Raw genomic sequence first — 56,383 nt, 5'->3', positions numbered from 1 at the left:
CCGGCGATGTTCAGGCCGAACTGGGCGTCGAGCTCGCGCACGCAGGTCGGGCTGGTGACGTTGACCTCGGTCAGCCAGTCGCCGATCACGTCCAGGCCGACGAAGAGCATGCCCCGGCGCTTGAGCTCGGGGCCGACCTGGGCGGCGATCCAGCGGTCGCGGTCCGACAGGGGCCGGCCCTCGCCGCGGCCGCCCGCGGCCAGGTTGCCGCGGAACTCGTCGCCCTGCGGGATGCGCGCCAGGCAGTACGGCACAGGCTCACCGTCCACCAGCAGGATGCGCTTGTCGCCGTCGGTGATTTCCGGCAGGTAGCGCTGGGCCAGGGCCAGGTGGCGGCCGCTTTCGGTCAGGGTTTCCAGGATCACGTTCAGGTTCGGGTCGCCGGCCCGGACCCGGAAGATCGAGCGGCCGCCCATGCCGTCCAGGGGTTTGAGTACCGCGTCCCCGTGTTCGGCCACGAAGGCCTTGAGTTCGGCCGCGTCCCGGGACACCCGGGTCGGCGGGCAGCACTGGGGGAAGAGCAGGGCGCCGAGCTTCTCGTTCAGGTCGCGAAGGCCGCGGGGGTCGTTGACCACCAGCACGCCCGCGTCCTGGGCCAGGGAAAGGATGTGGCTGTCGTGCAGGTAGTCCGCGTCCACCGGCGGGTCGGTGCGCATCAGCACCACGTCCATCTCGGCCAGCGGCCGCGTGGACACCGCGCCCAGGCAGTACCAGTCGGCCGGATCGTCCCGGACCTGGGCCGGGGCGAGGCGGGCCATCGGCCTCGCGCCATCGAGCGACAGGCCGCCTGGGACCACGTAGTGCAGGCGGTGCCCGCGACGCTGGGCCTCAAGCATCATCGCGAAGCTTGTATCCTTGCCGATCTTGATCTTGCCGATCGGGTCCATCACCACGGCCACGTCCAGTGCCATCGGCGCCTGCATCTCCGTCATCCCGGGCGCCTAGCCTAGCAGGGCCTCCGGTGGACCGTGCAGGCGGTCACGTTCGAACCGGGACGCGCTTGACACATTTGGGCGCGGCTGGGATATAAGCTAGGAATCTGCGGGCTGCCGGACGGCGCCCGCGCAGCCAGGGACTGCATTGTTATGGGGAGTGAGATGGACGAAAACCACCTGGCCGGCTTGCGGGTCATGGTCATTGACGACTCGAAGACGATCCGCCGGACCGCCGAGACCCTGCTCAAGAAGGAGGGTTGCGATGTGGTGACGGCGACCGACGGCTTCGAGGCGCTCGCCAAGATCGCCGACCACCAGCCGCAGATCGTCTTCGTCGACATCATGATGCCGCGGCTCGATGGTTATCAGACCTGTGCGTTGATCAAGAACAACCAGATGTTCAAGGGCACGCCCGTGATCATGCTGTCGTCCAAGGACGGCCTGTTCGACAAGGCGCGCGGCCGCATCGTCGGCTCGGAGCAGTACCTGACCAAGCCCTTCACCCGCGATGAGCTGCTTTCGGCCATCCGCAAGTACGTTCCGGCCGGCTGATTCCGCCATGGCCAAGACCTCGCCCTCGCAGAACAAGCGCTCCGGCCCCTTCGAGACCCTGCTCGACTACGAGGAGCGTTCCCTCGCCCACGTCGCGGGCCGGCCGGAAATGGTCGAGGCGCCGGGCCACTGGCGCGGCGTCGGTTTCCGCCTGGGCCAGCGCCGCCTGGTGTCGTCCTTCGACGAAGTGGTCGAGATCCTGCCGCTTCCGCCCGTGACACCGGTCCCGGGCTCGCATACCTGGATGCTCGGCGTCGCCAACGTGCGCGGCAGCCTGCTGCCCGTGGTCGACCTCAAGCAGTTCCTGGAAGGCGAGCGCACGGTCGTGCACGAAGGCCAGCGCTGCCTGGTGGTGCGCCAGGCCGGCGGCAACGTCGCGGTGATCATCGACGAGCTGTTCGGCCAGCGTACCTTCAACGATTCGCACCGGGCCGAGCTGTCCGGCGAGAACGATGGCCGTTACGGTCATTTCGTCGGCCAGGCCTACCGGCTGGCCGAACAGACCTGGGGCGTGTTCAACATGTCCCTGCTCACGCGTACTCCCGAATTCCGCCAGGCCACCGCCTAAGTGGCCACTCAAGTACTTCAAATGTTGGTCTTTAAACAGGGGTTGAGGTCCAGTCATGAGCACTAATGCGCGCTCGTTCACCGACAAGCTAACTAATTTCGGCCTGGGCTTCTGGGCGTTCATCCTGATCATCTCGCTGCTGGTGTTCGGCGCCAACTTCCTCTACGCGGCTTTCCTCAACAACAAGGAAAACAACGCGCGAGGCCTGACGGCGGACCTGCAGGTGCTCTCGCAGCAGCTCGCGAAGTACACCCAGGAGGCGGTCGACGGCAACGCCGACGCCTTCACCGAGTTCAAGGCGACCAAGTCGCGCATCGACTCGATCGTCGGCGCGCTGCGTACCGGCAGCGACACCGAGGGCGTCGACGGCTACGAAGGCGACAACAACGCCATCGGCGTCAGCAGCGCCCTGGCCAAGGTGACCGACACCTGGACCCCGATGGCCGCCGCCGCCGAGCGAATCACCCAGTCCGAGGAAGACGTGCTCAACCTCTCCGACACCGCGGCGCAGTTCACCGCCCGCGTGCCGCGACTGGCCTTCCAGCTCGACGAAGTGGTGCGCTCGCTCTCCGACGCCAACGCCCCGGCCTCGCAGATCTCCATCGCCAACCGCCAGATCGTGCTGGCCGACCGCATGTCCCGCCGCGTGACGGAAATCGTCGCCGGCGGCGAGAACACCGTCTCGGCGGCCGACGCGCTCTCGCGCGACGCCACCGTGTTCGCGCAGGTGCTGCAGGGCTTCAAGGAAGGCAACGCCGAACTGGGCGTGAACCGCATCACCAGCCCGGCCGGCCTGGCCGCGCTGGCCGCGGTGGAAACCCTCTACACCGAGGCCCAGGGCGACCTGGACACCGTGCTCGGCGCCTCCGCCGACCTGGCCGAAGTGCAGGGCGCGGCGACCCAGATCTCGGAAGAGTCCAACGTGCTGCTCGAGAACAGCCAGGCGCTGTTCGCCAGCTTCGACTCCATCAATCTCCAGCGCGTCTTCCCCAATAACTACTGGGCGGTCGCCGGCGGCGCCGGCGCGGTCATCGGCCTGCTGGGACTGCTGTTCACCATCTTCCGCGACCAGCGTCGCCGCCTCGGCACCACCCAGGAGCTGAACCAGCGTAACCAGGAGGCGATTCTGCGCCTGCTGGACGAAATGGGTTCGCTCGCCGAAGGCGACCTGACCGTAAAGGCCACCGTCACCGAGGACATCACCGGCGCGATCGCCGACTCCATCAACTTCGCGGTCGAAGCGCTGCGATCCCTGGTGTCGACGATTAACGAAACCGCGGTGCAGGTCGCCGCGGCGGCCCAGGAAACCCAGGCCACCGCGATGCACCTGGCGGAAGCGGCGGAACACCAGGCGCAGCAGATCACCAGCGCCTCGGCCCAGATCAACGAGATCGCGAGCTCCATCGACGAGGTGTCGAAGAACTCCGCCGAATCGGCCGACGTGGCGCAGCGCTCCGTGCAGATCGCCGCCAAGGGCGCCGAAGTGGTGCGCCAGACGATCCAGGGCATGGACAACATCCGTGACCAGATCCAGGAAACCTCGAAGCGAATCAAGCGACTGGGCGAAAGCTCCCAGGAAATCGGCTCGATCGTGGAACTGATCAACGACATCTCGGAGCAGACCAACATCCTCGCGCTGAACGCCGCGATCCAGGCGGCCTCCGCCGGTGAAGCGGGCCGAGGCTTCGCGGTCGTGGCCGACGAAGTGCAGCGACTCGCGGAGCGCGCCTCGAACGCGACCAAGCGAATCGAGGCCCTGGTGCAGACCATTCAGTCCGACACCAACGAAGCCGTGAGCTCGATGGAACAGACCACCGCGGAAGTGGTGGCCGGTGCCCGACTCGCCGAGGACGCGGGCCTGGCCCTGGGCGAGATTGAAAAGGTGTCCAACGACCTCGCCGACCTCATCCAGAACATCTCCCAGGCGGCCCGCCAGCAGTCCACCGCGGCGACCAACATCACGGCCACCATGAGCGTGATTCAGGAGATCACCACCCAGACGTCGCAAGGCGCGAACCAGACGGCGGAGTCGATCGGAAACCTCGCCCAGCTGGCCGCCGACCTGCGCCGTTCGGTCGCGGACTTCAAGCTGCCGGGTTGACCCACCCCGGCTTGCCCCTGGCATCACTCCGGTGCGGACGTTCCTCCCGGCGTCCACACCCTGACAGGACCTCGGCATGAGGCTGCACGAAAACATCGATTTCACCACGCTCACCTGGGTCAAGCCCGAGCTCGACGAGACCTTGCGCCAGGCGCGCCAGGCGCTCGAAGCCTACGTCGAGGACGGCGAGGACCCGGGGCAGCTCAAGGCCTGCGCCAACTACCTGCACCAGGTGCAGGGCACGCTGCGCATGGTCGAGCTGTACGGCGCGGCCATGGTCGCCGAGGAGATGGAGCAGCTTGCGAAGGCGCTGGTCGAAGGCCGCGTCGCCGAGCGGGAAACCGGCTACGCCGCGCTGATGCGCGGCATTGTGCAGCTGCCCGACTACCTCGAGCGGCTGCAGAGCGGCCACCGCGACATCCCCATCGTCCTGCTGCCCCTGCTCAACGAGCTGCGCGAACCGCGCGGCGAGAAGGGTCTGTCGGAATCGGTGCTGTTCTCTCCCGACCTGTCGCGCCCCCTGCCGGCCTCCGCTGGCGGGCCCGCCGAGCCGCTGCCGCCCGAGCAGCTCAAGCGCCGCGCCGACACCCTGCGCAACCTGTTCCAGACGGCGCTGCTGCGCTGGCTCAAGGACGACAACAGCCCGGCCACGATCCGCGACCTGACCGACGTCTGCGAACAGCTGGTGCCGATCACCGACGCCGAGCATGCGCGCCGGCTGTTCTGGGTCGCCGCCGGCACGCTTGACGCGCTGGCCAAGAACGCCTTCGAAGCCAGCAAGCCGCTCAAGCAGGCGCTGGCCAAGGTCGAGCGCGAGATCAAGCGCCTGGCCGAGGGCGGCGACGCCGCCTTCCGCAGCGATCCGCCGCTGGAGCTGACGCGGCAGCTTCTGTATTTCGTCGCGCACGCGCCGACCGACCACGGCCGCATCGGCGAGATCCGCCAGGTGTTCGGCCTGGGCGAATACCTGCCCAGCGAATCCGAGCTGGCGCATGCCCGCGGCAGCCTCAGCGGCCGCAACCGCGCCCTGCTGTCCACCGTCGCCGGTGCGATCAAGGAAGACCTGCTGCGCGTCAAGGACGCGCTCGACCTGCACCTGCGCACGCCCGATGCCCCGGCGGCCGGCCTCAACGACCAGGTCGAGGCACTCGACCGCGTCGCCGACACGCTCGGCATGCTGGGACTCGGCGTGCCGCGCCGGGTCGTCCAGGACCAGCGCACCGCCATCCACGCCATCGTCAGCGGCCAGCGCGCCGCCGATGAGTCCGCACTGCTGGATATCGCCGGCGCCCTGCTTTACGTCGAAGCCTCGCTCGACGACCAGGTGGCGCGCCTCGGCGAAGCCGATGCCGACCCCGAGGGCGCGGCCGCCGCCGAAGAACCGAGCCTGCCCAGCACCGAAGCCCGCAAGGTGCTCGAGGTGCTGGTGAAGGAGGCGATCGCCAACTTCGCCCAGGCCCGCCAGTGTTTCGTCGCCTTCGTCGAAACCCACTGGGACCACGCCCAGCTCGCCGACGTGCCGCGCCTGCTCGAGGAAGTGGCCGGAGCGCTGCGCATCCTCGAAATCGAGGACGCACCCCAGTACCTCGCCGGCGTGCGTCGATTTACCGAAAGCGAACTGCTGCGCCGCCATCGCGTGCCCAACGGCCAGCAGATGGACCGCCTCGCCGATGCCCTGGCCGGCCTGGAGTACTACCTGGAGGCCCTGCGCGATCGGCGCCCGAAGCGCGAGCAGATCCTCGAGATCGCCCGCCAGAACCTGGAAGCGCTGGGCTACTGGCCGCTGCCTGCGGAAGAACTTGCGGCCGCGCCCGCCGCGCGCCCGGCCGCCGCCGCGCCGCCGCCGGCAGCCGCGCCGACGCCCGCTCCGGTGCCTGCCCCGGTGCCCGAAACACCGGCGCCCGCGGTCGAACCGCCGGTGGCCAGCGCCGAGGCCATCGAGCTCACCGACGCCTTCAGCCTGCCCGAGGGTGCGATCGATCCGGCCGTGATCGCGGCGGCCGAGCCCACCGCCGAACCGGTGGCCGACCTCGTGTTCGACCCCTTCTCCGAACCCGCGGTCGAACCGGCCGAAGCCGCGCCGGTTCCGGCCGAAGCGGCCGTTCCGGTCGAAGCCGTCTCCGTTCCCGCCCAGGTCGAAGTGCCGGCCCCGGCGGCCGCCGTGCCTGCACTCCCGCCCATTCCCGGCTTCGACGGCAGCAGCGACGAAATCGACGACGAGATCCGCGAAGTTTTCCTGGAAGAATTCCAGGAAGAGATCGGCAATCTCGAGCAGCTGCTGCCGACCTGGCGCCGGCAGCCCGACAACATGGAGCAGCTGCGGCCGATCCGCCGCGTGTTCCATACGCTCAAGGGCAGCGGCCGCCTGGTCGGCGCCAAGACCCTGGGCGAGTTCAGCTGGAAGGTCGAGAGCATGCTCAACCGCGTGCTCGACGGCACGCGTCCGGCCAGCCCGGCGGTGGTGTCGCTGATCGAGAACGCCTTCAACACCCTGCCGCTGCTGCGCGCCGCGCTGCAGGGCGAGACCGTCCACGCCGACCTCGAAGGCATCCAGCAGCTGGCCGACCGTGTCGCCGCCGGCGAAGAAGCTTTCTACCAGCCGGTGTCGGTGGCGCCTTCCGCTGCCTCGGCCCCGAAGGCCGCGGCGCCTGCCGTCGAGGCGGTCGTGCCTGCCCCGGTCGTCGCGGCGGAGCCGGAACCTGCGCCGGAGCTGGCTGTCGAAGCGGCGGAGGTCGAAGGCGACGAGTTCGCGATCGACCCGGTGCTGTTCGAGATCCTCAAGCCCGAAGTCGCCGGGCACCTGGAAACGGTGGACGCCTGGCTGGCCGCCTGCGCGGCCGCGGGCCCGCAGCCGGTCACCGACCCGCTGCTGCGCGCCGTGCATACGATGAATGGCGCGTTCGCGATGACCGAAGTCACCGCGCTCACCGACGTCACCGCGCCGCTCGAAGGCTTCATGAAGCGCTCGCTCGCCGGCCAGAGACTGCCGGACGCCGAGGGCGTGGCGGTGGTGGCTGCGGCCGCCGCTGCGATCCGCGAGGTGATCACGGCGCTGGAGCGCCCGCGCCCCGTGCTGTCGAGTTATGCCGAGCTTGCGCAGCGCACCGCGCGCCTGCGCGACGTGCTGCCCGAAGCCACCAGCCCGGTCGTGCCGATGCATCCGGAAGAGCCGGTCGGCGTGCTGCCGACCGCCGTTCCGATGGAAGCGCCGGACCTGTCGGGCCTGCCCGAGTTCACCTACGAGGAAGTGCCGGCCTCCCACGCCGATGCAGGCGCTTCCGAACTGGGCGAACGCGAGCTGCTGTCGCTCGACGCCTTCATCGAAGCGCCCGCGGAGGCTGCGGCCGACGTGCCGGCGTTCACGGTGAGCGAGACCGATCTGGATGCGCTGGGCCTGTCCTCGGACGAGCTCGCCGCGGCTGAAGCGGCGCTGCAGCAGCAAGCTGCCGCCGCTGAAGCCGAAGCTGCCGCCGCCGAAGCTGCCGCTGCCGAAGCTGCCGCTGCCGAAGCCGCCGCTGCCGAAGCCGCTGCTGCGGAAGCCGCTGCCGCCGAAGCCGCTGCCGCCGAAGCCGCTGCTGCTGAAGCCGCTGCCGCCGAAGCCGCTGCCGCTGAAGCTGCTGCCGCCGAAGCCGCTGCCGCTGAAGCTGCTGCCGCCGAAGCCGCTGCCGCCGAAGCCGCTGCCGCTGAAGCCGCTGCTGCTGAAGCCGCTGCGGCCGAAGCCGCTGCCGCCGAAGCCGCTGCCGCCGAAGCCGCTGCCGCCGAAGCTGCCGCCGCCGAAGCTGCCGCCGCCGAAGCTGCCGCTGCCGAAGCTGCCGCTGCCGAAGCTGCCGCTGCCGAAGCTGCCGCTGCCGAAGCCGCCGCTGCCGAAGCCGCCGCTGCCGAAGCCGCCGCTGCCGAAGCCGCTGCTGCCGAAGCTGCTGCAGCCGAAGCCGCCGCTGCCGAAGCCGCCGCTGCCGAAGCCGCCGCTGCCGAAGCCGCCGCTGCCGAAGCCGCCGCTGCCGCTGCCGAAGCCGCCGCCGCCATCGCGGCCCCGGCGCCGGCAGACGATTTCTATGGCCTGAGCCTGGACGAACTCGAGGCCCTGACCTCTCCCGATGCGGCGGTCGCCGCTGCGCCGGAGTCTGTCGCCGAGCTCCCGGTCGAAACGATCGAAGTCTCCACCCTCGACGTCCTGGACTTCGAGGTCGTGGAGGTCGTGGAAGCCGTCGAACCCGCCGAGGCGGTCGAAGAGGCCGCGCCTGTCGAAGCCGCCGTCGTGGCCGAAACCGTCGAAGCCGAACTCGACGACGGCCAGGACGAATCCGCCTCCCAGGTCCCGCTGGCCCTGGATCCGGATGATCCGGACGCCGAACTCGACACCAGCGATATCGACGTCGACCTGTTGGACATCTTCCTGGAAGAGTCGGGCGACCTGCTCGACCATTCCGATGGGCTGCTGGCCAGCCTGCGCGACAACACCACCGATCGCGAGCTCGTCATCGGCCTGCAGCGCGACCTGCATACGCTCAAGGGCGGTGCGCGCATGGCCGGCATCTACCCGGTCGGCGAACTCGGCCATGCGATGGAGTCCCTGCTCGAAGTGGTGGCCGAAGGCCGCCGCGAACTCGACCAGACCGGAGTCGTCGTGCTCGAACGCGCCTTCGACCGCCTGCACGGCATGGTCACGCGTGTCGGCGAGCGCAAGGCCATCGTGCTGCCGGCGAACCTGATCGCGCAGATCGACGCCCTGGCCAAGGGCCGTCCGCTCGAGGTCACCGGTACCGCCGCGCCGGCACCGGCCCAGGCGCGCCCCGCGGCGACCGAAACGGCGCTGGACCGCAAGGCTGCCGCCGCCGAGGAAGCCGCCGTCGTCCGTCCGGTGCTGGCACCGCGTACCGGCGCCGCCAACGAGATGGCGCCGCTGTCGGCGCCGATCGAAGGACTGGGCGAAGAAGACGATGGCAGCGGCGTCCGCGCGCCGCAGGAACAGGTCCGCATCCGCGCCGACCTGCTCGACCGCCTGGTCAACTACGCCGGCGAGGTGGCCATCTACCGCGCCCGCCTCGAACAGCAGCTCGGCGCGTTCCGCGCCAACCTCGGCGAACTTGGCCAGACCACCACGCGACTGCGCGAGCAGCTGCGCAAGCTCGACATCGAGACCGAGGCGCAGATCATCGCGCGCTACCAGCGCGAGGGCGACACCGGCGACGAGACCTTCGATCCGCTGGAGCTCGACCGTTTCACCACCCAGCAGCAGCTGTCGCGTTCGCTGTCCGAGTCCGCAGCCGACCTGGTCAGCCTGCAGGGTTCGCTCGACGACCTGACCCGCCAGTACGAAACCCTGCTGCTGCAGCAGTCGCGCGTGAGCTCGGACCTGCAGGAAGGCCTCATGCGCACGCGCATGGTGCCCTTCGACGCGCTGGTTCCGCGCCTGCGCCGCGTGCTGCGCCAGTCGGGCAGCGAGACCGGCAAGCAGGTCAACCTGAAGGTCGACGGCGCCAGCGGCGAAATGGACCGCAACGTGCTCGACCGCATGACCGCGCCGCTCGAACACATGCTGCGCAATGCGATCGCGCACGGCCTGGAAGTGCCGGCCGACCGCCGCAAGCTCAAGAAGCCGGAAGAGGGCACCGTCCGCATCCAGGTGCAGCGCGAAGGTTCCGAAGTCGTGCTCAAGGTCAGCGACGACGGCAAGGGCCTGGACAAGGAAGCGATCCGGAAGAAGGCGATCGAGCGCGGCCTGCTCAAGGCCGACGCCGAAGTCTCCGACCAGACGCTCTACGGCTTCATCCTCGAGACCGGCTTCTCCACCGCCCAGTCGGTCAGCCGCCTGGCCGGCCGCGGCGTCGGCATGGACGTGGTGTACAGCGAAATCCGCCAGCTCGGCGGCTCGCTCAGCATCGAATCCGAAGTCGGCAAGGGCAGTACCTTCACCATCCGCCTGCCGTTCACGCTCGCGGTCACGCAGGCGGTGTTCGTCAAGATCGGCGACACCAGCTTCGCGGTGCCGATCGCGTCGGTGCAGGGCGTGGGCCGCATGAGCCGCGCCGAGCTCGACAAGCAGCTCGCCACCGACACTCCGGCCTTCACCTACGCCGGCGAGTCCTACGCCATCCACGACCTGGGCCGCCTGATCGGCCATGCCCCGGCCAAGGCGCAGGACAGCCTGCAGATGCCGCTGCTGCTGGCCCGCTCCGGCGACCTGCGCGCCGCGATCTGCATCGACCAGGTGCTGGGCAGCAAGGAAATCGTGGTCAAGCCGGTGGGTCCGCAGGTCAACTCGATCCCGGGCATCTTCGGCGCGACCATCATGGGCGACGGCCGCGTCGTCGTGATCCTCGACGTCGCGCCGCTGGTGCGCCGCCAGGCCAGCATCGACCGCAGCGTCGAACTGGCCGCGGCCGCGCCGGCCCCGGTCGCCCGCCGCATCCCGGCGGTGATGGTGGTGGACGACTCGATCACCATGCGCAAGGTCACCGGCCGCGTGCTCGAGCGCCACAACTTCGAGGTGCTCACGGCGAAGGACGGCGTGGACGCCATCGAGAAGATGGCCGAGCGCGTGCCCGACCTGATGCTGCTCGATATCGAGATGCCGCGCATGGACGGCTACGAGCTGGCCCAGAACATGAAGTCGGACCCGCGCCTGAAGGACGTGCCGATCATCATGATCACCTCGCGCACCGGCGAGAAGCACCGCCAGCGCGCCTTCGACATCGGCGTCAACCGCTATCTCGGCAAGCCCTACCAGGAAGTCGAGCTGATGCGGAACGTGTTCGAGATGCTGGGCATGGAGCCGGTCAATGCTTGAGTCGCCGGTTCGTGTTGCGCTGCTGGCCCGCCCGGGCGACGCGCGTGACCAGCTCCGCCGTGCGCTGGCGGAACTGGGCGCGCAGCTGGTCGCCGAAGGCGACCCGGCCGAACTCGATCCCGGCACCGTCGCGGGCGAGAAGCCCTCGGTGGTCCTGGTCAGCCTGGAGCCTGCGGTCGAGGATGCGCTTTCGCGCTTCGACGACCTGTTGGCCGCGCCAGGCGTCGAGGTGATGTACGACGACGCCGAGGTGACCCGCCAGCTCGACGGTTGGGACCTTGCGCGCTGGGCCCGGCACCTGGCCGCCAAGCTGGTGGGCGGCGACCTGCTGCCGCCGGCGCCCGGCGGCGCCGATCACCTGCCCGAATTCGACCTCTCGCCCCAGCCCGGCGCGCCGCCGACGCCGGCGCAGGAAATGGCGCACGAGAAGCTCGAAGACTACGCGGCCGAATCGCTGGACCTGTCCGAATGGGTGCCGAGCACGCCTTCCCTGGCCGACGTGCCGGTCGAAACCGCCGAGGTGGAGCCCGCCGTTGCCGAGCCCGGCCTGGACGATGCCGAGCTGGAGCTGGACCTGGGCGACCTGGAGCAGGCGATGGGCCGTGCCGATGCCCAGGTCGAAACCACGCCGCGCGGCGTGCCCGGCCTGGACGACAGCCTCGACTTTGATCCACAGTCCATGGACATCGACCTTTCCGCCCTGCCTGAAGAGGGCGCGCGCCTGACGGTCGCCGACGACACCGACTCGCTCGACCTGGCCGACGAGCCGCTGCTCGCCGACGTCGAACTGGCCGACGGACCGGTGAGCTTCTCGTCCTTCAGCGAAGACGACGTCGCCCTGGCCGAGGGCATGGACGACGATGTCGCCGCCCTGGCGGCGCAGCTCGATGCCTACGAAGCCAGCGAGCAGCGCCAGGTACCGAAAGAGCCGGATTTTTCGAGTTCCGTCCAGGCGCCGGTGGCCGACTCGCCGGGCAAGCCCGCGCCGACCGCACCGGCGGCACGCAGCTCCGGATTCGGTGCACTCGAGCTGATTCCCATGGATGCCGAGATCGAAGCCGGCGCCGCCGTGGAGGAGGCCGTATCCGCCGGCGGGCAGGCTCCGAAGTCCGGCCGCGGTGCCGGGCTGAGCCTGGCCGACGCCGAAAGCGTGCACGAGTCCGTGATCAACAACGGCGCCCTGCTGGTGTTTGCCGGCCTGGGCGGCCCCGATGCGGTCCGCCAGCTGTTGTCGGCCCTGCCGCCCACCCTGCCGGTGCCTGTGCTGCTTTACCAGCACCTGGATACGGGCAAGCACGATCGCCTCGTCGGCCAGCTGGCCAAGGCCAGCCGCCTTCCGCTCGACCTTGCCCTGGAAGGCAAACTGGCCTTCTCCGGTCGCGTGGCGGTGCTGCCGCCCGGCGTCGGCATCCGTCATGGCGACGGCAACTTCACCTTCACCCAGGGCGGCGATCTTCCCTCGATCGTGTCGGCGCTGCCGGCGGCCGACAGCATGGTGCTGCTGCTCAGCGGTGCGGCGGCGTCGGTGGTTCCGGCCGTGTTGGCGCTCAAGGCATCGGGCGCGCGCGTGCTGGCGCAGACCCCGGCGACCTGCTTCGACGCCAGCGCCGCCGAATCGGTGATCGCCGCCGGCGCCGAAGTGGCCGAGCCGTCCGAACTGGCCCGACTGATCGTCGAGCGCTGGACCTGATCTAGGAGATACCCATGAGTTCCCAGCGCGACATCCGAGGCGTCCTGATCACGGTCACCAATGGCCGGCTGCTGCTGCCGAACGCCAGCGTGGCCGAGGTCATCACGTACTCCGAGCCCGAGGCGGTGGAGAACGCGCCGGACTGGCTGCTCGGCCGCGTGCGCTGGCGCGGCTGGCGCCTGCCGCTGCTGTCGTTCTCGCGCCTGGCCGGCTGGTCGAACGAGGACGGCCATCTCGGCGCCAAGGTCGCCGTGCTCAAGGCCCTGGGCGGCAACAGCAAGCTGCCCTTCTTCGCGGTGCTGTCGCAGGGCTTCCCGCGCCTGGTCACCGTGTCCACCACGGCGCTGGTGGAATCGCACGACATCAAGGAACTGCCGCTGGGCGTGCACTCGCGCGTCACGCTCAACGACGACCCGGCCGCCGTGCCCGACCTGCTGAGCATCGAGCTGCTGATCCAGAAGGCGCTCGGCAACAGCAGTCAGGCGGCGTAGTTTCGGGGCGGGCGCCCCGAAACTCCCAAGATTTGCTTCGCAAATCTCGGGCCCCGACGCCAGGCATCCAATCCCCGGCGCCTTTGGCGCGCCCCCCTTACTAAGGGGGAGTAGTTCCCGGGCATTCGCCCAGGAACTCCCACGATCCGCTGCGCGGATCGCGGGCCCCGACTCATCACTTCCAATCCCCGCGCCTGTCGGCGCGCCCCCTTACCAAGGGGGCTTTCGTTCGGGTGGCGTCCGGAGGTGTTGTCAGCCCAGGTCGCCGTGGAGGGTTTGCAGGGCGGCGATGGCGGTGAGGCCGGCGGTTTCGGTGCGCAGGATGCGGGGGCCGAGCTTCAGGCCCTGGAAGCCGGCGGCGCGCAGGGTGGCGAGGTCGCGTTCGGAGAGGCCGCCTTCCGGGCCGACCACCAGTGCGACCGATTGGCCCGACTGAAGCGGCAGCGCCGACAGCGCGAGGCTGCCCTGCGGGTCGAGCACCAGCTTGAGGTCGGCGGACTCGCCGGCGGCATAGGTGGCCAACGCCACCGGTTCGGACAATGCCGGCAGGCGGGCGCGGCCGCTCTGGCCGCAGGCCGCGGCCAGCACGCCGCGCCAGTGCGCCAGGCGCTTGCCGGCGCGTTCGGCGTCGAGTTTCACTTCAGTGCGCTCGGTGACGATCGGTGCGATCGCGGCCACGCCCAGCTCGGTGGCCTTCTGCAGCACCAGGTCCATCTTCTCGCCGCGGGCGATGCCCTGGGCCAGGGTGATGCGCAGCGGCGACTCGCGGCCGGCATCGTGGCGGGAATGCACCTCGGCCTCGGCGCCGCGCTTGGCGGCCGACAGCAGCCGCGCGCCGTAGTCGGCGCCGTCGCCGTTGAACAGCACGACCTCGTCGCCGGGCGCCAGGCGCAGCACGCGCAACAGATGGGCGCTGGCGTCTTCGGGCAGGGTCAGGACCTGGCCGATCGCGAGCGGCTGGTCGACGAAACAGCGGATCGTCCTCATGGGCGGCAGGCCTCCTCGATGGCGGAGGCTGTGACTGCCGAAAGATGCGCGAGTTCCTCTTCGCCGACGCAGTAGGGCGGCATCCAGTACAGGATGTCGCCGAGCGGGCGCAGCACCACGCCGCGCTCGATCGCGTGGCGGTAGGCCCGCAGGCCGCGCCGGTCTGCGGCGGGATAGGGCCGGCGAGTGCGCCGGTTCGCGACGAGCTCGAAGGCTAGGATCATGCCGGTCTGGCGCACTTCGCCGACCTGCGGATGCTGCGCCAGCGGCGCCGCGAGTTCGGCCATGCGCGCGGCCGTGCCGCGGTTGCGCGCCAGCACGTCGTCGCTGTCGAAGATCGCCAGCGAGGCCAGGGCCGCGGCGCAGCCGAGCGGATTGCCGGTGTAGCTGTGCGAATGCAGGAAGGCGCGCTCGCGCGAGTCGTCGAGGAAGGCGTCGTAGACCGCGGCCGTGGTCAGCACCGCCGACATCGGCAGGAAGCCGCCGGTCAGGCCCTTGGACAGGCACAGGAAATCGGGCGAGATGCCGGCCTGCTCACAGGCGAACAGGGTGCCGGTGCGGCCGAAGCCCACGGCGATCTCGTCGGCGATCAGGTGCGCGCCGTGCGCGTCGCAGATCTCGCGGGCGCGGCGCAGATAGGCCGGGTGGTACATGCGCATGCCACCGGCGCACTGCACCAGCGGCTCGAGGATCAGCGCGCAGACCTGGCCCTCGTTCGCCGCGAAGAGGGCCTCGAGTTCGCCGGCGCGGCGCAGGGCGCAGGCTTCGGCGGACTCGCCGGGTTCGGCCTCCCAGGCATCGGGCGAGGGGGCGAACAGCGGCTCCAGCAGCAGGGGCGCGTAGACGCGGCGGTAGAGAGGGATATCGGCCATCGACAGCGCGCCCAGCGTCTCGCCGTGGTAGCCGTTGCCGATGGCGATGAAGCGGGTGCGGCCGGCATCGCCGCGGTTGGCGTGGCTGTGGAAGCTCATCTTCAGCGCGATCTCGACCGCGGCCGAGCCGTTGTCGCCGTAGAACACGCGCTCCAGCCCGGCCGGCGCCTTCGCCACCAGCGCCTCGGCCAGGGCCAGGCCGGGCGCGTGCGAGAAGCCGGCGTAGATGACGTGTTCGAGTTCGTGCGCCTGGGCCGCGATCGCCGCAGCGATGCGCGGTTCGCCGTGGCCGAACAGGTTGGTCCACCAGCTGCTGACGGCGTCGAGGTAGCGCCGGCCGTCCACGCCTTCGAGCCAGGCGCCGCGGCCGCGCCGGATCGGCACCAGGGGCAGGGTGCCGGGGTGTTCCTTCATCTGGGTGCAGGGGTGCCAGACGACGGCCAGGTCGCGGGCGCGCCAGGCCTCGGCCTCGGCGAGGCGGGCGGGATCTAGGGTGTCCATGCGCGGATGATCCGCGCCGGGGCCGGCCCTGTCCACGGCGGCGCGACGGCGGGCCGGGCAGCCGCTAGAATCCCGGCATGCCCGACCTTCTTTCCTGCCCGCGTCCCGAGGCCCGTCGCTGATGCGCCCGCTGCCGATCATCCACGGTCGCGAGGAGCACGGCAGCGAAGGCCGGCGCGAGGTGATCGACCTGGAATTCAGCAACGGCGAGCGCCGGCGCTACGAGCGTCTCAAGAGCGGCGGCCACGGCTCGGTGATCATCGCCGCCGTGCCCGAACCCGGCACCGTGCTGCTGATCCGCGAGTACGCCGCCGGCATGCACCGCTACGAGTTGGGCCTGCCCAAGGGCCGCATGGATCCGGGCGAGGACGTGCTCGACGCCGCCAACCGCGAGCTGAAGGAAGAAGTCGGCTTCGGCGCCCGCAAGCTCACCCGCCTGCGCTCGATCAGCCTGGCGCCGACCTACATGAATCACGAGATCCACCTCGTGCTCGCCGAAGACCTGTATCCGGAGCGCCTGCCCGGCGACGAACCCGAGGAGCTCGAAGTCGTGCCCTGGCGCCTGGACCGGCTGCATGAGCTGATGCTGCTCGAGGACTGTTCGGAAGGCCGCTCGCTGGCCGCGCTGTTCATCGTGCGCGAAGTGCTGGGGATGCGCCCGTGAGCGAGCTGCGCGAAGCCTGCCTGCGCCTGGCCACGGCCGCCGGCGCCGCCATCCTCGAGGTCTACGCCCAGGACTTCGACGTCGAACACAAGGACGACAACTCGCCGCTGACCCAGGCCGACCTGGCCTCGCACCGGATCATCGTCGAGGGCCTGCGCGCGCTCGCGCCCGACATCCCGGTGCTGAGCGAGGAGGACGCCGACATCCCGTGGTCGGTGCGCCGCACCTGGAACCGGCACTGGCTGGTGGACCCGCTCGACGGCACCCGCGAGTTCGTCAAGAAGAACGGCGAGTTCACCGTCAACATCGCCCTGGTCGAGGACGGCGTGCCGGTGCTCGGCGTGGTCTACGCCCCGGTGTTCGACTACCTGCTGCACGCCGAGCGCGGCGCCGGCGCCTTCCTGCGCGAAGCCGGCGGCGACATCGCCCTGCTCACGCGCCGCCCGGCTACCGCACCGCTGCGCGTCGCCGCCAGCCGTTCGCACCTGGACGAGCGCACCGCCGCGGCCCTGCAGCGCATGGGCGAGACCGAGCGCCACGGCCTGGGTTCGTCGCTGAAGTTCTGCCGCATCGCCGAGGGCCGCATCGACGTCTACCCGCGCTTCGGCCCGACCAGCGAGTGGGATACCGCCGCCGCGCAGTGCGTGCTGGAGGGCGCCGGCGGCGTGGTGCTGCGTCTGGACGGCAGGCCGCTGGACTACAACCGCAAGGAAAACATCCTCAACCCCGACTTCATCGCCCTGGGCGATGCCGGGCTGCCCTGGCGCGAATGGCTGGATCCGCCGCATGGCTGAGATCGACGAACTGATCGCGATCATGGCCCGCCTGCGCGACCCCGAGCGCGGCTGCCCCTGGGACGTGAAGCAGGATTTCTCGACGATCGCGCCGTACACGATCGAAGAGGCCTACGAAGTGGCCGACGCGATCCAGCGCGGCGACATGCACGAGCTGCGCGACGAGCTGGGCGACCTGCTGCTGCAGGTGGTCTTCCATGCCCGCATGGCCGAGGAGGCCGGGCACTTCGCCTTCGCCGACGTCGCCGCGGCGATCAACGACAAGATGGTGCGCCGGCACCCGCATGTGTTCGGCGACGTCGCCGCCCAGGCGGACGCTGAGGCGCAGCTGGCGAACTGGGAAGAACTGAAGCGGCAGGAGCGCGCCGGGCGCGGCGACACCGATACGAGCGTGCTGGCCGGCATCGCCCGCGGCCTGCCGGAATGGCAGCGCGCGGTGAAGCTGCAGAAGCGCGCCGCCACCGTCGGCTTCGACTGGCCCGACCCGACGCCGGTGATCGCCAAGCTGCATGAGGAGATCGAGGAAGTGCGGGCCGAGTTCGCCGCCGTGGCGGCCGGCGACGAGGGCGCGCGCGACCGGCTGGAGGACGAGCTGGGCGACGTGCTGTTCGTGGTCGCCAACCTCACCCGCCATGGCAAGGTGGACTTCGGCACGGCGCTGCGCCGCGCCAACCACAAGTTCGAACGCCGTTTCCGGCGCATGGAGCAGCTGGCGGCCGCGGACGCGGTAGCGCTTTCGGACCTGTCCCTGGAGGCGCAGGACGCCTACTGGAACCGCGCCAAGGCCGAGGAAAAGGCGCGCTGACTTGCCCGCGGGCCGGGCTTGGCGAACAATCGGCCCAGTCGTTCCGGAGTTCCGCCATGAGCCAGGCCTTCGCCACCTTCAGCGACTTCTACCCCTACTACCTGGCCGAACATTCCAACCGCACCTGCCGCCGCCTGCACTTCGTCGGCAGCTGCATGGCCCTGGGTTTTTTCGCGGCCGCGGCGGTGACGCTCAACGCCTGGTGGCTGCTGGCGGCCCTGGTCAGCGGCTACGCCTTCGCCTGGATCGGGCACTTCTTTTTCGAGCACAACAAGCCGGCCACCTTCAAGCACCCGTTCTATTCGTTCGCGGGCGACTGGGTGATGTTCAAGGACATGCTGACCGGCAAGATTCCGTTCTGACCGACAGGAACCGGTTCCGCCGGGTTCACTCAAGGAAGATCAGGAACGCCGCGACGATGATCAGGGCGAAGCCCGCGACATGGTTCCACTTGATCTGCTCGCCCAGGTACCAGATCGAGAACCCCGCGAACACCAGCAGCGTCAGGATCTCCTGGATGCCCTTGAGCTGCGGCGCGCTGTAGACCGCATGGCCCAGGCGGTTGGCCGGCACCTGCAGGCAGTACTCGAAGAAGGCGATGCCCCAGCTGGCGAAGATCACGATCCAGAGCGGGCTGGCCTTGTACTTGAGGTGCCCGTACCAGGCGAAGGTCATGAACACGTTCGAGGCGAGCAGCAGCAGGATCGGCGTGGCGTAGGCGCTGAAGGTGGGCATGGCGGGGGCGGCAGGGAAGGATGGCCATAGCCTAGCCGTGACGCGGCCCTCGCGAGGGCTTCACGGCGGCCTCACCGGCCAGGGCGTGTAATCTTCACAAAGCTGAAGACATGGTCTTCACATCCTGCGAGGAGAGCCCCATGCGACGCGACGACCCCTCCGGCCTGATCCTGGTCGTGGAAGACAACCGCAATCTGTCCGAGATGGTCGGCGAGTACCTGGAGTCCAAGGGCTTCGGGGTCGACTATGCCGGCGACGGCATGGACGGCTACCGGCTTGCGGCCGACAACAGCTACGACGTGATCGTGCTCGACCTGATGCTGCCGCGGCTGGACGGCCTGGAGGTTTGCCGGCGCCTGCGCAACGAGGCCAAGAAGTCCACGCCGGTGCTGATGCTCACCGCCCGCGACACCCTCAACGACAAGGTCAACGGCCTCGAGGCCGGCGCCGACGACTACCTGGTCAAACCTTTCGCCATCCAGGAGCTCGAGGCCCGGGTGCGCGCCCTGATCCGCCGCGACCGCCGCCAGGTCAGCGCCGAGGTGCTGAAGGTGGCCGACCTGGTGCTCGACACCGCCAGCCTGCGCGTCACCCGCGCCGGCCAGGAGATTGCGCTCTCGCCGATCGGCCTGCGCCTTCTCACCATCCTGATGCGCGAATCGCCGCGCGTGGTCACCCGCCGCGACATCGAGCGCGAAATCTGGGGCGACGGCCTGCCCGATTCCGACACCCTGCGCAGCCACCTGTACAACCTGCGCAAGGCCATCGACCGGCCCTTCGACCGCCCGCTGCTGCACACCGTGCAGACCGCCGGCTACCGCATCGCCGACCTCGACGCGCCGCCCGCCTGACATGCCGACCCAGCGCACGGGACTGCGCCGCAAGATCTGGGTCGCCTTCATCCTGCAGGCGGCGGCGATTTCCTTCGCCGCCGTGCTGGGTGTCTACGGCGCCTCGGCGGTGCTCAAGCACGTGCTGATCCAGCGCGCGCTGCAGGAAGAGGCCGGACACTACTGGCAGCGGCTGCAGCGCGACCCCGGTTCGCAGGTGCCCGACACCTACAACATGACCGGCTTCCTGATTCCGGCCGGCGGCAGCAAGGACGTGCTGCCGGCGCCGCTCAAGAACCTGCCGGTCGGCTTCCACGCCCTGCCGCGCTCGCAGGGCGGTTCGCTGGTCCTGGTCGAGAAGGATGGCAACGGCCACCTGCTCTATCTGCTGTTCAAGCAGGAACAGGTGGACAGCCTGGCCTTCTGGTTCGGCATGGCGCCGCTGGCGATCGTGCTGGTGGTGATCTACGTCATCGCCTGGTCAACCTACCGCGCCTCCAAACGCGCGGTCTCGCCGGTGATCTGGCTGGCCGGCCAGGTGCAGCGCTGGGATCCGAAGAACCCCGAGTCCAGCGCCCTGCGCCCGGAGAACCTGCCGGTGGACGTCGAGGGCGAGACCCTGGTGCTGGCCTCGTCGCTGCACGATTTCGCCAGCCGCATCGAGAGCTTCGTCGAGCGCGAGCGCGACTTCACCCGCGACGCCTCGCACGAACTGCGCACGCCGCTGACCGTGATCCGCGTCGCCGGCGACATGATGGCCGGCGACGAGGGCCTGTCGCCGGCGTCGCGCCGCGCGCTCAACCGCATCCAGGGCGCCGGCCGCGACATGGAGGCGCTGATCGAGGCCTTCCTGATCCTGGCCCGCGAAGGCGATACCGGCCTGCCCGACGACGACTTCGCCGTCAGCGAGATCGTCGCCGAGGAAGTGGACAAGGCCAGGCTGCAGCTGACCGGCAAGCCGGTGCAGCTGGAGCTGGTGCTGGAATCCGACTTCGGCCTGCACGCGCCGGCCCGGGTGCTGTCGGTGATGCTCGGCAACCTGCTGCGCAACGCCTGCCACTACACCGACCAGGGCAGCGTCACGGTCACCGTGCGCCGCGGCGCGATCAGCGTCACCGACACCGGCGTGGGCATGAATGCCGAGGAGCTGGCGCGGGTGTTCGAACCCTTCGTCCGGGTCGGCGACCGCAAGAAGGACGGGCAGGGCATCGGCCTGTCGATCGTGCAGCGCCTGTCGCGCCGCTACGGCTGGCCGGTGCGGCTGGAAAGCACGCCCGGCCGCGGCACCACCGCGACCATCCGCTTCCCGCAGGTGACGCCGGCCTGAACCGCGCCGGCATCCGCGGCGCGACGCGTCAACCGTCGCGGGGCCCGGGCGTTATCCTCGATTCGTACGCCTGATTCCCGTGGAGTTCCGATGTCGCCCGTGCAGTCCAAATCCTGGGGATTCCGCGCCCTGACCATCCTCGGCCTGCTGGTGGCCGTCGCCCTGGCCTGGGCCTGGTTCGGCGGCCGCGGGCAGGGCGCGGGCGGCGGCTTCCGCACCGGCGCGGTGGACCGCGGCGAAGTGCGGGTGGTGATCTCGGCCACCGGCACGCTGCGCGCGACCACCACGGTGGACGTCGGTTCCCAGGTCTCGGGCCAGGTGCAGTCGGTGGCGGTGGACTTCAACGACCGGGTCAGCAAAGGGCAGGCGATCGCCATGCTCGACCCGGCGCCGTTCCAGAGCCGGCTCAAGCAGGCGCAGGCCGACCTGGCCAGCGCCCGCGCCTCGGTCAATGAGGCCAATGCCACGCTGAAGAACGCCGAGGCCGATTACGCGCGCAAGCGCGACCTGCTGACGCGCCAGCTGATCGCGCGCAGCGAGGCCGATCTGGCCCTGGCCGCGCGCGACCAGGCTCGCGCCCGCGTCGTCTCGGCCAATGCCGCCGTGCAGCAGCGCCAGGCCGCGGTGGACAACGCCGAGCTCGACGTCGACTACACCACCATCCGCTCGCCGGTGGACGGCGTGATCCTGCTGCGCGCGGTCGAGCCCGGCCAGACCGTGGCGGCCAGCTTCCAGACGCCGGTGCTGTTCCAGATCGCCGAGGACCTGGCCCAGATGCAGATCGACCTGAGCATCGACGAGGCCGATGTCGGCCAGATCAAGGAAGGCCTGCCGGTGTCCTTCACCGTGGACGCCTTCCCGGACCGCCAGTTCCGCGGCGAGGTGAAGCAGGTGCGGCTGTCGGCCACGTCCACCTCCAACGTCATCAGCTACCCAGTGGTCGTGCAGGTCGAGAACGCCGACCTGAGCCTGCTGCCGGGCATGACCGCCAGCGCCGAGATCGTGGTCAGCCGGCGCGACGACGTGCTGCGCGTGCCGAATGCGGCGCTGCGCTTCAATCCGCCTGGCGCGGAGGCCGCGATCCCGGCCGCAGGCAATGGCGGTGGCCGCGGCAGCCTGGTGCAGGAGCTGCCGAAGGTGGCCGATGGCCTGGCCCTTTCCACCGAACAGCGCGCGGCCTTCGATGCGGCGCTGGCCGAAGTGCGCGAACGCGCCGCGGCCCGCCAGGCGGCTCGCCAGTCGGCGCCGGCGACCGGGGGCGGCTTCGGCCGCGGCCCGGGCGGCGGCCCCTCGTCGGGCGCCAGCGCCGGCGCGCCTTCGCCCGAAGCGATGCGCCAGCGCATGGCCGAAGCGATGATGCGCAGCTTCGCCGGCTTCCGCGCCAGCCTGTCGGCGGAACAGCAGTCGGCCTGGGACGCCCAGCTGCGCGCGCTGGCCACCGCGCGCCGCGGCACGGTCTGGAAGCTGGTGGACGGCCAGCCGCAGCCGGTCACCGTGCGGGTCGGCGCCTCCGACGGCACGGTCACCGAAGTCTCGGGCGAACTCGCCGAGGGCGACGCGGTGATCGTCGGCCAGGAGCGCCCGGCGGCATGAGCGGCGAGGTTCCGGTGATCGAGCTGCGTGGCCTGGGCAAGGTCTACTCGCCCGGCACCGCCGCCGAAGTGGTGGCGCTGCGCGGCGTCGACCTGCGGGTCGCGCGCGGCGAATTCCTGGCGATCATGGGTCCCTCGGGCTCGGGCAAGTCCACGCTGATGAACCTGATCGGCTGCCTGGATTCGCCGAGCGCGGGTACCTATCTGTGCGACGGCGTCGACGTGGCGACACTGGACGCGGCCGGCCGCGCGCGCCTGCGGCTGGAGAAGATCGGCTTCGTGTTCCAGGGCTTCAACCTGCTCTCGCGCCAGACCGCGCTGGAGAACGTGATGATGCCGCTGGCCTACAGCGGCCTGCCGGTGGCCGAACGCGCGCCGCGCGCCCTGGCCGCGCTGGCCGAGGTCGGCCTGGCCGAACGCGCCGGGCACCGCCCCAGCGAACTGTCCGGCGGCCAGCAGCAGCGCGTGGCGATCGCCCGCGCACTGATCAACCAGCCGCCACTGCTGCTCGCCGACGAACCGACCGGCGCGCTCGACTCGCGCACCGGCGAAGAGATCCTGGCGCTGTTCAAGCGCCTCAAGGCCGGCGGCCGCACCGTCGTGCTGATCACCCACGACCGCCACGTCGCCGACCATGCCGACCGCGTGGTGGTCATGCACGACGGCGAAATGCATCCCGACGGCTGGTCGCCCGAGGAGATCGCCGCATGACCTTTTCCGACGTGCTGCGTTCCGCGGTTTTTTCCCTGCGCGGCAACTGGCTGCGAAGCATCCTCACGGCGCTGGGCGTGATCATCGGCATCGCCGCGGTGATCGTGATGGTGTCGGTCGGCCGCGGCACGCAGTCCGAGCTCGACACCATGATCTCACGCCTGGGCTCGAACCGGCTCGAGGTGTTCTCCGCTTCGTCGCGGCAGGGGCCGGTGCGCGGCGGCGCCGGCAGTGCCGCCAGCCTGACCGACGACGACGCCGAGGCGATCCGCGGCGAGATACCGGAAGTGCAATACGTCTCCGCGACCATCCGCGGCGGCGGCCAGGTCGTTTACGCCGAGAACAACTGGTCCACCAGCTGGCAGGGCGTCACCGCGGACTATTTCCCGGTCAACGACTGGTCGCTGGCCTTGGGCGAGGGCTTCGCGCCGCGCGACTACAGCTCGGCGGCCAAGGTCGTGGTGCTGGGCGAGACCGTGCGCCGCGAACTGTTCGGCGACGCCGACCCGATCGGCGCCACCGTGCGCCTGGGCCGCGTGCCGCTGCGCGTGGTCGGCGTGCTGGCGGTGAAAGGGCAGGGCAATTGGGGCAATGACGCCGACGACGTGATCCTGGTGCCGATCGAAACGGGACGCCGGCGCCTGGCCAGCGCCGCGGCGGGCAGCGCCTCCGCGACGGCCTCCACGACGGCCGCCGCCACCTCGGCGACCGCGACGCTGGCGCCGCGCCAGGCCGACACGGTGCAGCAGATCTCGGTGTCAGTGGGTCGCGCCGAGGACCTGGCCTTCGTCGAGGAAGAGATCAATGCCCTGCTGCGCCAGCGCCACCGCATCGCGCCGGGCGGCGAGGACGATTTCGCGGTGCGCAACATCGCCGAGATCGTCAGCACGCGCACCCAGACCACCCGGCTGATGTCGCTGCTGCTCGGTGCCGTGGCCAGCATCTCGCTGGTCGTCGGCGGCATCGGCATCATGAACATCATGCTGGTGTCGGTGACCGAGCGCATCCGCGAGATCGGCCTGCGCATGGCGGTGGGCGCCGGGCCGCGCGAGATCCAGGCGCAGTTCCTGGCCGAGGCGATGCTGATCTCATTGGGCGGCGGCTTCATCGGCATCGCCATGGGCGTGGGCGGCGCGCTGCTGGCCGAGAAGTTCGGAGCGCTGCCGGTGCAGCTGGACCTGCCTGTGGTGGCGCTGGCCACCGGGTTCTCGGTGGCCACCGGCCTGTTCTTCGGCTATTACCCGGCGCGCAAGGCCGCGCGCCTGGACCCCATCGAAGCGCTGCGGCATCAGGGGTAAGCTGCACCGGTCCACGAACCGCCGGAGCCCCGCATGATCCGCCTCGTCCTCGCTTCGATCCTGGGATTGACCGCCATGAACGCCCGTGCCGATGAACCCCGCACCGCCCTGGTCATCCACGCGGGCGCCGGCGTGATCGAGCGCAGCGCGCTGAGCCGCGACGACGAGCGCGAGGTGCGCAAGGCGCTGGACGCGGCGCTGGATGCGGGGAACGAGGTGCTCAAGAACGGGGGCAGCGCGGTGGATGCGGTGTCGGCGGCAGTGATCAGCCTCGAGGAGTCTCATTGGTTCAACGCCGGCAAGGGCGCCGTGTTCAACGCCGAGGGCGGGCACGAGCTCGACGCCGCGATCATGGAAGGGCACACGCGCCGCGCCGGCGCGGTGGCGGGCGTCACCACGGTGCGCAATCCGATCCGGCTGGCGCGGGCGGTGATGGAGCATTCGCCGCATGTGATGCTGGCCGGGGTGGGGGCCGAGGCGTTCGCCGACTCCCGGCCGGAGATCGCGCGCGTCGCCAACCGATGGTTCGACACCGACCGCCGCCGCGAGCAGCTCGAACAGGCGCGCAAGCGCGAGCGCGCCGGTCAGGCGCAGGCCCCCGGCACCTATTTCGGCACGGTCGGCGCGGTGGCGCTGGATGCTCAGGGCCACATCGCCACCGCGACCTCCACCGGAGGCATGACCAACAAGCGCTGGAGCCGCATCGGCGATGCGCCGATCATCGGCGCCGGCACCTGGGCGGACGATCGCTGCGGCGTGTCGGGCACCGGCTGGGGCGAGTTCTACATCCGCACCGCGGCGGCGTCCTCGATCTGCGCGCGCGTCGCATTGCGCGGCGATGCGCTGACGGCCGCGGCCGAAGAAGTCATCAACGGCGAGATCCCGCGACTGGGCGGCGACGGCGGAGCGATCGCGCTCGACCGGGAGGGCAACATCGCCATGCCCTTCAATACCAGCGGCATGTACCGCGGCTGGATCAAGACCGACGGCAGCCGCGGCACCGCGATCTTCCGCGAGGAGTGAGTCCGCGCGCGGCGGCGTCCCCGTTCCGTCGCGGCGCATCGAGCAGGATCGGCCCATGGACCTCGACGCTTACCGCACGCTCCTTGCATGCGCCCGCCGACTCTCGCGCCGCGCGGACGAGGCCGAGGACCTGGTGCAGGACACGCTGCTGGCGGCGCTGGAGGCCGGCCGCGACGATGGGGCGTGGCTGGAGGGCGTGATGCGCCAGCAGGCGGCGATGGCGGCCCGCGGCGCGGTGCGGCGCCGGCGCCGCGAGGCCGCGATGGACGAACCCGCCGCCGCGGCGGTTCCCGATGGCGGGACGGCCCCGGCGGCGAATCCGCTGTTGTGCCAGCTGCCGCCCTCCGCGCGCCGGGTCGCGGTGCTGGCCCTGCACGGCCTGGATGCCGGCGAGATCCGCTGGATCCTGGGCATCGCCGACACCGCCTTCCGCCAGCGCCTGAGCCGCATCCGTCGGGCCCTGGGCGAGCTGCCGCCGGCGCAGCGGGCCGAGGCGCAGGCCCTGGCCTATGTGCGCGATCCGGCGCGCACCGTCGAACTGCAGTTCGGCCTGGTGCGGCGCGCCCTCAAGGCGGCGCTGGCCGGCCGCGCCGGCCTGGGCACCCACGATGCCGACGGCCACCTGATCGTGATCCGCGGCGCTCACACACCGGCTCCCGGCGGCAACGGATAGACGGGAACCACAAAGGAGACTCCCATGCTCAAGGACTGCAAGGTCGGCGCCATCGTCTTTTTCGTCAGCGTGCTGGACCGGGCGCTGGGTTTTTACCGCGACACCCTCGGCCTGCCGGTCGAGGCGATCGAGGGCCATGATGGAACGTTCGGACTGGGCCAGGTCGGCGACCTGAGCCTGGTCTTCATCGCCCGCCCGGCGAACGCCGGCGACAGCCCAGTGGTGGTGTTCAACCTCGACGGCGGCATCGACGACTACGCCGAGGCGCTGGCGGCGAAAGGGGTGGAGATCGTGGTGCCGGTGAGCGAAGCGCCGGACGGCGGGCTGACGCTGGACTTTCTCGACCCGGACCGCAACACCCTAAGCCTCTACCAGCCGGCGGGGGCTCCGCGCCGCCGCTGAGCCGCCGCCACGCGGCGGCGCGCCCGCCGCGTGATCCGGGTCACAGAATCGAACATCCGCCGCGGTGCCGTGGCGGGTGGGCGCCCGCGCCCGGGTAGGCCCCGGATGGGAGGCCGAGGGCCTCCTGGCCGCATCGAACGCGGCGGGGAAAACATCCGGTGGACCGCATGAACACATGGACGGCAGGCGTGGGGACGCTGCTGCTCGCCACATTGGCGACAGCGCAGGCGATGGCGCAATCGGCTCCGGCAATTCCCACTGGCCATCCGCGCCTGTGGCTGTCGTCGCCCGACCAGCGGCAACGGGCAGAGGAGTGGCTCGCGGCCCAAGGCCAGATGCCGGCCGCCGACGACCACGCGGGCAACGCCTTCGTGGCGCTGCTGTCGGACGATCCGGCGCGCTGCACCGCGGCCGTGGACTGGCTGGTGGGCTTCACCCTGCCGGACGTCGGCAACGTGTCCAGCGACAACGCGCGCTGGTACGGCGAAACCGCCGCGCTGGTGTTCGACTGGTGCCATGCCAGCATGAGCGCGTCGCAGCGTGCGACGGTCATCACCCGCTGGAACGGCTATCTCGACGTACTCAACGCCAAGGACTGGGGCGGGCAGGGCTACGAGGCCAACAACTATTTCTGGGGCTACCTGCGCAACGACCTCAACTGGGCGATCGCGACCTGGCATGAGAACCCGCGCGCGCCGGACTTCCTCGCGCACGGGCTGGACACCCGGTACCGGGACTGGTTCATCGACGGCTTCGTGCCCGCGTTCGGCGTCGGCGGCGTGGCCGGCGAAGGCACGCAGTACGGGCGCTACATGCTGTCGTATCCGGTGGTGCCTTTCCTGAGCCTGCGCGACTACGGCATCGATCCGTATCCGGAGACCGGCTTCCACGCCGAAGCCCTGTACCAGCTCGCCTACAGCCTGACGGGCGCCACCCCCGGACCGCCGTCCGAACCGGGCTGCCCCGGCGACTACCGCTACTTCATGCCATTCAACGACGACGAGGCGTTTTTCCTCTGCTTCCCGGAAGTCGCGCGCTCCACCGACTACGGCATGTTCCTGCTGGCCATGGCGGAAGCCGGGTCCGCCCGGCAGTCCGCGCATGCGCGCCGCCTGTTCTCCGAGCTGCAGCCGAGGCTGCCGTACTGGGCGCGCTACCGCGCGCCGACCGGCGCGGGCGAGGGCTTCGGCGCCTTGCCCGCCGACTACCATGCCGCCGGCGCCGGCTACGTCTGGGCGCGCGCCGGCTGGGCCGCGGACGATGCGGTGGTGATGCTGCAGCTGGCGTCGCCCGGTGCGGTGGGCCACCGCCATCTCGATACCGGCAGCTTCCAGTTCTGGCGCGCCGGCGCCTGGGTGAGCCGCGAAACCACGGCCTACACCGACCTGATCGCCGGGCCGGGCGGCGAAGGCCTGGTCGACGGCGGCACCGCGGTCGGACACAACACCTTCCTGTTCGAAGGGCGCGCCGAACGCGGCTGGGAAAGCGGCGGACCGCGCACCATCCCGGAGGGGCAGCGCCGGCGCAGCAATCCCGACGGACTGGCGCAGGTGACGCGGCTGCACCGCGAGTCCCGTTTCCTGTACGCGGCCACTGACCTGAGCCTGCCCTATCGCGCCCAGCGCAGCGAAGATCCCTGCCGCTACGACTGGCCGTTCGCCGAGCGCATCGAGCGCGAGTTCCTGTTCCTGCGCGAGCTCGACGCCCTCGTGGTCTTCGACCGGGCGCGTTCCGGCGACGATTCCCTGGCCTACGTGCCTTCGCACTGCCGGCAGATCGGCTACAGCGACTACGCGGGCCCGCGGCTGGCGGCGGACGAGGTCCGCAAGACCTTCCTGATGCATTTCCTGACGGCGCCGACCCTTGCCGGCAACGTCAGCACGGCCATGGTCGACGGCCAGGCCGTGCGCCTGCACAACCTGCTGCCGCTGGGCGCGACGCGCCGGGTGGTCGACGAGCAGGCCGGCGACGACGGTTCCGTCGGCCAGTACCGCCTGGAAATCGAAAGCTCGGGCCAGGCGCAGAGTTACTTCCTCAACGTGCTCGAGGCGGGCGGCGCCGGCGTGCCCGCGCTCAGCGCCAGCGTCGACACCTCGGCCGTGCCCTGGCGCCTGAGCCTGTCGCGCCCAGGCAGCACGCCGGTCGTAATGGAGATCGAACCCGGCGAACGCTCGACCGGTGGCGCCGTGAATTTCGGCGGCGAGCGCGTGGTCCTGCTCGACCGCGTCCAGCACAACTGGGTGGACGCCGACGGCCCGCACTGGGAGGAGGTTTCCGCGACGCCGGTCGACCCGCTGGATCCACCGGCCGACGCGATCCGCACGGTGAGCCGGGAACGCGACCATTTCGACCTGGCGCTGGAAGGCCTGCCGGCCCTTTCCGCTGCCCGGTTCGCGGCGACGCCGCTGGTTGCGCCGCAGCGCACGGTGCAGGACATCCCGGCGGATCCGACGCCCGCCGATCCCTACGACGCACCGGCCGCCAACCTCGTGCGCTGGCTGTCGGTTCCGGCCGCGCAGGCCGGCGGTCTGCCCCGCACGTTTCGCCTGCGCGCCGTCGTGCGCTCAACCGGCGGCATGGCCCTCATGCTGGGCCGCGACCTCAACGGCAACGGCCGGCCCGACGCGGGCGAGGAGCGCTGCCGAAGCGACGCCGGGCCGGCGTTGGTGGCCTGCGAGATCGCCGTGCTCGAGGAGGCGACCGTCGGCAGCTACTGGCTGATGGCGCAGGCCGTCGCGGGACCGGGCGTCGCGGTGCAGGTGGATGCGTACGCGATCGCGCTGGCGGCGTCCGAAACGCCGGATGCCCTGGTCGCCACCGGTCCGGGGCAGGTCGAGGCCGGCGAAGGGTTCCGGCTGCGCGTGGGCTACGACGATGCATCTCTGCTGGAAGGCGAGGACCGCGTCGGCTATGTGCTGGTGCATGCCGACGCCGGTGCGCCGGTGGGCGTGGTGCCGGTGCGCCTGTCCCGCACGGGCAGCAGCGTCGAGCCTTTCGTGCTGGCCAACGGCGCCGTGCGCGCGGTCATGCTGCGGCCCGGGCAGTCGCATGACCGCCTGTTTTTCGACGTGCCGCCGCACGCCACCGCCGTGCAGTTCGCGCTGCGCGACAGCACCGGCAACCTGGACCTGCATGTGTCGCGAGAGGCCTCGCCGGTGGCGCCGGCGATCGCTGCGGCGCCGCCGTGGAACAGCCAGCCGGCATTCCGCGCCGCGACCGCCGGTGGCGACGAGACGCTGGTGTTGTCCGGCGCGAACCTGCAGCCCGGCCGGCACTACGTCGTGCCCAGCAATCCGACCTCGGGCACCGTTTCCGGGACGGTGGTCGCGACGGTCATGACGCAGGGCACGCGGCCGGCGTTCCGCGCCGGCCATTACGCCAACCCGGCCCGCAGCGGCCAGGGCCTGTTCGTCGATTTCGCCGGCCCGCAGGGGGCGCCGGACCAATGGGTCGCCGTCTGGTACGCCTATCTCGAGGACGGTACGCCGACCTGGTATTACGCCCAGGGCGGCACGCCCGGTGCCGACGGCACGTGGCGCGCCGATCTGCTGCGGGTGACATGGAACGGCGCGCTGACGCACGCGGTGGACGTCGGCGAGCTCGTGCTGACGCCCGCCGCGGCGGAGGCGATGACCCTGAGCTACAACCTCGACGGACGCAGCGGCTCCGAGCCGATGCAGCGGATCGGCGGCGGCACCTGCCCGATGCCGGGCGGGCAGCCGCTCGACCTCACCGGGCACTGGTACTCGCCGACGCTGCCGGGATTCGGCTACAGCTACCAGGCCACCGGCGGCGCTGACCCGCAGGAGGTGTTCATTCCCTATCTGTACGACGGGCAGGGCTACCCGCGCTGGCTGTACGGCCAGAAGGGCTTCGCCCCGGGCAGCGAGACCTTCGCCCTGCAGTGGTTCTCGGGCTTCTCGCCACTGGCCGCGGCGGTGCCGCTGACGGGCACGCCGGCGGGCACCGGCCGCCGGACAATCGCCGGCAGCGGCATCGCGCGCATGACTGTGGACGCCACCTTGACCGGCGCGCTGAGCGGCCGCTGGGTCCAGGACCGGCCGGTGGCGCTGCTGTCCCAGCCCAAGCTCTGCCAATGACCGCCGCGGCGCCGGGCAGGAGGCCCGGCGCCGCGGGCCAGGTCAGAAGCCGCGGTCGCCCGACAGGATGCCGCCCAGGCCGCCCAGCACCGAACCTTCGTCGCGGCTGCCGCCCTTCTGGTAGGCCGCGGCCATCATGCGGCCGGCCATGCGCGAGAACGGCAGCGACTGGATCCAGACCTTGCCCGGGCCGGTGAGCGTGGCCAGGAACACGCCTTCGCCGCCGAACAGCATCGACTTCACGCCGCCGACCGGCTTGACGTCGAAATTCACGGTGCTGGTCATCGCCACCACGCAGCCGGTGTCCACGTCGATACGCTCGCCGGGCTGCAGGTCGCGCTCCATGATGGTGCCGCCGGCGTGCACGAAGACCAGGCCGTCGCCGGTGAGCTTCTGCATGATGAAACCCTCGCCGCCGAACAGCGCCGTCATCACCTTCTTCTGGAAGAAGATGCCGATCTGCACGCCGCGCGCCGCGCACAGGAAGCTGTCCTTCTGCGCGATGATGGTGCCGCCGTAGTTGCTCAGCGTCATCGGCACGATGGTGCCGGGGTAGGGCGCCGCGAACGCGACCTTGGCCTTGCCGGCGCCGCCCGCGTGCGAGAACACGGTGGTGAACAGGCTCTCGCCGGTGATCAGGCGCTTGCCGGCGCCGACCAGCTTGTCCATGAAGCCGCCGCCGGCGCCGCCCGACTGGGCGCCGTCGCCGAACACGGTCTCCATGTTCACGACCGCGTCCTTGTACATCATCGACCCCGCTTCTGCGACCGCGCTTTCGCCCGGGTCGAGCTCGATCTCGACGAACTGCATGTCCTCGCCGTAGATCCGGTAGTCGATGATGTCGGCGCGCGTGCCCGCCAGCGCGGCCGGCGGCGGCAGCGGCGCGGGCATCGTGCCGGGCGCGGATTCGGCGCGCAGCTCGGCGCAGGCGGCGATCGGGATCCACTCGGCGAAACCCTGGCGCCAGCAGTGGCCGTTCGGATTCTTCGCGGCCTGCGCGATCGCGGCGGCGTGGTCGAGCGGGCCCATCTGCTGGCCGTTGTAGCTGAGGAACCACTGGTGCATGGACGGACTCCTGGTGCGGGGGAGAGAGGAACGTCGCGGCCGGCTGGCCGGCCGCGGGGGTCAGTCGAGCCCGAGCTGGGCGTGGATGTCGCGGCGGGCCGCCTCGTCCAGCGACAGCTGGGTGGCGAGGCGGTCGAGGAAGCTGCGTTCGGCCTCGGTGTCGGCGGTGATGGCGATCAGCGCCGCGGCATAAACCTCGGCCCGCAGGCTGGCGGGCGTGCGCGCCACCAGCTGCTCTACGGTGAAGGGCGCGCGGATCTCGGCGTCCAGGGCCTGCAGGCTCTCGGCGTCGAGGCCGGCTTCGCGGGCGCGGCCGAGGATGGCTTCGCGCTCCCCGGCGTCGATCAGGCCGTCGGCGTGGGCCGCGGTGATCATGGCGCGCAGCAGGTGCATGGCCTGCTCGGTGCGGGCCGGGCTCGGCGCGGCGGGCGGGGGCGGGGGCGGCGGGCTGGCCACCGGTCCCGGCGGTGGAGGCGGCACCGCGCCTCCCGCCAGCGGATTGGGTGCGGCGGCGCCGCCGGACGGCTGCTGGTAGTGCTGGTAGGCCGCCACGGCGATGCCCAGCAGGCCCAGTCCCAGCTTGGCCTTGGTGGCGCCGGAGAAGCCACCGGAGGACCCGCCCAGCAGGCCGCCCAGGCCCGAGGACCGGTGCTTCTTGCGCTTGCGGCCGCCCAGCTGGCCGGAGAGGGCGTCGCCCATCAGCTGGCCCAACAGGGCTTCGGGGTTGAACATGCGCGGAACCTCGATTCGGGGAGTGGGGATGATCCCGATGTTGGGGCGCCCCTTCCCAGTGCACAAGGTCAGGAAAGGGCCGGGGGCGGACTGTGGCAAAATGCCGGCCTCGCGTCCCGACAACGAGTTTCCCCGCCATGCCGAACCCCGGCCCGCGCCCCGCGACCCAGGATTGACCCGGCCATGGCGGACAGCACCGGCAGCCACGCTCCACGCAGCCCGTTCCGGGCCTGGCAGGCGTTCCTGTGGTCGATGAAGGGCCTGCGCGCGACCTGGGACGTGGAATCCTCGTTCCGGCTCGAGGTCTACCTGTTCGTGGTGCTGGCGCCCCTGGCCCTGTGGCTGGGCGCGGACGGCGTCGAACGGGCGATCCTGATCGGCTCGATGGTGGGGGTGCTGGTGATCGAGGTGCTGAACTCGGCGGTCGAGGCGGTCGTGGACCGCTGGGGCCCCGAGCACCACGAACTCGCCGGCCGCGCCAAGGACATGGGTTCGGCCGCGGTGTTCCTGGCCGACATGAACGTTTTGATCTGCTGGGGCCTGATCCTCGGCCCCCGTTACCTGAATTGAGGCTTCGCCACGATGGATTGGATGTTCAGCACTGAAATCTGGGTCGCGCTGCTGACCCTGGCCACGCTCGAGATCGTGCTGGGCATCGACAACCTGGTCTTCATCTCCATCGCGGTGAGCAAGCTGCCGCCGGAGCAGCGCCCGAAGGCGCGCCGCTTCGGCCTGGCCCTGGCCTGCATCACCCGCATCCTGCTGCTGCTGTCGCTGGCCTTCCTGGCCAGCATGCAGAACAACCTGTTCAGCCTGTTCGGCCAGGACTTCTCGGTGCGCGACCTGGTGCTGATCGCCGGCGGCCTGTTCCTGCTGGTCAAGGGCACGATGGAGATCCACGACTCGGTCGAGGGCCGCGGCGAGGAAGAGGACATCGGCACCAAGCCGTCCGCGGTGTTCGGTTACGTCATCGCCCAGATCGCCATCATCGACATCGTGTTCTCGCTCGACTCGGTGATCACCGCGGTCGGCATGGTCGACAACCGCTGGGTGATGGTCGCCGCGATCATGATCGCGGTGGCGGTGATGCTGTTCGCGGCCAACCCGATCGGCGACTTCATCGACAAGCACCCGACCGTGAAGATGCTGGCCCTGTCCTTCATCATCCTGGTCGGCGTGGCCCTGATCGCCGACGGCTTCGAATTCCACATCGACCGCAAGTTCCTGTACTTCGCGATGGCCTTCTCGGCCGGCGTCGAGGCCCTGAACATCCTGGCGAAACGAAAACAGAAACGGCACGGCTGACCCGCGCGTCAGCCGCCCCCGAGCGCCGTCCGCGCCCGCCCGCCTGGAGCCTGCATGACCCTGCTGCACGATATCGATCCGCTGGCCGTTTCCCTGCCGTTCTGGCCGCACGGCATCCACTGGTACGGCGTGATGTACCTGCTGGGCTTCGGCGCCGCCTGGTGGCTCGGCCGCCGGCGCGTGCGGGCCGGGCGCCTGCCGGGCGTGAACGACGAGGGTTTCGGTGACCTGATCTTCTACGGCATGCTCGGCGTCGTGCTCGGCGGGCGCCTGGGCTACGTGCTGTTCTACGGCTTCGAGTCCTTCCTGGCCGATCCGCTGATGCTGCTCAAGATCAACGAGGGCGGCATGAGCTTCCACGGCGGCCTGATCGGCGTGATGCTGGCGGCGGCCTGGTGGACCCGGCGGCAGAAGCTGCACTACTTCGACGTGATGGACTTCGTCGCGCCGCTGGTGCCGGCCGGCCTGGGCTTCGGCCGGCTGGGCAACTACATCGGCGGCGAACTCTGGGGCAAGCCGACCGGCGCCGACTGGGGCGTGGTGTTCCCGTCGAGCCTGCCGGCCGAGTACGCCCGGCTGCCGGCCGAACAGCTGCGCGAGCTGCACGCCTCCGGCGCGCTCGACGGCTTCGCCCGGCATCCATCCCAGCTTTACCAGGCGGTGCTGGAGGGCGTGGTGATGCTGGCCGTGCTGGTCTGGTATTCGCGCAAGCCGCGGCCGCGTTATGCGGTGTCCGGCCTGTTCGCGCTGCTCTACGGCGTCTTCCGCTTCGTGGTGGAGTTCGTGCGCGAACCCGACGCGCACCTGGGCTACCTGGCCTTCGGCTGGCTGACCATGGGCCAGGTGCTGTCGCTGCCGCTGGTGGCGCTGGGCCTGTTCCTGCTGTGGCTGTCGCGGCGTTCGCCGACGCTGGCCCCTGCCGCGCGCGAGGCCGCCTGATGCGCCAGTACCTCGGCCTGCTGCGGCACGTGATGGAGCATGGCGCGGAGAAGTCGGACCGCACCGGCACCGGAACGCGTTCGGTGTTCGGCTGGCAGATGCGCTTCGACCTGTCGGAAGGTTTCCCGCTCGTCACCACCAAGAAGCTGCACCTGCGCTCGATCATCCACGAGCTGCTGTGGTTCATCCGCGGCGAAACCAACATCGGCTACCTGCGCGAGAACAAGGTCACGATCTGGGACGAGTGGGCCGACGCCAACGGCGACCTCGGCCCCGTCTACGGCAAGCAGTGGCGGCACTGGACCGGGCTGGACGGCCGCGAGATCGACCAGCTGCGCTGGGTGGTGGACGAGATCGGGCGCAATCCCGATTCCCGGCGTCTGATCGTCAGCGCCTGGAACGTGGCCGAACTGCCGCAGATGGCGCTGATGCCCTGCCACACGATGTTCCAGTTCTACGTGGCCGACGGAAAACTCAGCTGCCAGCTCTACCAGCGTTCGGCCGACATTTTCCTGGGCGTGCCCTTCAACATCGCCAGCTACGCGCTGCTGACCCACATGGTCGCGCGCCACTGCGGCCTGGGCGTCGGCGACTTCGTGCACACGCTGGGCGATGCGCACGTGTACAGCAACCACTTCGAGCAGGCGCGCGAGCAGCTGGCGCGTTCGCCGCGGCCGCTGCCGAAACTGGTGCTGGCGCCGGAAGCGACCGACCTGTTCGCGATGCGCTACGAAGACATCGCGATCGAAGGCTACGACCCGCATCCCGCCATCAAGGCGCCGGTGGCGGTGTGAGCGCGCTGGTCCTGGTCGCGGCGCTGGACCGCCGCGGCGCGATCGGCCGCGGCAATGAGCTTCCGTGGCGCCTGCCGGACGACCTCAGGCGCTTCAAGGCGCTGACCCGCGGCCAGACCGTGCTGATGGGCCGCAAGACCGCCGAATCGCTGGGCCGCGCACTGCCCGAGCGGCGCAACCTGGTGCTGACGCGGTCGGGTCTGGTGCCGTTCGATGGCATGGAGGCGGTGGCCTCGCTGCAGGCGGCGCAGTCGCTCTGCGCCGGCGAAACCCTGATGGTGATCGGCGGCGGCGAGATTTATGCGATGACGCTGCCGTCCGCGTCGCGCCTGCACCTCACCCACGTCGACACCGCGGTTGCGGACGCCGATGCCTTCTTCCCGGCGCTGGATCCGGCGGTATGGGAGCCGGAGGCGCGCGAAGCGCATGCCGCCGATGCGCGGCATGCCTTCGCGTTCGAGTTCGTCGACTACCGCCGGCGCGGCGCCGCCTAGCTCAGTTCGACAGCGGCGCCGTCGCGGCCAGCTCGTAGCGCAGCAGGGTCGAGACCTGGCGTTCGAGCTGCAGGTACTTCAGGGCCTTGGCGGCCGGCAGCAGGCGGCTCAGGCGCGAATAGGTCTCTTCGTTCAGACGGGCCTCGTCGAGGTCGATCTCGGCCAGTTCCTCGGCGAGGTCGGCGATCTCGTCCTCGTCCAGGGTGGACAGCCGCGCATAGGCGGCCGCGGCCTCGCGGCGGCGCTGGACCAGGCCGGCCAGCTCGCTCTGGTGGGCGTCGTAGACCGGCCAGAAGTCGGCTTCCTCGGCGGGCGTGAGCGCCATCTGCCGGGCGGTGAAAACCTGCTTGCCGGGCGCCAGCTGGGCCTGCAGGCCGGCCATGTGGGCGGCGGGGTCGGCGGTCTGGGCCAGGACCGGGGCAGCCAGCAGCACGGCCAGGGCCAGAGCGGAGAGGGTGCGGAACATGGGGCGACTCCTTGCAGCGAACGGACGTGGAAACCTTACCGTGCCCAAACCGAGGCACGGCACTAATTATCGGCGTGGCGGCCGCGTTTTTGTGACGCAGTGCTCAGTCGTCGGCGCGGGTGCCGGCGGGGACCTCGCGGCCGGCGACCTGGTGCAGGCGCAGTTCGGGACCCAGCTCCATCGCGGTGAGCTTGCCGCCCCAGACCGCGCCGGTGTCGATGGCGTAGATGCCCAGGCCCATGAACAGGCCCAGCGTCGACCAGTGCCCGCAGACCACCGGCAGCTCGCGAGGCGCGTGGCCGGGAACCTCGAACCAGGGATACATGCCCGGCTTCTGGGTGCCGGGCCGGCCCTTGTCCTCGAAGCCGATGCGGCCGCTGGGCGTGCAGTACCGCAGGCGGGTGAAGACATTGATGATCGCGCGGTAGCGGTCGACGCCGGTGAGCTTGGGCGACCAGGCCGGCTTGTCGCCGTACATGTTCTTCACCAGCTTGAAGAAGCTGTCGCCCTGGAGTTTTTCCTCCACCTCGCGGGCGCGCGCCTCGGCCAGGCTCAGCGTCCACTTCGGCGCCAGGCCGGCGTGCACCATGGCGAAACCGAGCGTGCGGTCGACATGCATCAGCTTCTGCCGGCGCAGCCAGCCGATCAGCACCTCATGGTCGTCGGCGAACAGCACGCGCTGCAGGTCCGGGTTGACCTTGCGCTGGTCGGCCTCGCGCCGGGTCGAGATGGCGAGCAGGGACAGGTCGTGGTTGCCCAGTACGATGGTGCTGTGGATCGCCAGCGAATGGATCAGCCGCAGCGTCTCGAGCGACTGGCCGCCGCGGTTGACCAGGTCGCCGCAGAACCACAGGCGGTCGGCGGCGGGATCAAAGCGGATCTTCTCGAGCAGGCGCTGCAGCGCGTCGTAGCAGCCCTGCACGTCGCCGATGGCGTAAGTGGCCATGTCAGTGCAGGGTCCGCGGGATGGACAGGGTGAACGGGTCGATCATCGCGTCGAAGGTGGTGCCGTCGTCGGCGAGCATCTGGTAGCTGCCGCGCATCGTGCCCAGCGGCGTCTCGAGCACGGCGCCGGAGGTGTATTCGAAATGTTCGCCCGGGCGCAGCCAGGGCTGTTCGCCGACTACGCCTTCGCCGCGCACTTCCTGCACCTTGCCGTTGGCGTCGGTGATCAGCCAGTGGCGGCTGACCAGCCGCGCCGGCACCTGGCCGATGTTGTGGATGCGGATGGTGTAGGCGAACACGTAGCGGTCGTCGTCCGGAATCGACTGGTCGTCCAGGTAACGGGTGGCGACGATGACCTCGATGGCGTGCAGGGGCGAATCCATGCCGCCATTCTACGCAGGACGCGCGCCCGGGGGCAGCGAGCCCAGATAAGTCGCGAGCTGCCTGAATTCAGCCACTTCCAGCTGTTCGGCGCGGGCGTCGGGACGCAGGCCCGCGGCCTCGATGTCGGCGCCGGTGCAGACCTGCTGCAGGGCGTTGCGCAGGGTCTTGCGGCGCTGGCCGAAGGCGTCGCGCACGATGCGCTCGAACAGCGCGGGGTCGGCGATGCCGATCTCGGCGGCCGGGCGCGGCACCAGCCGCACCACGGCCGAGTCGACCTTGGGCGGCGGCCGGAACGCGCCGGGCGGCACGTCGAACAGCGAGGTGACCGTGCAGTACGCCTGCAGCATCACGCTGAGCCGGCCGTAGACCTTGCTGCCGGGGCCGGAGGCCATGCGGTCCACCACTTCCTTCTGCAGCATGAAGTGCATGTCGCGCACCGCGCCGGCGTGCTCGAGCGCGTGGAAGAGGATCGGCGAGGAAATGTTGTAGGGCAGGTTGCCGACCAGGCGCAGCGGGCCTTCGTCGCCGGCCAGCCGGCTGAAGTCCACCTGCAGCACGTCCTTGTGGATGATGGTCAGGCGGCCGACGCCCTCCGAGGCTTCCATCAGCGGTGTGATCAGGTCGCGGTCGAACTCGATCACGGTCAGTTCGCCGTGTTTTTTCAGCAGCGGGAAGGTGATCGCGCCCTGGCCGGGGCCGATCTCCACCAGCCGGTCGCCCGGCTTCGGGTTCACCGCCATCACGATCCGGTCGATGTAGCTGCGGTCGCTGAGGAAGTGCTGGCCGAGATTCTTCTTCGGCGGCGCCTTGAACGTGCTCATGGGGTCTGGCTCATGCCGGCATCCTGCGGGCCGCGAGCCGGGCGCACAAGTCGGCGGCGGCAAACAGGCTGGACGGGTCGGCGCTGCCGCGCCCGGCCAGCTCCAGGGCGGTGCCGTGGTCCACGGCCACGCGCGGGTAGGGCAGGCCCAGGGTGATGTTGACCGCCTGCTCGAAGCCGCTGTGCTTGAGCACCGGCAGGCCCTGGTCATGGTACATCGCCAGCACCGCGTCGAAGCCGGCGAGCTTGCGCGGCAGGAAGGCGGTGTCCGCCGGCAACGGGCCGGCCAGGTCCAGGCCCTGCGCGCGCAGGGCATCCAGCGCCGGAATGATCACGTCCAGCTCCTCGCGGCCCAGGTGGCCGTCCTCGCCCGCGTGCGGGTTGAGGCCAAGCACCGCGATGCACGGCCTGGCCAGGCCGAAATCGCGGCGCAGGGCGGCGTCGATGACGCGCAGGGTGCGCGACAGGCCCTCGCCGGTGATGGCATCGGCCACGGCGCGCAGCGGCAGATGGGTGGTCGCCAGCGCGACCCGCAGCGTGGGATTGGCCAGCATCATCACCACTTCGGCGCCGGCCTGGCGGGCCAGCAGTTCGGTGGTGCCGGAGTAGGCGATGCCGCCGTCGTTGATGCTGGCCTTGTGCACCGGGCCGGTGACCATGCCCTGCAGTTCGCCGGCCAGGCAGGCGGCGCCGGCGGTCTCGAGCGCGGCGATCACCGCCGGGGCATTGGCCGGATCGGCGTGGCCGAAGCGGACCGGCTGCGCCTGCGGAACCGGATGCAGGGCCAGTTCGCCCGGGCCGGCGGCCTGGCCAGGATCACGCAGCCGCAGCGGCAGCCCGATCGCGGCCGCGGCCTGCCGCAGGGTGTCGGGGTCGGCGTAGGCGATCAGGTCGGCGGCGCCCGGCCGATGGGCCAGGCGCACGCACAGTTCGGGCCCGATGCCGCCCGGCTCGCCAGGAACCAGGGCCAGGCGGGGCCGCATGCGGATCAGGAGGACGCGGCGGGCGCCGCCGGAGCCTCGAGACGGCTCTCGACGTAGGCTTCGGAACGCAGCTGGCGCAGGAAACGCTCGAACTCTTCCTCGGCCTTGCGTTGGCCGATGATCTCGCGGGCCTGGTTGCGGCGGTTCTTTTCGGTCACGTCCTGAGTGCGGCTGGCGATGCGGCGCACGATGTGCCAGCCCACCTCGCTCTGGAACGGCTGCGACAGTTCGCCGTCCGCAAGCATCTGCACCTGGTTGCCGATGGCGGTGCCCCAGGCGTTGATCGCGAACCAGCCCATGTCGCCGCCGGACGCGCGGCTGATGGAGTCGTCGGACTCGGCGCGGGCGATCGTGGCGAAATCCTCGCCGGCGACGATGCGGTCGCGCAGCGCCTGGATCTTCTGGCGCGCGACCTCGACCGGCACGGTGGGGGTGACGCGGACCATCAGGCCCTGGGCGTTGTATTCGGTCAGCGTCTGCTGGCCCGCTTCGCGGGTCTCCACCAGCTTGATCAGCTGGTAGCCGTTCGGGCCGCGGATCGGCTGGCTGATGTCGCCGGGCTTCATGCCCTGGATCAGGCCGACGAAGGCCGGCGGGATGGCGTCGTAGCCGCGCCAGCCGATGTCGCCGCCGTCGAGCGCGTTCTGCGCGTCGGAGTAGCGGATCGCGGCGGCGCTGAAGTCCAGCTCGCCGCGGTTGACGACGTCGCGGATGCCTTCGATCTTGCGCTGGGCGGTGGCCACCTGCTCCGGCGTGGCGCCGTCCGGCAGCGCGACCACGATGTTGGCCAGGCGCACTTCCGGGCCGCCGATGGCGCGCTGGGCGAGCAGCTGGTCGACTTCGGTCTCGCTGACCTGCACACGGCTCTGGATGTAGCGCTGGCGCAGGCGCTCGATCAGCATTTCCTCCCGCAGGCTGCTGCGGAACTCCTCGTAGCCGATGCCGTCGGCGGCCAGGCGCTGGCGCAGCTGGTCCTGGGTCATGCGGTTGCGGGAGGCGACGCTTTCGATGGCCTGGCCCAGCTCGGCGTCGCTGATGCGGATGCCGGTGTCGGAGGCGCGGGCGAGCTGCAGGCGCATCAACACCAGGCGGTCGAGCACCTGGCGTTCGAGCACGTCGCGCGGCGGCAGCTGGCCGGGCTGGTTGGCGTACTGGGCGATGATGTTCTGGACCGCGCGGTCGAGTTCGCTGCGCAGGATCACGTCCTCGTCGACCACGGCGGCGATGCCGTCGAGGGCGGTGGTCGCCTGGGCGGGCGCCGGTGCGGGCGCCGCGGCGAAACACAGGACCAGCAGGCCGGCCAGGGCGGTGTGGATGGCGTTCTTCATGCGGGGGCGGGCTCCGGCGCCGGGAGCCGGCGCCATGGGTTCAACGGGAGTAATCAAGGATAGCATCATCAAGCAAACGGGCCGTGTCGCGGCCCAGGCTGCCGACTCCGTTCAGCTCCAGCTCAAGGTAAATGCCCGTGTTGCTTTCGCCGCCGAATTCGCGGATGTAGCGCCGGCCCAGAACGCGCAGGGCCACGCAGCAGCTCTTCCATTCCACGCCGCCCAGGGCTTCCAGCGTTTCGCCATCGCGCAGCGAGTAGTTCCAGCGGCCCATCACGCGCCAGCGCAGGTTGATCGGCACGACGAAGGAGACGTCGGCCTGCTCGAGCAGGTTGGCGCGGTAGCGGTACGAGGCGTTGACCAGGCCGCCCTCGCCGAAGCGCCACTGGCTGCGCACGGCCGACAGCGTGGTGCGTTCGGTGTCCGGGTCCCACTGCTGGGCCAGGCTCAGGCTCCAGTTGCGCGACAGGGCCAGGCTGGCCTCGGCGACCCAGGCGGAGCCTTCGTCCGACAGCGGCAGGGCGCCGGGCACGGTGACGCGCGGCGGGTCGAAATAGTGGATGCGGCCGATGCCGGCGCTGATCAGTTCGCGACCGTCGTCGGCGCTGAGCACGCGGCTGGTCAGGGCCAGGGTCACCTGGTCGGCGTCGGCCTGGCGGTCGGCGCCGCCGAAACGGTTGTCGCGGAACAGGCCGGGCCAGCCGAAGGTCAGCGGCTGGGTATCGAACAGCGGCAGGTCGTCCTGGTCGCGGTAGGGCACCTTCAGGTAGAACAGCCGCGGCTCGAGCGTCTGCAGGTAGTTGCCGCCGCGCCAGTCGAAATCGCGCTCGAAGAAGGCCCCGGCATCCAGGCTCATGATCGGCACGCTGCGGCTGGGGCTGTCGTCGCCGCCCGGCGGCACCAGGCTGTTGTCGAGCGAATAGGCGGTGTAGCGCCAGGCCAGTTCCGGCGTCACGTACCAGGCCGCGCCGCCGAAAGGCAGGCTCAGGTGCGGCTGGATATCCACGCGCTCGCCACCGGCCAGGGTCTCGTGCTGGAAGCGCACGGCTTCGCCGCGGATGCCCAGTTCCAGCCAGTCGGCCAGCGGGCGCGACCAGGCCGCCTCGAGGGTCGGCAGGCGGCGGTAGGGTTCGTTGCCGGGCGACAGGGCAGGGCTGGCGATCTGCCAGTCCTGGGCCCAGAGGCTGGCGGTCCAGCCCAGGCCGCGGCCGTAGACGCCGGCGCGGCTGGTCACCGTGGAGACCGACGTCGAGGCCAGCGAATCGCCGAAGTCCTCGAAATAGTTCACGTCGCTGACGTGGTTGAGGCTGGCCGATGCGTACCAGTTCGGCCCCAGGCCGGTGGTGTGGCGCAGGGAGGCCAGGCCGCGGTCGCTGCCGGTGAGGTCGTCGTCCGGTAGCCAGGTGCCCTCGAACTCGCCGCGGTGGCGCCGCGTCAGATAGCGGAACTCGCCGCCCAGCATCAGGCCGCGCTCGCTGAGCCAGCGCGGCGACAGGGTGGCGTCGTAGTTCGGCGCGAGGTTGAGGTAGATCGGCTGTTCGTATTCGAAGCCGTTGCGGTCGTCGTAGCCCACCTTCGGCGCCAGCAGGCCGGTGCGGCGGCGGTCGTCGGTCGGGAAGCGGATGTAGGGCAGCCACAGCACCGGCACGCCGCCCAGGCGCAGGGTCGCGTTGCGGGCGCTGCCCATCGCGTCTTCCTGGTCGATGTCGATGCGGCTGGCGGAAAACTCCCACTGGCGCTGGCCCGGCGGGCAGGTGGAATAGGTGGCCTGGTCCAGCCTGCCCTGGTCGCCGCGCAGGGTGATGACGTCGGCGACGCCGTTGCCCAGGTTGTCGTTGAACTGGTAGCGGACCTTGTCCAGGCGGATGACGTCGGCCTTCTGGTCGCCTTCGGCCTTCTCGGCGACGAAGCGCAGGCCGCGGTCCTGGTACTTGACGCCGCCCTCGGTGACGAAGGTCTCGGCCTCGTGCTGGTAGGTCAGCTTCTCGGTGCCCAGCCACTGGTCGCCGCGCGTGAGCTCGACCTTGCCGGTGAGCACGGTGACCTTTTCCTTGCTGACGTCCAGGTTCTCGGCGCTGACGTCGGTGGGCACGCCGTCGCGGGGCGTGCCGGCGTCGGAGCCGGGCAGCGGCTGGAACAGCGGCAGGGAATCCGGAACGGGGCAGAGCTCCCAGGTCGCGGGTGGAACTTCCTGGGCGCGGGCGGCGCAGGCCATGGCCAGGCAGACGGGCAACAGTCGGAGGGCTGGACGGCGCACGGAGACTTCCCGGGAAAAGACGCGCTAGCTTGGCTTAAGGCGTCGGATGGGGCAACACGGACGGTTCAGGCGCCAAGGCCCTGCAGGTGGGCCACGCTGCAGGCGCGCAGTGCCGCGAGGCTGTAGCCACCTTCGAGCATCGAGACCACGCGGCCATCGGCGTGGCGGGCGGCCAGGGTCGCCAGTTCGGCGCCGAGCCAGCGGTAGTCGTCGGCCTCCAGCGCCAGGTCTGCCAGCGGGTCGAGGCGATGGCCGTCGAAACCCGCCGACACCAGCAGCAGCTGCGGCCGGAAGCGGTCCAGCGCCGGCAGCAGGGCGCCTGACCAGGCCGCGCGGAAGGCCTCGCTGCCCGCGCCGGGCGCCAGCGGCGCGTTGGCGAGGTTGCCCACGCCGGTCTCGCTGGCCAGGCCGGTGTTCGGATACAGCGGCGACTGGTGCGAGCTCACGTACATCACCCGCGGCTCGCGCGCGAAGATGTCCTGGCTGCCGTTGCCGTGGTGCACGTCGAAGTCGGCGATGGCGACGCGCTGCAGGCCGTGCACATGCAGCGCATGCGCGGCGGCGACCGCGACGGCGTTGAACAGGCAGAAGCCCATCGCGGTGTCGCCCGTGGCGTGGTGGCCCGGGGGCCGCACGGCGCAGAAGGCGAGTCGTGCTTCGCCGCCGAGCACCGCGTCGACCGCCGCGATGCCGGCGCCGGCGGCGCGCAGTGCAGCTTCGGGCGAGTCGGCGGACAGCGCCGTGTCTTCGTCGAGGCGACGCGATCCCTGGAACGGCGTGTCGAGCACGTCCGCCACCAGGGCGGCGCTGTGCACCCGCAGCAGCGCATCGCGCGGCGCGCGCGGCGCATCGCGCCAGGGGTGGGTCGGGAAGGCGGCCCGCACCGCATGCAGCACCGCCTCCAGCCTGGCCGGGCACTCCGGATGGCCGGCGCCCGGGTCGTGCGCCAGGCAGGCGGAGTGGGTATAGAACAGCACGCCTAGCCCTTGCGGCGCTCGTGGTTCCAGAGCACCTCGCCGTGGCCGCTGGCGCGGGCCAGCACACGAGCGAGCACGAACAGCAGGTCCGACAGGCGGTTGAGGTAGCGGATCGCCTCGGGCCGCACCGCGTCATGGTGCGACAGCGTCACCGCCTCGCGTTCGGCGCGGCGGCAGATGGTGCGGGCCAGGTGGCAGTGCGCGGCAGCCAGGCCGCCGCCGGGCAGGATGAAATCCTTGAGCGGCGGCAGGTCGGCGTTGAAGCCGTCGAGTTGGTCCTCGAGCCGCTGGATGTCGGCGTCGAAGACGGCGGCATGGCCGGGAATGCACAGCTCGCCGCCGAGGTCGAACATCTGGTGCTGCACCGAGACCAGCACCGCGCGCACGTCCTCCGGGATGTCACATGCCAGCACCAGGCCGATCGCCGAATTGGCCTCGTCGACAGTGCCGTAGGCGGTGACGCGGGCGGAGTCCTTGGAGACCCGCGAACCGTCGCCCAGCCCGGTGCTGCCGTCGTCGCCGGTGCGGGTGTAGATCTTCGACAGGCGATTGCCCATCGGCGGTCAGCGCGCGGCGCGGTCCGTGGCGGCCGGCGCGTGTCGGGCCATCAGGGCGATCGCGACGTGCGCGACCGTGGCGACCGCGACATAGATGCCGGTGGTGCGCAGGTAGGGCAGGAACCAGTCGGCGTAGTTCTTGGCCCAGCCGGCGGCGGTCGGGTCGGCCACGCTGCTGCTGAGCCAGTAGAAGCCGCCCTGGGCGAAGAAGTGGCACAGCGCCACGCCGCCGAACACGCTCAGCACCAGCAGACCCAGGGCCTGGGGCTGCAGGCCGTGGTAGTGGCGGCGCAGCAGGCTGCCGGCTGCCCACAGGCTGAAGTGCGCCGGCAGCAGGAACCAGTAGCCCGGCGACACGCAGTAGTGGCTCCAGAAGTTCAGGCCGGCCTGCGTGATCACCACGTAGTCCACCGCCACGGCCAGCACCATCAGCGCCGGGAAGGCCCAGCGCGCGCTGCCGCGCAGGTAGAAGCCGGCGATGAAGAACACGGCCCAGGACGCATCGGGTACCGCGCCGAAGTGGTTCAGGCGGGTGGCGGCCATCACGGCGGCAAGCACCAGGAAGATGGTCAGGCGCGAGCGGTGGGTCAGGGTCATGGCATCCGGCTTCCGAAGGGCAGGCCGGCATTTTAGCGGAAGTGGGCGCGCTTGCGGGCCGGGCGTGGGCCGGACCCGGGGTGGGCGCGTATCATCGCGGCATGGCGCGTGACGACGGCTTCGACCACGACATCCTGATCCTCGGCGGTGGCCTGGTGGGCAGCGCCCTGGCCTGCGCCCTCGACGGCCGCGGCTGGCGCGTGGCCCAGGTCGAGGCCAGCGCACCGGCGCTGGGCGCGCCCGGCTTCGACGAGCGGAAACTCGCGCTGGCCCTGGCCAGCCTGAACGCGCTGCAGGCGCTGGACGTGCTGCCGCGCCTGGCCACGCCGCCGGCGCCGATCCGCCGCATCCACGTCAGCCGCGCCGGCGATTTCGGCAGCGTGCGTCTGGACGCCGCCGAACACGGCCGCGACGCCTTCGGCGGCGTGGTGCTGGCGCGCGAGCTGGGCCTGGCCCTGGAGTCGCGACTGGACGCCTGCGCCGGCCTGGTCCGCCACCGCCCGGCCCGCGTCACCGCCGTAGAGAGCGACGCCGACGGGCCGCGGGTCACGATCGAACAGGACGGCGCCACGCGCCGCCTGCGCACCCGCCTGCTGGTGGCCGCCGACGGCAGCCGGTCGCTGGCGCGGGCCGCGCACGGCATCGGCACGAGCGAGCACGACTATGGCCAGACCCTGGTGGTCTGCAGCCTGGCCACCGACCGCGCGCCCGATGGCACCGCCTACGAACGTTTCTCCGCGCAGGGCCCGGTGGCGCTGCTGCCGATGGCCGGCGGCCATTACGGCGCCATCTGCGGCGTCGCGCGCAGCGACGCCGAACGGGTGCTCGCGCTCCCCGACGCCGATTACGCGGCCTATTTCCAGCAGCGTTTCGGCTGGCGCGCCGGCCGCGTGCAGAGGGTCGGCGCACGCAGCGGCTATCCACTCGTGCGCATCCTCGCCGACGCCATCACCGCGCCGCGTCTGGTGGTGATGGGCAACGCCGCCCAGACCCTGCACCCGATCGGCGCCCAGGGCTTCAACCTCGGCCTGCGCGACGCGCTGTCGCTGGCCGAGACCCTGGTGGGTGAAGATCCCGGCGCACCGGTGCGGCTGGCGGCCTATGCCGCGATGCGCCACGAGGACCGCGAGCGCACCCTGGCCTTCAGCGACGGCCTGGCGCGCGCCACCGCCAACGACGGATTCCCGATGCACGTGCTGCGTTCGCTCGGCCTGCTCGCGCTCGGCCGGATGCCGGGTCTGGCCGATCCGCTGGTCGCCGGCGCAATGGGCTTCCGCGGCCGGGTGCCGATGCTGTCGCGGGGTGGAGCATGACCCGTCGCGTCGCCTTCGACCTGGTGGTGGTCGGTGCCGGTGTGGTCGGCAGCGCGGCGGCCCTGGCGGCCGCACGCGACGGCCTGCGCGTGGCCCTGGTCGAGGCGCAGGAGCCGACGCCCTGGCGCGCCGACGCGCCCGACCTGCGGGTTTATGCCTTCGCACCCGACAACGCCGCGCTGCTGGCCGACCTCGGCGTATGGCCGGCGGTGCTGGCCGCGCGCGCGCACGGCTACCGGCGCATGCGCGTCTGGGATGCCGCCGGTGGCGGCGAGCTGGCCTTCGATGCCGATGCGCTGGGCCGCGACGCGCTGGGCCATATCGTCGAGAACACCCTGCTGGTGGACCGGCTCTGGGCCGCCTGCGGGCGGGAACCCGGCCTGCAGCGGATCTGCCCGGCGCGCCTGGAGTCGATCGAACAGGACGACGAGGCGGTGACCGCGGTGCTGGCCGACGGGCAGCGCCTGCGCGCGCGACTGCTGCTGGGCGCCGACGGCGCCGCGTCGAAGGTGCGTTCGCTCGCCGGCCTGGACAGCGACCGCCACGACTACCACCAGCGCGGCCTGGTCGCCTACGTCGGCACCGAGCGGGCCCACGAGGACACCGCCTGGCAGCGCTTCCTGCCGAGCGGGCCGCTGGCCTTCCTGCCCTGCGCCGACGGCCGCTGCTCGATCGTCTGGACCCTGCCCGAAGACGCCGCCGCGCGCCTGCTGGCGGTGGACGAGGCGACGTTCCGGCGCGAACTCACCCGCGCCTTCGACGCGCGCCTGGGTGAGGTCACCACAGTGTCCGAACGTGTGGCCTTCCCGCTGCGGCGGCAGCTGGCGAAGGACTATGTCGCCGGCCGCGTGGCCCTGGCCGGCGATGCCGCCCACGTCGTGCATCCGCTGGCGGGGCAGGGCGTGAACCTGGGCCTGCGCGACGTCGGCGCCCTGCGCGCGGCCTGGCGCGACGCGGCGGACCGCGGCAACGATTTTGCGTCGCCGCACCGGCTGGCCCGCTGGGCGCGGGCGAGGCGCAGCGAAAATGCGCTCGCCGCCCACGCCTTCGAAACCATCAACCGTGCTTTCAGCAACGACGCGATGCTGCCGACCCTGCTGCGCGGCCACGCGCTCGGCCTGGCCGGCCGGCTGCCGCCGCTGACGCGCGCGCTCTGGAAACACGCCGCCGGGCTTTGAGGCAACGCACCGGGGCCGAAAACGGAAAAGGCCGGGCAAGCCCGGCCTTTTGTCTTCGCGCAAGCGCCGCGCTTACGCGGCTTCGGCCTGCGTCTTGCGCGGGCCGTCGCGCAGCGCGACCCGGATGCTGTCGATAACCAGGTCCACTTCCTCGCTGGTGACGTTGAAATGCGGGGTGAAGCGCAGCGAATTGGTGCCGCCGTGGATCACGCCGATGCCGTGCTCGCGCATGAACTCCTCGGTCGAGCCAGCGCCGTAGCATTTGAACGACGGATCGAGCTCGCAGGAGAACAGCAGGCCGGTGCCCTGGATCTTGGTGATCAGGCCGCCGCCCAGTTCGTCGCGCAGCTTCGCCAGCTTGTCCAGGAATTCCTGGCCGCGCTCGCGGATGTTCTTGCGCAACGCCGGCGTCAGCTGGCCCAGCACGGTCGAGGCGATGTCGAGCGCGCGCGGGTTGGCGGTCATGGTGTTGCCGTACACGCCCTTGCGGTACAGGCCGGCGGCGCGCTCGTTCACGGCGAGCACGCTGAGCGGGTACTGGCCGCCGTTGAGCGCCTTGGAATAGGTCTCCAGGTCCGGGGCTTCCTGGCCCTCGAAGCCCGGGTAGTCGACGATCGACAGCACGCCGTGGGCGCGCAGGCCGGCCTGGATCGAGTCCACCAGCAGCAGGGCGCCGTGCGCCTTGGTCAGTTCGCGCGCGGCGGCATAGAACTCCGGCGGCACGGCGCGGCCCGGGTCGCCTTCGCCCATCACCGGCTCCAGGAACATCGCCTCGATGAACCAGCCGTTGGCGTCGGCGGCCGCGAACGCGGCGCGCAGCTGCTCGATCGAATACGGCTCGACGGTGATCAGGCTGTCCTCGCCGCGGAAGCTGGCCAGGTGCTGGAGATAGGTCTTTCGGCTGGAGTCCGAATACAGGGCCGGACGCTCGGTGCGGCCGTGGAAGGCGCCCTTCACCGCCAGGCGCTTGATCACGCGGCCGGCGTGGCGCGCGCCCGGTTCGGTCTGCAGCTTGGCGTTGACGTCGGCGATGCGGCCGGCCAGCGACACCGACTCGGAGCCGGAGTTGAGGCACATGAAGCGGACGTAAGGGCAGCCGCCGCGGCTGTGGCCGATCTCGGCGCGCAGCGCGCGCACGACGCGCAGCTGCGACAGCGAGGGCGTCATCACATTGGCCAGCACCTGCGGCCTGGCCATGGTCGCGATGATCGCTTCCGGCGTGTGGCCGAAGCCGAGCATGCCGTAGCCGCCGGAGTCGTGCAGCACGGCGCCCTTGAGCGTCACCACCCAGGGGCCGCGCGCGGCGAGGGCGACGTAAGGGTTCACGGCATCGTCGGAATAGAAGTTGACGAAGCCCGCCTGCACGGCCTCGATCTGCGCCTGCTCGTCGAGGTCGAGCAGGTCGGCGAATTCGCCGCGGATCGCGGCGTACTGTTCGGCGGCGGCCTGCACGGCGGCCGCGAGTTCCGGGAACTTCGCCGCGAGGCGGAGCACGGTGGCGTCATCGAGGCCGCGGGTGCGGACGGCGCCGGCGTGTTTGCGCAGCGGGGCGAGGGTGTCGAGCAGGCTCATGGCGGTCTCCGGACCCGGAGATGGGGCGCCAGGAGGCGCCCGTTTGCCGAGTCTTGCGTTGAAAATCAAATACTTGGCGGCGATGTTACCACTGCACTCCAGGCGGCGTAACCCCCAGGTGTTTGAAATCCGGGCGGGTATGACAGCTGTCAGACGCAAGTGCTGACGGCCGCTACTGGGGACGGCCCCGGCCTGTGCGGGACAGTGGCCGCACCCCAGGAGGTGCCCGATGAATGCCAGTCTGTCCCCCGTCCGTCCCCTTGCCGCACTGCGCGGCGCCCGCAAGCGCTACGGCGCGCTGACCGCGCTCGACGGCATCGACCTCGCCGTCCTGCCCGGCGAGGTGCTGGCCGTGCTGGGCGCCAACGGCGCCGGCAAGACCACCGCCCTGGGCCTGCTGACCGGCCGGCTGAGCCCGGACGAGGGCGAGGTCGAACTTTTCGGCTCCGACCCGCGCGACCCGGCCGTGCGCCGCGGCATCGGCGTGATGCTGCAGGACGGCGGCCTGGCCGACACCGTGCGCGTGGCCGAACACGTGCGCCTGTTCTCGAGCTACTACGCCGACCCGCGCCCGCTGGCGGAAACCCTGGCCCTGGCCGGCCTGGAGGACCTGGCGCGCCGGCCCTACGCCGAACTCTCGGGCGGCCAGCAGCGCCGCGTGCAGTTCGCGCTGGCGATCTGCGGCCGGCCGCCGCTGCTGTTCGTGGACGAACCCACGGTGGGCCTGGACGTCGAGTCGCGCCGCAACTTCTGGTCGGTGCTGCGCCGCCTGCGCCACGAGGGCACCGCGATCGTGCTGACCACCCACTACCTGGAAGAGGCCGACGCGCTCGCCGATCGCGTCGTGCTGCTGGGCCGCGGCCGCGTGCTGGCGCAGGACACGCCGGCCGGGTTGAAGGCGCGCGCCGCCGGCAAGCGCGTGCGCGCCCGCAGCGCGCTGTCCGCGGCCGAGATCGCCCGCTGGCCGGGCGTGTCGCGGGTGCAGTCGGACGACGGCCGCCTGGACGTCACCGCCGCCGACGTCGAAGGCCTGCTGCGCCGCTGGCTGGCCGCCGACGCCGGCCTGGCCGAACTCGAGGTGCGCCCGCTCAACCTCGAAGAGGCCTTCCTGTCCCTGACCGCCGCTTCCACCGACGAGGTGACCGCATGAACACCGCCCTGCATCCCGCGCTGGCCCGCCTGGGCCGCCCCTCCGCGCTGCGCATCCACGCGCTCGAAGCCTGGTTCGAGTTCCTGCGCGTGCTGCGCACGCCGGCCTTCGCGCTGCCGACCCTGAGTTTCCCGCTGGTGTTCTACGTGGTGTTCGCGCTGTTGGTGCCCGGGTCCTGGGGCAACCTGCACAAGGCGTCCTATCTGTTCGCCACCTATTCGGCCTTCGGCGTGATCGGCCCGGCACTGTTCGGCTTCGGCGTCGGCCTGGCGCTGGAGCGGCAGCAGGGCTTGCTGGAACTCAAGCGCGTGTCGCCGATGCCGACCTCGGCGTATTTCCTCGCCAAAATCGCCATGAGCCTGGCCTTCGGCCTGGCCGTGGTGGCGATGCTGTCGGTCGCGGCGATCGGCTTCGGCGGCGTTCAGATCGGCGCGCTCGACTGGCTGCGCCTGGTCGGCGTGCTGATGCTGGGCACGCTGCCGTTCTGCGCGATCGGCCTGTGGATCGGCACCCTGGTGAAGGGGCAGGCGGCGGTGGCGATCGTCAACCTGGTCTACCTGCCGATGGCCCTGCTCAGCGGCCTGTGGCTGCCGCTGTTCGTGTTCCCGGCCTTCCTGCAGAAGATGGCGGTGGTCTGGCCGTCGTGGCACCTGGGCCAGATGGCGCTGGGCGTGGTCGGGCAGGTGGCGGAGGTGCGCTACGGCCTGCATGCCGCCGTGCTGCTGGCGACCACCGCGCTGTTCCTGTCGCTGGCCGCGCTGCGGCTGCGCAAGGAGTGAAGGCATGAAGCTGCTGAAGATCGGCGCGGCCGCCAGCGCCGTCGCCCTGGCGGGCCTGCTGTGGACGATGGCCCCGGAACCGGCGGCGACCGCGCCGGCGCGCCCGGACCCGACGCGCTTCGTGATCCGCGACGTGCGCGTGTTCGATGGCGAAACCTTCGTCGAGCGCGCGACGGTGCGGGTGCGGAACGGCCTGATCGAAGCGGTGGGCGCGGACGTCGCGGCGCCCGCCGGCTGGGAGGTGGTCGAAGGCGGTGGCCGTACCCTGCTACCCGGCCTCATCGACGCGCACGTGCACACCTGGGGCGAGGCGCGCCGCGACGCGCTGCGTTTCGGCGTCACCACCCAGCTCGACATGTTCAGCGACCATCGCCAGCTGGCGGTGGCGAAGGCCGAACGCGCGGACCTGTCCCGCGGCGACCAGGCCGACCTGTGGTCGGCCGGCACGCTAGCCACCGCCGAAGGCGGCCACGGCACGCAGTTCGGGCTCGCCGTGCCGACCCTGGCGACGCCGGCGGAGGCGCCGGCCTGGGTGGCCGCGCGCCAGGCCGAAGGCTCGGACTTCATCAAGATCGTGCGCGAGGACCTGCACGTCTACACCGACGCCCGCCGCCTGCCGACGCTGGATGCGGCGACGTCCGCGGCGGTGATCTCGGCGGCGCACGCCGCCGGGCTGCGCGCCGTGGTGCACGCTTCGGCCCAGGACGCGGCGCGCGAATCGCTGCGCGACGGCGCCGACGGCCTGGTGCACGTGTTCCAGGACCAGCCCGCCGACGAGGACGTCGTGGCGCTGGCGAAAGCGCGCGGCGCCTTCGTCGTGCCCACGCTCACCGTGATCGCCGGCTTCTCCGGCGAGCGCAGCGCGCTGGCCGACGATCCGCGGCTCGCGGCGTGGCTGAGCGCCGGGCAGCGCGAAACGCTGGCGGGACGCATGCACGAAGGCGCCGCCAACCCGGTGATGCTCGCGAACGCGGTCGAAAGCGTGCGCCGTCTGCACGCGGCCGGCGTGGTGGTGTTGGCCGGCACGGACGCGCCGAACCCGAACACCGCGCACGGCGTTTCCCTGCACGAGGAAATCGCCCGGCTCGCCGACGCCGGCCTGGGCGTCGAGGCCGCGCTGGCTGCCGCCACGTCGGCGCCGGCCCGCGCCTTCGGCCTGGCCGACCGCGGCCGCATCGCGCCCGGCCTGCGCGCCGACCTGGTGCTCGTCGAAGGCGATCCGCGCCAGGACATCCGCGCCACCCGCGCCATCGCCACGATCTGGAAAAACGGCCATCGCGTCGATCGCCGCGTCGAGCCCACGGCCACGCCGGTGTTGGAGCCGGGCCCGATCAGCCACTTCGACGGCGAGGCCATCGACGGCCGGGTCGGCAGCGGCTGGGTCCCGACCAGCGACCAGATGGCGGGCGGCCGCTCCCAGGCCCGCATCGACCGCGTCGCCGGCGGCGCCGACGGCAGCGCCGGCGCGCTGCGCGTCAGCGGCAACGTGCAAGCGGGCGGCACCCAGGTGTGGGCCGGCGCCTTCTACAACCCGGGCGAGCAGATGATGCAGGCGTTGGACGTCGGGCCCGGCCGTGAACTGGTGCTGCGCGTGCGCGGCGACGGCCGCGAGCTGAGCGTGATGCTGTTCTCCGGCGCGCAGGGCGGGGCGCCCGCGGTTCGGCGCGTGCCGACCGGCCCGGCCTGGCGCGAGCACCGGCTGGCGCTGGACGGTTTCGCCGGCGCCGACCCGTCGCAGCTGCGCGCGTTCGCGATCACCACGGACGGCCCGGCCGGCGCCTTCGAATTCGACCTCGACCAGGTCGAAATCCGCTAAGGTCGCGCCCTATGGAAACACCGGCCGCCCTCGTCGAAAGCAAACCCCGGCCGCGGGACGACATCCACGAGAACCCGTGGCTGACCCTGCTGTACCTGGCCTTCGTGTTCGTGCCGCTGGTGTTCTACCCCGGCGCCACCGGCTGGCCGCTGGGGGCCAGCCTGCTGGCGATCCTCCTCTTCCTTCCGCTGCACTTCCGGTTCTACCGGGTCGCGGCGCCGGAAAGGCCGCTGCTGGTGTTCGCGGTCGCCCTGATCGGCTATGCCCTGGTGCCGTTCAACGCCGGCGGCCAGACCTTCCTGGTCTACGCCTGCGCCATGGCCGGCTGGAGTTTCCGACCGCGGCTGGCCACGGCGGTCGCGGCGCTGATGATGAGCCTGCTGGTCGCGGAGTTTTTCCTCGTGATGCCGACGCTGCGGCTGGCCCTCGCCTGGACCGGCATGGCGGTGCTGGTGTCGGCGATGGTGTTCACCGGCACGCTGTTCTCGCGGCACAAGGCCCGGCGCGACGCCGAACTGCGCCTGACCCAGGACGAAGTCGGCCGCCTGGCCGCGATGGCCGAACGCGAGCGCATCGGCCGCGACCTGCACGATCTGCTCGGGCACACGCTGTCGCTGGTGGCGATCAAGAGCGAGCTCGCCGGCCGGCTGGTGGACCGCGACCCGGCCGCCGCCAAAGCCCAGATCGGCGAAGTCGAAACCGTCGCGCGCCAGGCCCTGGCCCAGGTGCGCGAGGCCGTGGTCGGCATCCGCGCCACCGGCCTGCAGGCCGAACTCGCGGCGGCGCGCTTGGCCCTGCTGTCGGCGGAAATCCGCCTCGACCAGCGGCTCGAACCGCTGGCGCTGTCGGCCGCGGCCGAACCGGTGCTGGCGATGGCACTGCGCGAGGCCGTCACCAACGTGCTGCGCCACGCCGGCGCCACGCGCGTGGAGGTGGAGCTGTCGCGGCGCGGCGCGGCCCTGTGCCTGGCCATCAGCGACGACGGCCGCGGCGGCGCCGCGACGCCCGGCAATGGCCTGCTGGGCATGCGGGAGCGGCTGGCGGCGGTGGGCGGCACGCTGGACATCGACAGCCCGCCCGGCGCCGGCACCCGACTGTTGCTGAAGCTTCCGGCCGCCGCGATCGAAGGGCCGGCGCCATGATCCGCCTGGTGCTGGCCGAGGACCAGGCGATGGTGCGCGGCGCGCTGGCCGCGCTGCTGCGCCTGGAAACGGACCTCGAGGTCGTGGCCGAGGCCGGCGACGGCGAGGCAGCCTGGCGCGCGGTGAACGAGCACCGCCCCGACCTGCTGGTCACCGACATCGAGATGCCCGCGCTCACCGGCCTGGACCTGGCGCTGAAGGTGCAGGAATCCGGACTGGCGACGCGTGTGGTCATCCTCACCACGTTCGCGCGCGCCGGCTATCTGCGCCGCGCGCTCGACGCCGGCGTGCGCGGCTATCTGCTCAAGGACGCGCCCTCGGCGCAGTTGGCGCAGGCGCTGCGCCAGGTGCAGGCCGGCGGCCGGGCGATCGATCCGCAGTTGGCCGTCGCCGCCTGGGGCGAGGACGATCCGCTCACCGAGCGCGAGCGTCAGGTGCTGCGTCTGGCCGGCGAGGGCGTCAAGAGCGCCGAGATCGCCGAGCGTCTGCATCTGTCGCAGGGCACGGTGCGCAACTATCTTTCCGAAGCCATCGGCAAGCTGGGCGCCGCCAACCGCATCGAGGCCTATCGCACGGCGCGCGCCAAGGGCTGGCTCTAACCCTCCGCGCTTGCGCGTCGCGCAAGAAGATCAAGTTCTCGCGGGCGATTGATCTGGCGTGCGCCGCCGCAGACAGTGGGGTATGGCTGCCCGGTCGCGCGCGAGCGTCATCCATGACCAGCTTACGACCGGCCGTTGCGGGCTTCCTGCCCTCCACTTCAGCCATACCCCCCTGTCTACGTCGTCGCCACGACTCGGTATCGCGAGCCGTTGGGATAAGCGCGTGCCCCCAGAGGGCGCGGAAGCTCGCAGATTGGATGGAATCGGCTTCGAGGACAGATCCGGGCGAGCCGCAAGTCGAAGGCGAAATTGCCGAAGGCTTCGCTAAAGCGAGCGTCTCCAATTCGATATCCCGGCCCGGATGGTCCGCGGGCCGTCGTGCGTGAGGGCTTTTTCCGGGGCTTCGAAAACATGGACGTTTTCGAAGAGCCTCCATGGATGGATTCACGGCGTCCCCGGAAAAAGACCTCACGTACGGCGGCCTATCGCCAGGAACGATCCCGGCACCAGGAACTACCCCGAAGCTCAATACGACGCGAAAAACTCAACCGCGGGCAGCGAGCCCCGCGAGCCGCGCCGCGTGGAAAGCTTCGCGGAACTGCTCGAAGCGGCCGGCGTCGATGGCGGCGCGGATGTCGCGCATCAGCTGCTGGTAGTGGTGCAGGTTGTGGATGGTGGCCAGCATCGAGGCCAGGATCTCGTTGCAGCGATCCAGATGGCGCAGATAGGAGCGCGTGTAGCCGCTGGTGCAGGTGTAACAGGTGCAGCCTTCCTCGATCGGACGCAGGTCCTTCTCGTACTGCGCGTTGCGGATGCGCACCTGCCCGCCGCGGACGAAATAGTGCCCGTTGCGCGCATTGCGCGTGGGCATCACACAGTCGAACATGTCGATGCCGCGTGCGACCGCCTCCACGATGTCCTCGGGCTTGCCCACGCCCATCAGATAACGCGGCTGGTCTTCCGGCAGCAGCGGCACCAGCGCGTCGAGCGTGGCGTCGCGTTCCTCGGGCGGCTCGCCCACGGCCAGGCCGCCGACCGCGTAGCCGTCGAAACCGATCGCCTTCAGGCCCTCGGCCGAACGCGCCCGCAGGTCGATGTGGGTGCCGCCCTGGACGATGCCGAACAGCGCCGCGTCGTTGCCCTCGTGCGCGCGCTTGCTGCGCTCGGCCCAGCGCAGGCTGAGCTCCATCGAGATCCGTGCGACTTTTTCGGTGGCGGGGTAAGGCGTGCACTCGTCGAAGATCATCACGACGTCCGAGTCCAGCGAACGCTGGACCTGCATGCTGACCTCAGGGGAGAGGAACACCTTGCTGCCGTCGGTCGGCGAGGCGAAGGTCACGCCCTCTTCGGTGATCTTGCGGCGCTTGGCCAGCGACCAGACCTGGAAGCCGCCGGAATCCGTCAGGATGGGTCCGTCCCACTTGCAGAAGCCGTGCAGCCCGCCGTGCAGGTCGATCACCTCCATGCCCGGCCGCAGCCAAAGGTGGAAGGTGTTGCCCAGGATGATCTCGGCGCCGATGGCGCGCAGCGATTCCGGCAGCATCGCCTTCACCGTGCCGTACGTGCCGACCGGCATGAAGGCCGGCGTTTCCACCGTGCCGCGCGGGAAATGCAGGCGGCCGCGACGGGCGGTGCCGTCCTGGCCGAGTTTCTCGAATCGCATCCGGCTCACGGCGCGGCCTCCGGGTAGAGCAGCATGGCGTCGCCGTAGCTGAAGAATCGGTACTTCTCCCGGACCGCGTGCGCGTAGGCG

48 protein-coding genes and 3 pseudogenes (2 of these 51 only partly in view) are annotated in these 56,383 nt (G+C 71.0%); 32 read left to right on the top strand and 19 right to left on the bottom strand.

Features of this window, described 5'->3' with window-relative positions:
- Positions 1-911, bottom strand: partial view of a glutathione synthase gene (gshB, locus tag E1B00_RS06195; RefSeq protein ID WP_139447753.1) — the 5' portion only. Its footprint begins 46 nt before the window's first position; the window shows 911 of its 957 coding nt (coding positions 1-911); the start codon lies at positions 909-911; its stop codon lies off the left edge, out of view.
- A gap of 186 nt (positions 912-1,097) precedes the next feature.
- Between gshB and pilG the strand changes: the two genes are divergently transcribed.
- From pilG to E1B00_RS06165, 7 genes and pseudogenes are all read left to right on the top strand, one after another.
- Entirely contained in the window at positions 1,098-1,487 is a 390-nt protein-coding gene (pilG, locus tag E1B00_RS06190; RefSeq protein ID WP_176693133.1) for a twitching motility response regulator PilG, read from the top strand.
- Positions 1,488-1,494: 7 nt separating this feature from the next.
- A complete protein-coding gene (locus tag E1B00_RS06185) occupies positions 1,495-2,055 on the top strand; it encodes a chemotaxis protein CheW (protein ID WP_139446681.1) in 561 nt (186 codons plus the stop codon).
- A 55-nt stretch (positions 2,056-2,110) separates the two neighbouring features.
- The gene (locus tag E1B00_RS06180; RefSeq protein ID WP_139446678.1) at positions 2,111-4,156 is read left to right on the top strand and encodes a methyl-accepting chemotaxis protein; all 2,046 of its coding nucleotides are present in this window, start codon (positions 2,111-2,113) and stop codon (positions 4,154-4,156) included.
- Positions 4,157-4,232: 76 nt separating this feature from the next.
- Positions 4,233-7,181: pseudogene (locus E1B00_RS15935) on the top strand (FimL-related protein); the annotation flags it as partial.
- Positions 7,182-8,063: 882 nt separating this feature from the next.
- A pseudogene (locus E1B00_RS15930) lies at positions 8,064-10,943 on the top strand (response regulator); the annotation flags it as partial.
- Positions 10,936-12,633 carry a chemotaxis protein CheB gene (locus E1B00_RS06170; protein ID WP_139446674.1) on the top strand — a complete coding sequence of 566 codons (1,698 nt, stop codon included), beginning with the start codon at positions 10,936-10,938 and terminating at the stop codon, positions 12,631-12,633. The pseudogene E1B00_RS15930 and the gene E1B00_RS06170, both read left to right, overlap by 8 nt.
- 14 nt (positions 12,634-12,647) lie before the next feature.
- On the top strand, positions 12,648-13,124 hold the full coding sequence (locus E1B00_RS06165; protein ID WP_139446672.1) for a chemotaxis protein CheW: 477 nt from the start codon (positions 12,648-12,650) through the stop codon (positions 13,122-13,124).
- A gap of 252 nt (positions 13,125-13,376) precedes the next feature.
- On the opposite strand, the gene E1B00_RS06160 is transcribed toward E1B00_RS06165, so the two are convergent.
- A complete protein-coding gene (locus E1B00_RS06160; protein WP_139446670.1) occupies positions 13,377-14,111 on the bottom strand; it encodes a 16S rRNA (uracil(1498)-N(3))-methyltransferase in 735 nt (244 codons plus the stop codon).
- Positions 14,108-15,484, bottom strand: coding sequence for an adenosylmethionine--8-amino-7-oxononanoate transaminase (gene bioA, locus E1B00_RS06155; RefSeq protein WP_139446668.1), 1,377 nt, complete (start codon positions 15,482-15,484; stop codon positions 14,108-14,110). Before bioA ends, E1B00_RS06160 begins: the two co-directional genes overlap by 4 nt.
- Positions 15,485-15,605: 121 nt before the next feature.
- Between bioA and nudE the strand changes: the two genes are divergently transcribed.
- Genes nudE through E1B00_RS06135 form a run of 4 tightly spaced genes read left to right on the top strand, consistent with a single transcriptional unit; the run spans position 15,606 to position 18,109 of the window.
- Complete coding sequence (gene nudE, locus E1B00_RS06150; protein WP_176693132.1) at positions 15,606-16,148, top strand: ADP compounds hydrolase NudE; 543 nt, start codon at positions 15,606-15,608, stop codon at positions 16,146-16,148.
- Complete coding sequence (gene cysQ / locus E1B00_RS06145) at positions 16,145-16,942, top strand: 3'(2'),5'-bisphosphate nucleotidase CysQ (RefSeq protein ID WP_139446664.1); 798 nt, start codon at positions 16,145-16,147, stop codon at positions 16,940-16,942. Before nudE ends, cysQ begins: the two co-directional genes overlap by 4 nt.
- A complete protein-coding gene (gene mazG, locus E1B00_RS06140) occupies positions 16,935-17,747 on the top strand; it encodes a nucleoside triphosphate pyrophosphohydrolase (protein WP_139446662.1) in 813 nt (270 codons plus the stop codon). Before cysQ ends, mazG begins: the two co-directional genes overlap by 8 nt.
- A gap of 56 nt (positions 17,748-17,803) precedes the next feature.
- Complete coding sequence (locus tag E1B00_RS06135) at positions 17,804-18,109, top strand: Mpo1-like protein (RefSeq protein ID WP_139446660.1); 306 nt, start codon at positions 17,804-17,806, stop codon at positions 18,107-18,109.
- 25 nt (positions 18,110-18,134) lie between these two features.
- On the opposite strand, the gene E1B00_RS06130 is transcribed toward E1B00_RS06135, so the two are convergent.
- Positions 18,135-18,482, bottom strand: coding sequence for a DMT family protein (locus E1B00_RS06130; RefSeq protein ID WP_139446658.1), 348 nt, complete (start codon positions 18,480-18,482; stop codon positions 18,135-18,137).
- 140 nt (positions 18,483-18,622) lie between these two features.
- Here E1B00_RS06130 and E1B00_RS06125 point away from each other — a divergent pair, with 140 nt between their 5' ends.
- From E1B00_RS06125 to E1B00_RS06085, 9 genes are all read left to right on the top strand, one after another.
- On the top strand, positions 18,623-19,333 hold the full coding sequence (locus tag E1B00_RS06125) for a response regulator transcription factor (RefSeq protein ID WP_139446656.1): 711 nt from the start codon (positions 18,623-18,625) through the stop codon (positions 19,331-19,333).
- A gap of 1 nt (position 19,334) precedes the next feature.
- Complete coding sequence (locus tag E1B00_RS06120) at positions 19,335-20,639, top strand: sensor histidine kinase (protein WP_139446654.1); 1,305 nt, start codon at positions 19,335-19,337, stop codon at positions 20,637-20,639.
- Positions 20,640-20,729: 90 nt separating this feature from the next.
- Positions 20,730-22,232, top strand: coding sequence for an efflux RND transporter periplasmic adaptor subunit (locus E1B00_RS06115; protein WP_139446652.1), 1,503 nt, complete (start codon positions 20,730-20,732; stop codon positions 22,230-22,232).
- The gene (locus E1B00_RS06110) at positions 22,229-22,942 is read left to right on the top strand and encodes an ABC transporter ATP-binding protein (RefSeq protein WP_139446650.1); all 714 of its coding nucleotides are present in this window, start codon (positions 22,229-22,231) and stop codon (positions 22,940-22,942) included. Before E1B00_RS06115 ends, E1B00_RS06110 begins: the two co-directional genes overlap by 4 nt.
- Positions 22,939-24,240, top strand: coding sequence for an ABC transporter permease (locus E1B00_RS06105; protein WP_139446648.1), 1,302 nt, complete (start codon positions 22,939-22,941; stop codon positions 24,238-24,240). Before E1B00_RS06110 ends, E1B00_RS06105 begins: the two co-directional genes overlap by 4 nt.
- Before the next feature lie 33 nt (positions 24,241-24,273).
- Positions 24,274-25,263, top strand: coding sequence for an isoaspartyl peptidase/L-asparaginase family protein (locus E1B00_RS06100; protein ID WP_139446647.1), 990 nt, complete (start codon positions 24,274-24,276; stop codon positions 25,261-25,263).
- Between the two features lie 55 nt (positions 25,264-25,318).
- The gene (locus E1B00_RS06095) at positions 25,319-25,936 is read left to right on the top strand and encodes an RNA polymerase sigma factor (protein ID WP_139446645.1); all 618 of its coding nucleotides are present in this window, start codon (positions 25,319-25,321) and stop codon (positions 25,934-25,936) included.
- 24 nt (positions 25,937-25,960) lie between these two features.
- Positions 25,961-26,338 (top strand): VOC family protein, encoded by a 378-nt coding sequence (locus tag E1B00_RS06090; protein ID WP_139446643.1) that lies wholly within the window; start codon positions 25,961-25,963, stop codon positions 26,336-26,338.
- Positions 26,339-26,505: 167 nt separating this feature from the next.
- Positions 26,506-30,438: a hypothetical protein gene (locus tag E1B00_RS06085; protein WP_139446641.1), complete on the top strand. Its 3,933-nt coding sequence runs from the start codon at positions 26,506-26,508 to the stop codon at positions 30,436-30,438.
- Between the two features lie 42 nt (positions 30,439-30,480).
- Here the strand turns inward: E1B00_RS06085 and E1B00_RS06080 are convergent, their stop codons facing one another.
- Entirely contained in the window at positions 30,481-31,503 is a 1,023-nt protein-coding gene (locus tag E1B00_RS06080; protein WP_139446640.1) for a TIGR00266 family protein, read from the bottom strand.
- Positions 31,504-31,563: 60 nt separating this feature from the next.
- The gene (locus E1B00_RS06075; RefSeq protein ID WP_139446637.1) at positions 31,564-32,235 is read right to left on the bottom strand and encodes a DUF533 domain-containing protein; all 672 of its coding nucleotides are present in this window, start codon (positions 32,233-32,235) and stop codon (positions 31,564-31,566) included.
- Between the two features lie 183 nt (positions 32,236-32,418).
- On the opposite strand from E1B00_RS06075, the gene E1B00_RS06070 reads away from it, so the two are divergent.
- From E1B00_RS06070 to E1B00_RS06050, 5 genes are read left to right on the top strand one after another with little or no spacing between them, the layout of a single operon-like run.
- On the top strand, positions 32,419-32,805 hold the full coding sequence (locus E1B00_RS06070) for a diacylglycerol kinase (RefSeq protein WP_139446635.1): 387 nt from the start codon (positions 32,419-32,421) through the stop codon (positions 32,803-32,805).
- Between the two features lie 12 nt (positions 32,806-32,817).
- Positions 32,818-33,540: a TerC family protein gene (locus E1B00_RS06065; RefSeq protein ID WP_139446633.1), complete on the top strand. Its 723-nt coding sequence runs from the start codon at positions 32,818-32,820 to the stop codon at positions 33,538-33,540.
- 54 nt (positions 33,541-33,594) lie between these two features.
- The gene (lgt, locus tag E1B00_RS06060; RefSeq protein ID WP_139446632.1) at positions 33,595-34,479 is read left to right on the top strand and encodes a prolipoprotein diacylglyceryl transferase; all 885 of its coding nucleotides are present in this window, start codon (positions 33,595-33,597) and stop codon (positions 34,477-34,479) included.
- Positions 34,479-35,273 carry a thymidylate synthase gene (locus E1B00_RS06055; protein WP_139446630.1) on the top strand — a complete coding sequence of 265 codons (795 nt, stop codon included), beginning with the start codon at positions 34,479-34,481 and terminating at the stop codon, positions 35,271-35,273. Before lgt ends, E1B00_RS06055 begins: the two co-directional genes overlap by 1 nt.
- 5 nt (positions 35,274-35,278) lie before the next feature.
- Positions 35,279-35,767, top strand: coding sequence for a dihydrofolate reductase (locus E1B00_RS06050; protein ID WP_139447750.1), 489 nt, complete (start codon positions 35,279-35,281; stop codon positions 35,765-35,767).
- 1 nt (position 35,768) lies between these two features.
- On the opposite strand, the gene E1B00_RS06045 is transcribed toward E1B00_RS06050, so the two are convergent.
- From E1B00_RS06045 to E1B00_RS06000, 10 genes and pseudogenes are all read right to left on the bottom strand, one after another.
- Positions 35,769-36,233, bottom strand: coding sequence for a hypothetical protein (locus E1B00_RS06045; RefSeq protein WP_139446628.1), 465 nt, complete (start codon positions 36,231-36,233; stop codon positions 35,769-35,771).
- A gap of 103 nt (positions 36,234-36,336) precedes the next feature.
- Entirely contained in the window at positions 36,337-37,179 is an 843-nt protein-coding gene (locus tag E1B00_RS06040; RefSeq protein WP_139446626.1) for a symmetrical bis(5'-nucleosyl)-tetraphosphatase, read from the bottom strand.
- 1 nt (position 37,180) lies between these two features.
- A complete protein-coding gene (gene apaG, locus E1B00_RS06035; RefSeq protein ID WP_139446624.1) occupies positions 37,181-37,561 on the bottom strand; it encodes a Co2+/Mg2+ efflux protein ApaG in 381 nt (126 codons plus the stop codon).
- Between the two features lie 9 nt (positions 37,562-37,570).
- Complete coding sequence (gene rsmA, locus E1B00_RS06030; RefSeq protein WP_139446622.1) at positions 37,571-38,383, bottom strand: 16S rRNA (adenine(1518)-N(6)/adenine(1519)-N(6))-dimethyltransferase RsmA; 813 nt, start codon at positions 38,381-38,383, stop codon at positions 37,571-37,573.
- Positions 38,384-38,393: 10 nt separating this feature from the next.
- Positions 38,394-39,365: a 4-hydroxythreonine-4-phosphate dehydrogenase PdxA gene (gene pdxA / locus E1B00_RS06025; protein ID WP_139446620.1), complete on the bottom strand. Its 972-nt coding sequence runs from the start codon at positions 39,363-39,365 to the stop codon at positions 38,394-38,396.
- Positions 39,346-40,693 (bottom strand): annotated as a pseudogene (locus E1B00_RS06020) (peptidylprolyl isomerase); the annotation flags it as partial. The pseudogene E1B00_RS06020 and the gene pdxA, both read right to left, overlap by 20 nt.
- Positions 40,694-40,733: 40 nt before the next feature.
- Complete coding sequence (gene lptD, locus E1B00_RS06015; protein ID WP_139446616.1) at positions 40,734-42,950, bottom strand: LPS assembly protein LptD; 2,217 nt, start codon at positions 42,948-42,950, stop codon at positions 40,734-40,736.
- Between the two features lie 65 nt (positions 42,951-43,015).
- Positions 43,016-43,927 (bottom strand): histone deacetylase family protein, encoded by a 912-nt coding sequence (locus tag E1B00_RS06010; protein ID WP_139446614.1) that lies wholly within the window; start codon positions 43,925-43,927, stop codon positions 43,016-43,018.
- Positions 43,928-43,929: 2 nt separating this feature from the next.
- Positions 43,930-44,484: a cob(I)yrinic acid a,c-diamide adenosyltransferase gene (locus E1B00_RS06005; RefSeq protein WP_139446612.1), complete on the bottom strand. Its 555-nt coding sequence runs from the start codon at positions 44,482-44,484 to the stop codon at positions 43,930-43,932.
- Positions 44,485-44,490: 6 nt separating this feature from the next.
- Entirely contained in the window at positions 44,491-45,075 is a 585-nt protein-coding gene (locus E1B00_RS06000; RefSeq protein WP_139447748.1) for a hypothetical protein, read from the bottom strand.
- A 107-nt stretch (positions 45,076-45,182) separates the two neighbouring features.
- On the opposite strand from E1B00_RS06000, the gene ubiH reads away from it, so the two are divergent.
- Both ubiH and E1B00_RS05990 read left to right on the top strand, forming a co-directional pair.
- Positions 45,183-46,394: a 2-octaprenyl-6-methoxyphenyl hydroxylase gene (gene ubiH / locus E1B00_RS05995; RefSeq protein ID WP_139446610.1), complete on the top strand. Its 1,212-nt coding sequence runs from the start codon at positions 45,183-45,185 to the stop codon at positions 46,392-46,394.
- Positions 46,391-47,572 carry an FAD-dependent oxidoreductase gene (locus E1B00_RS05990; protein WP_139446609.1) on the top strand — a complete coding sequence of 394 codons (1,182 nt, stop codon included), beginning with the start codon at positions 46,391-46,393 and terminating at the stop codon, positions 47,570-47,572. Before ubiH ends, E1B00_RS05990 begins: the two co-directional genes overlap by 4 nt.
- 72 nt (positions 47,573-47,644) lie before the next feature.
- Here E1B00_RS05990 and E1B00_RS05985 read toward each other — a convergent pair whose 3' ends face one another.
- Entirely contained in the window at positions 47,645-49,144 is a 1,500-nt protein-coding gene (locus E1B00_RS05985; protein ID WP_139446607.1) for an aminotransferase class III-fold pyridoxal phosphate-dependent enzyme, read from the bottom strand.
- Positions 49,145-49,373: 229 nt separating this feature from the next.
- Between E1B00_RS05985 and E1B00_RS05980 the strand changes: the two genes are divergently transcribed.
- From E1B00_RS05980 to E1B00_RS05960, 5 genes are read left to right on the top strand one after another with little or no spacing between them, the layout of a single operon-like run.
- Positions 49,374-50,294 (top strand): ABC transporter ATP-binding protein, encoded by a 921-nt coding sequence (locus tag E1B00_RS05980; RefSeq protein ID WP_139446605.1) that lies wholly within the window; start codon positions 49,374-49,376, stop codon positions 50,292-50,294.
- A complete protein-coding gene (locus E1B00_RS05975; RefSeq protein ID WP_139446603.1) occupies positions 50,291-51,073 on the top strand; it encodes an ABC transporter permease in 783 nt (260 codons plus the stop codon). The genes E1B00_RS05980 and E1B00_RS05975 overlap by 4 nt, the downstream gene beginning before the upstream one ends.
- A 4-nt stretch (positions 51,074-51,077) precedes the next feature.
- Positions 51,078-52,889 carry an amidohydrolase family protein gene (locus E1B00_RS05970; protein ID WP_139446601.1) on the top strand — a complete coding sequence of 604 codons (1,812 nt, stop codon included), beginning with the start codon at positions 51,078-51,080 and terminating at the stop codon, positions 52,887-52,889.
- An 11-nt stretch (positions 52,890-52,900) separates the two neighbouring features.
- Positions 52,901-54,031 (top strand): sensor histidine kinase, encoded by a 1,131-nt coding sequence (locus E1B00_RS05965; RefSeq protein WP_139446599.1) that lies wholly within the window; start codon positions 52,901-52,903, stop codon positions 54,029-54,031.
- Positions 54,028-54,630, top strand: a complete 603-nt coding sequence (locus E1B00_RS05960; protein ID WP_139446597.1) for a response regulator transcription factor — start codon at positions 54,028-54,030, stop codon at positions 54,628-54,630. Before E1B00_RS05965 ends, E1B00_RS05960 begins: the two co-directional genes overlap by 4 nt.
- Positions 54,631-55,174: 544 nt before the next feature.
- Here the strand turns inward: E1B00_RS05960 and tgt are convergent.
- Entirely contained in the window at positions 55,175-56,293 is a 1,119-nt protein-coding gene (gene tgt / locus E1B00_RS05955) for a tRNA guanosine(34) transglycosylase Tgt (RefSeq protein ID WP_425456470.1), read from the bottom strand.
- Positions 56,294-56,298: 5 nt separating this feature from the next.
- Positions 56,299-56,383, bottom strand: the 3' end of a protein-coding gene (gene queA, locus E1B00_RS05950; protein WP_139446593.1) for a tRNA preQ1(34) S-adenosylmethionine ribosyltransferase-isomerase QueA. The gene runs 950 nt beyond the window's last position; only the last 85 of its 1,035 coding nucleotides appear in the window; the start codon falls outside the window, past its right edge — the gene reads right to left on this strand; it ends in the stop codon at positions 56,299-56,301.

The organism is Arenimonas terrae, from assembly GCF_006265115.1.
Taxonomy (GTDB): domain Bacteria; phylum Pseudomonadota; class Gammaproteobacteria; order Xanthomonadales; family Xanthomonadaceae; genus Arenimonas; species Arenimonas terrae.
This window is presented reverse-complemented; position numbering and strand designations above follow the sequence as displayed.

Coding starts and splice junctions, on each gene's coding strand:
- E1B00_RS06100 (WP_139446647.1), top strand. CDS start 24,274: ATGATCCGCCTCGTCCTCGCTTCGATCCTGGGATTGACCGCCATGAAC.
- E1B00_RS06005 (WP_139446612.1), bottom strand. CDS start 44,484: ATGGGCAATCGCCTGTCGAAGATCTACACCCGCACCGGCGACGACGGC.
- E1B00_RS06120 (WP_139446654.1), top strand. CDS start 19,335: ATGCCGACCCAGCGCACGGGACTGCGCCGCAAGATCTGGGTCGCCTTC.
- tgt (WP_425456470.1), bottom strand. CDS start 56,293: ATGCGATTCGAGAAACTCGGCCAGGACGGCACCGCCCGTCGCGGCCGC.
- mazG (WP_139446662.1), top strand. CDS start 16,935: ATGGCTGAGATCGACGAACTGATCGCGATCATGGCCCGCCTGCGCGAC.
- E1B00_RS06110 (WP_139446650.1), top strand. CDS start 22,229: ATGAGCGGCGAGGTTCCGGTGATCGAGCTGCGTGGCCTGGGCAAGGTC.
- pdxA (WP_139446620.1), bottom strand. CDS start 39,365: ATGCGGCCCCGCCTGGCCCTGGTTCCTGGCGAGCCGGGCGGCATCGGG.
- E1B00_RS06130 (WP_139446658.1), bottom strand. CDS start 18,482: ATGCCCACCTTCAGCGCCTACGCCACGCCGATCCTGCTGCTGCTCGCC.
- E1B00_RS06045 (WP_139446628.1), bottom strand. CDS start 36,233: ATGTTCCGCACCCTCTCCGCTCTGGCCCTGGCCGTGCTGCTGGCTGCC.
- lgt (WP_139446632.1), top strand. CDS start 33,595: ATGACCCTGCTGCACGATATCGATCCGCTGGCCGTTTCCCTGCCGTTC.
- E1B00_RS05985 (WP_139446607.1), bottom strand. CDS start 49,144: ATGAGCCTGCTCGACACCCTCGCCCCGCTGCGCAAACACGCCGGCGCC.
- E1B00_RS06055 (WP_139446630.1), top strand. CDS start 34,479: ATGCGCCAGTACCTCGGCCTGCTGCGGCACGTGATGGAGCATGGCGCG.
- E1B00_RS06160 (WP_139446670.1), bottom strand. CDS start 14,111: ATGAGGACGATCCGCTGTTTCGTCGACCAGCCGCTCGCGATCGGCCAG.
- E1B00_RS06105 (WP_139446648.1), top strand. CDS start 22,939: ATGACCTTTTCCGACGTGCTGCGTTCCGCGGTTTTTTCCCTGCGCGGC.
- E1B00_RS06080 (WP_139446640.1), bottom strand. CDS start 31,503: ATGCACCAGTGGTTCCTCAGCTACAACGGCCAGCAGATGGGCCCGCTC.
- E1B00_RS05970 (WP_139446601.1), top strand. CDS start 51,078: ATGAAGCTGCTGAAGATCGGCGCGGCCGCCAGCGCCGTCGCCCTGGCG.
- E1B00_RS06125 (WP_139446656.1), top strand. CDS start 18,623: ATGCGACGCGACGACCCCTCCGGCCTGATCCTGGTCGTGGAAGACAAC.
- E1B00_RS06090 (WP_139446643.1), top strand. CDS start 25,961: ATGCTCAAGGACTGCAAGGTCGGCGCCATCGTCTTTTTCGTCAGCGTG.
- E1B00_RS06135 (WP_139446660.1), top strand. CDS start 17,804: ATGAGCCAGGCCTTCGCCACCTTCAGCGACTTCTACCCCTACTACCTG.
- E1B00_RS06185 (WP_139446681.1), top strand. CDS start 1,495: ATGGCCAAGACCTCGCCCTCGCAGAACAAGCGCTCCGGCCCCTTCGAG.
- bioA (WP_139446668.1), bottom strand. CDS start 15,484: ATGGACACCCTAGATCCCGCCCGCCTCGCCGAGGCCGAGGCCTGGCGC.
- E1B00_RS05960 (WP_139446597.1), top strand. CDS start 54,028: ATGATCCGCCTGGTGCTGGCCGAGGACCAGGCGATGGTGCGCGGCGCG.
- E1B00_RS05965 (WP_139446599.1), top strand. CDS start 52,901: ATGGAAACACCGGCCGCCCTCGTCGAAAGCAAACCCCGGCCGCGGGAC.
- E1B00_RS05975 (WP_139446603.1), top strand. CDS start 50,291: ATGAACACCGCCCTGCATCCCGCGCTGGCCCGCCTGGGCCGCCCCTCC.
- nudE (WP_176693132.1), top strand. CDS start 15,606: ATGCGCCCGCTGCCGATCATCCACGGTCGCGAGGAGCACGGCAGCGAA.
- E1B00_RS06115 (WP_139446652.1), top strand. CDS start 20,730: ATGTCGCCCGTGCAGTCCAAATCCTGGGGATTCCGCGCCCTGACCATC.
- E1B00_RS06065 (WP_139446633.1), top strand. CDS start 32,818: ATGGATTGGATGTTCAGCACTGAAATCTGGGTCGCGCTGCTGACCCTG.
- E1B00_RS06170 (WP_139446674.1), top strand. CDS start 10,936: ATGCTTGAGTCGCCGGTTCGTGTTGCGCTGCTGGCCCGCCCGGGCGAC.
- pilG (WP_176693133.1), top strand. CDS start 1,098: ATGGACGAAAACCACCTGGCCGGCTTGCGGGTCATGGTCATTGACGAC.
- apaG (WP_139446624.1), bottom strand. CDS start 37,561: ATGGATTCGCCCCTGCACGCCATCGAGGTCATCGTCGCCACCCGTTAC.
- E1B00_RS06095 (WP_139446645.1), top strand. CDS start 25,319: ATGGACCTCGACGCTTACCGCACGCTCCTTGCATGCGCCCGCCGACTC.
- E1B00_RS06070 (WP_139446635.1), top strand. CDS start 32,419: ATGGCGGACAGCACCGGCAGCCACGCTCCACGCAGCCCGTTCCGGGCC.
- E1B00_RS05980 (WP_139446605.1), top strand. CDS start 49,374: ATGAATGCCAGTCTGTCCCCCGTCCGTCCCCTTGCCGCACTGCGCGGC.
- E1B00_RS05990 (WP_139446609.1), top strand. CDS start 46,391: ATGACCCGTCGCGTCGCCTTCGACCTGGTGGTGGTCGGTGCCGGTGTG.
- E1B00_RS06040 (WP_139446626.1), bottom strand. CDS start 37,179: ATGGCCACTTACGCCATCGGCGACGTGCAGGGCTGCTACGACGCGCTG.
- E1B00_RS06165 (WP_139446672.1), top strand. CDS start 12,648: ATGAGTTCCCAGCGCGACATCCGAGGCGTCCTGATCACGGTCACCAAT.
- ubiH (WP_139446610.1), top strand. CDS start 45,183: ATGGCGCGTGACGACGGCTTCGACCACGACATCCTGATCCTCGGCGGT.
- E1B00_RS06085 (WP_139446641.1), top strand. CDS start 26,506: ATGAACACATGGACGGCAGGCGTGGGGACGCTGCTGCTCGCCACATTG.
- rsmA (WP_139446622.1), bottom strand. CDS start 38,383: ATGAGCACGTTCAAGGCGCCGCCGAAGAAGAATCTCGGCCAGCACTTC.
- E1B00_RS06180 (WP_139446678.1), top strand. CDS start 2,111: ATGAGCACTAATGCGCGCTCGTTCACCGACAAGCTAACTAATTTCGGC.
- E1B00_RS06075 (WP_139446637.1), bottom strand. CDS start 32,235: ATGTTCAACCCCGAAGCCCTGTTGGGCCAGCTGATGGGCGACGCCCTC.